The sequence below is a fragment of the Anaerocolumna sp. AGMB13025 genome (assembly GCF_029689925.1).
Classification (GTDB): Bacteria; Bacillota; Clostridia; order Lachnospirales; family Lachnospiraceae; genus Anaerocolumna.
In genome coordinates this window covers 3541544-3599214 of sequence record NZ_CP121445.1, presented here as the reverse complement: position 1 = coordinate 3599214, position 57671 = coordinate 3541544, and the positions used below count along the sequence as shown (strand labels likewise).

Below are 57671 nucleotides of genomic sequence, written 5' to 3'. Positions count from 1 at the left end.
GGCAGCTCCATTGTTACGGTGAATCTTCTGTTTATTTCCAGATTACATAGAATATATGTCATATCTTGATTCTTAGGTTGTATATTGCAGGCGATAGTGTTACAATTTAGGCTATATGAAAAATAGAAAGGAAGTAATACATGATTAACCGTAAAAAGTTATCAAACGGAATAACAGTTGTGTTAGAAACAATGCCTTATTTAAGAAGCGCCGCCTTCGGGGTATGGGTAAAGGCAGGGTCCGCCAATGAGAACGAAAAAAATAACGGCATTTCACATATAATTGAACACATGCTTTTTAAAGGAACAAAAAACCGTACTGCAAAGCAGATCGCAGATGATATGGCAAGAATCGGAGGGGATATTAATGCATATACCAGCAAGGAATGTACCTCTTTTTATGCGGTTACCCTTGACGAACATCTTGGGAATGCCATAGAAATCCTTGGAGATATGTTTCATAATTCCCTTATTGAGGAACAAGCATTAAAGAAAGAAAAAGGTGTTATCATAGAAGAAATTGATATGTATGACGATTCCCCGGAAGACCTGGTTCATGAAATGCTCCAGATGAAAATCTGGGACAATCATCCCTTAGGCTATCAGATTTCTGGTAAGAAGGAAACCGTCAAGGCAATTACCCGTCAGGAGATACTTGATTTTATGGCGCAATATTATGTGTCGGAGAATATTGTTATTTCGGTTGCCGGTAATTTTAATGAAGATAAGGTAATGGAACTTTTAGAAACTAACTTTTCACAACTTCCGGAAGGAAAAAGACAGTCTGACTGCACGGTTCCCGTATATTTTCCATCGATATACACCAAGGAAAAGGATGTGGAGCAGCTTCATTTAAATATAGCCTTTAATTCTATTGTTGCAGATGCCGAGGAAAAATACGCTTTGACTATCTTGAATTCCGTACTGGGCGGCAGTATCAATTCCAGGTTGTTCCAGGTAATCAGGGAAAATCTCGGGCTGACCTATACCATATATTCATATGGCAGCTCATACAAAACAGCGGGCTTACTTCATATCTACGGGGCTATGAATCCTACTCAGCTGGAACCGGTATTTTCGAATGCCTTTGATATTATTGAAGATTTAAAATCCAAAGGACTGACAGACGATGAATTGTCCATGTCAAAAGAGCAGATCAAAACAGAACTAATCATGGGCAATGAAAGTGCTAAAAACCGCATGAACAGCAACGGTAAATCCATCTTGTTAAAGGATTACATTATACCGTTAGAAGAGACAATTCATAAAGTAAATGAAGTAACCCAGGAAGAAATCATAGCATTTGCGAGAAAATATCTGGTAAAAGAAAACTGCAGTATCTCTTTGGTGGGTAATTTGGAAAATGTGGATCAACTTAAATTACTATCTAAATAAGCAATAATCAGTTTTCGATAAATATAATTGAATAATGTAATCAATCAGAGGTGTCCAGGGTCTATATAATTATTATCTTATAGAGGGGACACCTTTATTATGTTATTTTCTGAGCTTACTGTGATAACTCAGTTTTAAGGCTAAACTGCAACTTAAAAAGAGCTTACTTTATTTGACTGGATTTATTTAGCACTATGTAGTATACTTTTTTCGTTGGTGTAAAATGAATATATAAAACGGCTATCAATCGATGACATATGTTAATCCGGACAAAAATAGCCGTTCAACAGAGTTTATGCCATACATATATCAATATTGCTGCAGCAATCAGAATTTGGCTGTTTTTGGCTTTAGAAGTGCAAACGCAATATAAAAATTAAAAAATTGGCGGTGATGATATGTCCCATATAGTTGGAAAATCAGCTTATAAGAGTTTGGAGGAAAGGATTAATAAGTTTCCTCAGGGTGCCCCTCCTTCCAAAACCCTTTATAAAATACTGAGTTTATTATTTAGTGAAAAGGAAGCGGCTTATGTTGCAAAACTCCCGATTAGGCCATTTACGGTAAAAGCTGCGGCTAAAGCCTGGAAGACTGATGAAGTGAAAGCCATGAAGCTATTAGAGCGGCTGGCCGGCAGGGCACTGTTGTTAGATATGGATAATAACGGAACAAGACAGTTTATGCTTCCGCCTCCTATGGCGGGTTTTTTTGAGTTTTCCATGATGAGGATACGAAACGATATTGACCAGAAATTACTTGGTGAACTATTCTATCAGTACTTAAACGTGGAAGAAGACTTTGTGAAAGAATTATTCCTCAGTACGGAGACCAGACTTGGTAGGGTATTTGTACAGGAGGGTGTCTTAACCAATGAGAATGAAGTTCAGATCCTTGACTTTGAACGGGCAAGCCATATTATAAAATCGTCACCTCATATCGGTATCAGTACCTGTTACTGCCGCCATAAAATGCACCATGTAGGCCGTGCCTGCGATGCACCGATGGATATCTGTATGACGTTTGGTAACGCGGCAGCCTCCCTGATTAAGTATAATTATGCCAGAAGAGTAGATGCATCGGAAGGAATTGAGCTGCTGCATCAGGCTTATGAAAGCAATCTTGTACAATGCGGGGAAAATGTAAGAGAGGATGTAACTTTTATCTGCAACTGCTGCGGCTGCTGCTGTGAAGCAATGATAGCAGCTAAAAAATTTGGTATGCTCCATCCGGTACAGACTACTAACTATATACCTAAAATCAATGACAGCACCTGTGTCAAATGCGGTAAGTGCGTGAAAGCCTGTCCAATTGGTGCCATAGAGATTCAAACCGATGAACAGGGGATTAAGACAATGAAAGTCAATGAAGAAATCTGCCTTGGCTGTGGTGTTTGTGTAAGGAATTGCCATAAAAAAAGTATTATACTTAACAGACGCAAAGAAAAAATTATAACGCCGGTTAATTCCGTACACCGTACCGTCCTGATGGCAATTGAAAAGGGACAGTTGCAGAATCTGATTTTTGATAATCAGGCCTTTGGCAGCCATCGTGCAATGGCAGCAGTTTTATCAGCGATACTAAAACTTCCGCCAATTAAACAAGCCATGGCCAGTGACCAGATGAAATCGGTATATCTGGAAAAATTGATTACAATGAATAAGAAATAAACAAGTAGTTTGGTAAAATAATAACCTTTAAATGTTTAGATAGAGGTAATTTATAATTTGAATGGAATAATTCTGTAATTTGTTATTTAATTTGGTTTTGCAAGTAATTCATATACTGCTTACTATATAGGGGATACTTATGGTTGTAAAAGAAATAACGGAAGATTTGATTCAAGAGGCAATACAATTTCTGCCACATGATGAACAAAAAGTGGCATATGATATACACGAACTCTCAAAATCATTAAAATTGAAAATCGGAATGCGCAGAAATCTACAAAAGGCAGGCAGAGGTTTTATAATATAATATATGATTTGAGAGTCAAAAGCCTCAAAAAACTTAATTAATGAATAACCCGGTATATATATTCATTTTGCCGTAGACCGGCTGACAAGGCTGTTTATGTCCGACTAGAGACTCAGCAAGAAGCTGAGCAGTGCGATGCTTTTTGCATCTATGAAGCTCTACAAAGGACATGCCGCAGGAAGGTAAGGTAGACAAAATGAATATATATACCGGGTTATTCATTTTACAACCTAAATAGGCTTTTGACTCTCAAATCATATTTCTATTTCGAAAATTAAGAGTACAATTATTTTAAAAGTTCATCCGCAGTGATACCTAAAACCTCTGCAAATATCTTTAATTCGATATCCGTTACAAAACGTTCTCCACTTTCTATTCTTTGAATAATATTTTTATCCATATCTGCACCATGACGCTGCATCTCGTCCGCCAACATTCGCTGAGAATAAGGTTCAGGCATATAGAGTCTATAGTTTTTAATTTTTACACCACATAAATTATTTTGGCCTGTAGGACTCTTGGTACTATATCTATGGTACATCAAAAATCGCCTCCTAAATATATTATTTATTTACATATTTTATGCACTGACTATTAAGTAAATTATATGGGTTTATGTTAAATAAATCTATTTAGTCTATACCTCTTTCACGCTGTTTCGTTCCATTAACTGCACAGCTAGTTCAATCTTAATATGCTCCGTATTACCATCGTTAATACAGCTTAACAGCCGGTCAACCGCGAGAGCGCCTAGTCTTTGCTTGGGAACATACATGGTTGTTAAAGTTGGATCGGTGAACTGACAGATAGGCATATCATCAAATCCAATAATCGATACCTGCTCCGGTACTGTAATACCAAATTCCTTAAAGGCTCGAATAGCCGCCGCCCCAATAATATCGTTATCCGCAAAAAAGGCAGTAGGTAAATCAGGTTTATTCTTTAAATAATTGCAGATATCCAGATAAGCCTGTTCCGTAGTCGGCGTTATATTAACTACATATGGGTGGCTGGTTGGTATGTTGTTATGTCTTAATGACTTATAATATCCGTCTTCCCGTTCAACAAAATTACTGATTCTAATATTAGAGCGCAGATATCCAATCTGCTTGTGTCCTTTGGTGGTCAAAAACTGGGTAGCAAGATAGGAGCCCTGAGCATTATTAATTAAAACCGCATCGCAGTTAATCTCATCAAAATAACTGTCTAAAATTACAAAAGGTATCTTTAAATTCTGGAAATACTGATAGTCTTTCGGAGTCATTTCCGTTCCAAGAAGTAAAATCCCGTCACAGGAGGTATTTTTTAGATCTTCCAGCTGCTGGTTCCGGTCCTCATTATCATATAAATAAGTAATCTGCAGATGATACCCATTCTGGGAACACTGGTAGTTAATACCTTCCGTAACCTGTGAGAAGAAAGGGGTATCAGAAACTACCGTACCATATTTCTTATAAATAACAAATTGTATGGTTCTATTCTTTGATTTCTGCAGCTGCTTTTTCGAAGACTGGAATCCGAACTCTGCGGCGGCATCCATTACTATTTTTCTGGTCTGCTCACTGATTCCCGGCTTATTATTAAGCACCATGGAAACCGTAGCCGGTGATATATTTAATTTTTCAGCAAGTTCTTTTGCAGAGATTGACATAAAAACCTCCATTCATATAAGGTGAATTTATTAACTATTTAATAGAGTACAGTAAAAATACCTCTGAGTCAATCAAAATTTATCCGTGATTTAATAAATTAAATTGAATATTAAATATATAATTCAACAATATTCATTGACAATTAAACTTTAATTCAATATAATTAAGCTGTAATTAAATAAAAATTAAGTAGCATTAACCATTAATTCATTTCGTTCATAAAAACGGAACAGATTGGAGAGCAGGATGAAAAAAGTTAAGTTAGGGTTTGCACCAACCAGAAGAAGTATTTTCAGTGCACCGGATGCGGTGAAATATGCGAATCTCACACGCAAGAGATTAGAAGAACTGGGTGTAGAATTTGTTGACATAACGGATATCAATGAAGAAGGACTTTTATACAACGATGAGGATATGCAGAAAGTTTATGAAAAGTTTACAAAGGAAAAAGTAGACGGATTATTTTTTCCACATTGTAACTTTGGTACGGAATATGTTCTTGCAAGACTGGCCAAGATGATGAATCTGCCGGTACTCTTATGGGGTCCAAGAGATGAACGGCCGGATGAAAACGGAATCCGACTCAGAGACAGTCAGTGTGGGCTATTTGCCACCGGTAAAGTACTTAGAAGATTTCAGGTAGCCTTTACATATATGAACAACTGCCGTTTAGAGGATGCCGAATTCTCAAGAGGAATAAAAGATTTCTTAGCGGTCTGTAATGTAGTGAAAGTCTTTCAACATACCAGAATTCTTCAGATTGGGCCAAGACCCTTTGATTTCTGGTCTACCATGTGTAATGAAGGGGAGCTTTTAGAGAAGTTTAATATTCAGTTATCTCCAATCCCTATGCCGGAACTGACCAAAGAAGTCAAGAAAGTAAAAGAAGAAGGCGGTGAGGTGGCAAAAGTTATTGCTTATGTGAAAGAAAATATGACCGTAAAGATAAAAGACCAGGAATTAGAACAGGTAGCTGCCTTAAAAGTTGCTATGAAAAGTCTTGCCCATAAGTATGGCTGCAATGCCATTGCCATCCAATGCTGGAATGCCCTCCAAGATGAAATCGGAATCATGCCCTGTGCAGCAAATTCCTTATTAAATCAAGAAGGTCTTCCGGTGGTTTGTGAAACTGATATCCACGGAGCTATTACAGCAGTTATGACAGAAGCCGCTGACCTAGAGGACAATAGATCCTTTTTCGCAGACTGGACCGTCCGCCATCCTGATAATGAAAATGGTGAATTATTACAGCATTGCGGTCCCTGGCCTCTGTCTGTAGCAAAGGAAAAACCGGCAATCGGGTATCCCCTTGCCTTTGACCATCCAGGTGCAGTGGAAGCAGAAGCAAAACAGGGGGATATCACCCTTTGCCGGTTTGACGGGGATAACGGCGAATATTCTTTATTACTTGGGCGCGCCAAGGGTATCGACGGTCCCCATACAAAGGGTACATTCCTTTGGGTAGAAGTAGAGAATTTAAAAAGACTGGAAGCAAAGATAGTTGAAGGTCCTTATATCCATCATTGTGTCGGTATTCACAAAGATGTGGTGCCGGTGCTCTATGAAGCTTGTAAATATATAAAAGTGAAACCTGATCTTTACGATCCCATTGAAGAAGAGGTAAAAGCATATCTTCGGGGAGAAAACTAGGAGGAGCGTATGGAGAATTTAAAGGCGAAAGCATATGAACTGAGAAAAGACATTCTGGATATGGTTTACCGCGCTAAATGCGGACATATCGGAGGGGATTTCAGTGTAATTGATATTTTAGTATCCCTTTACTATAAACAGATGAAGGTATCCCCAGAACTAGTGAATGATCCAAACAGAGACCGGTTTATCTTAAGTAAAGGTCATTCAGTAGAAGCATTATATGCAGTTCTTGCTGACCGTGGATTTTTCCCAAAAGAAGAGTTACAGACTTATTCCAGATATTTATCGAAATATATCGGTCATCCCAATAATAAAATAAATGGCATAGAGATGAATTCAGGTTCCTTAGGTCATGGGTTATCTGTTTCTGTTGGAATGGCACTGGCTGGACGTATGGATCAGGCTTCTTATCGTGTCTATACGGTTATGGGAGATGGTGAACTGGCAGAGGGTTCTGTGTGGGAAGGAGCTATGTCCGGAGGACACTATAAATTAGATAATTTATGTGCGGTGGTAGACAGAAACAGACTTCAGATATCTGGAAATACGGAAGAGGTGATGTCCCAGGATATCCAGGAGGAGAGATGGTATAGTTTTGGCTGGCATGTAGTAAATGCAGTGGGAAACGACCTGGATTCCTTAAACTTGGCCTTTGAAGAAGCCAAAGCTACAAAGGGAAAACCAACTGTTATTATTGCAAATACCATAAAAGGCTGTGGAGTATCCTTTATGGAGAATTCAGCTCCCTGGCATCACAAAGTGCCAAGTGAAGAAGAATATCAAAAGGCCCTATTAGAACTCAGTGAAAGGAGAGCATCCTATGAATAAAATACCAAACCGGCAAGTTATCTGTGATGTGTTAATGGAACAGGCAAAAGAGGATAAAGATATTGTAGTGCTGTGCAGTGATTCCAGAGGTTCTGCTTCACTAGCGGGTTTTGCGGCGGCTTACCCCGAACAATTTATAGAAGTAGGTATCGCAGAACAAAGTCTGGTCAGCATATCGGCAGGGCTTGCAAAATGTGGTAAGAAGGCATTTGCAGCTTCTCCGGCCTGCTTTTTATCAACCAGAAGTATGGAACAGGCAAAAGTAGATGTAGCTTATTCTAATACCAATGTTACCCTGATTGGCATCAGTGGTGGTGTAAGTTATGGGGCACTGGGTATGACACATCATTCGGCACAGGATATTGCTGCCTTGGCATCCATACCTGGAATGAGAGTATACTTACCAAGTGACAGACATCAGACCAGACACCTGATTAATGCCCTGCTTATGGATAAAAAGCCGGCATACGTCCGTGTTGGCAGAAATCCGGTAGAAGATGTTTATGAAGAAGAGAATACTCCATTTGTCATGGATTCGGCTACCGAAGTGACCGCTGGTAATGATATTACCATTATTGCCTGCGGAGAAATGGTAAAACCGGCAGTGGACGCTTCTAACATACTTAAGAGTAAAGGAATTCATGCAAGGGTACTTGATATGTATTGTGTAAAACCCATAGACAAAGAGGCAGTAATAAAAGCGGCAAAAGAAACCAAAGCAATTATTACCGTGGAGGAACATACTTTTATTGGAGGTCTGGGAGCTATGGTAAGTCAGATTGTCTGCAGTGAGCATCCGGTAAAAGTAATTACGATGTCTTTACCTGATGCACCGGTGGTGACCGGTAATTCTAAGGAAATCTTTGACCACTACGGCTTAAATGCAGAAAATATTGCGATAACAGCAGCGGAGTTGATAAAAAATGTCTGATAATTATGTTTTGGGAATTGACCAAAGTACCCAGGGAACGAAAGCACTGCTCTTTAATAAAAAAGGGATTTTAACTGCCCGGTGTGACCTCCCCCATAAACAATATGTGAATGAATCCGGCTGGGTTTCCCATGACGGAAATGAGATCTATGAGAATGTACTGAAACTGGTGCCCCTGGTAGTTAAAAAAGCCGGTATTGATAAAAAGGAAATTGTCTGTATGGGAATCAGCAATCAGCGGGAAACCTCAATAGCCTGGGAAAAGGCAAGTGGTAAGCCTATTGCTCCGGCTATTGTATGGCAGTGCTCCAGAGCAAAGGATATAGCAGAAAAACTGGAAAAGGACGGGTATAACTTAATGGTAAGGGAAAAGACCGGAATTCCTTTATCTCCTTATTTCCCGGCTTCTAAGATATCCTGGCTGATAAATAATATAGAAGGTGCAAGAAAAAAAGATCAGGAAGGTGAACTGGGGTATGGTACTATGGACAGCTACCTGATTTATAGACTTACAAATGGCGCATCTTATAAGACCGATTATTCCAATGCCTCCAGAACACAGCTATTTAACCTGTTTTCCTTAAGCTGGGATGATGTCATCGGAAAAATATTTGGTATAAATATCAGAAATCTAGCTGAGGTATGTGATTCCAATGCGGAATTTGGAACCACTGACTTTAACGGTTATCTGGAGGATAAGATACCAATATTAGGTGTAATGGGGGATTCCCACGGTGCATTATTCGGTCAGGGCTGCCATAAAGAAGGTATGGTTAAGGCAACTTATGGTACGGGTTCTTCCATAATGATGAATATCGGTGATAAATTAATACACAGCAGGCATGGGCTTGTTACCTCCCTGGCCTGGGGATTTAACGGTAAGGTTAAGTATGTTCTGGAAGGTAACTTAAATTATACCGGTGCTGTTATTAGTTGGCTGAAAGATTCGGTTGGGTTAATTGAGAGTGCATCAGAAGTCGAAGAACTGGCGTTGTCTGCGAACCCAACTGACCGTACTTATCTGGTGCCGGCATTTACAGGACTTGGGGCGCCTTACTGGAAGAATGATGCGAAGGCTATAATATCGGGAATGAGCAGGACTACCGGAAGGGCGGAAATTGTAAAAGCAGCCCTTGATTGCATCGCCTATCAGATAACGGATGTCATAGCTGCCATGGCAGAAGATGCAGGAGTAACAATCAGTGGCTTACGTGTTGATGGAGGACCGACCAGAAATAAATATTTAATGCAGCTTCAAAGTGACCTTACCGGAATTCCTGTCCAGGCGCCGGATTTAGAAGAACTTAGCGGTATGGGAGCGGCTTATTGCGCAGGAATACGCTATGGTTTATATAATGAGAAAGATATTTTTAATAACATTAACCGGGAATTATTTCAACCTTCCATGACGCTGTCAGAAAAAGAACAGAAATACAAAGGCTGGAAAGAGGCAGTTTCCCTGATTACGCGAAATTAATAATTCAGATTTATACCACCTTGCATATCACAAGTTTACTAGCGATACTGCCGCAGCGAAATGCAATGTCATTCCTTTCGTGCAAACCCAACTTTGTCACGCGTATCTTATAATGGAAAATATAAATTTATTCACCCAGTTACCAGTTCTTTTTCCAGTTCTTATTTAAATAAAATTCATGATTGAAGAAAAAACTTCTTTCATATATAATATTTGTTAATGGAGCTTAATGACAGTAGCAAATGTTACAAAGAGTGACAGACAAAAAGGGAGAGGTTTTATGAAGATTGATGTTAAAAGTTTTTCAGCACCATGTCAATGCGGCAGGGAACACAAGATTCATGTAAAAGAAATAGTAATTGAAGCAGGAGCAATCAATAAAATACCTGAATTAATATCAGATATTTTTACGGGTAAACCAGAAGAAATCAGTATTATCTGTGATGACAATACTTACACAGCTGCCGCAGAAGCAGTGAAAGATATGATACAAGGAAGCAAGGTTGTAAAGCTTCCGCCGAAGGGTCTCCATGCCGATAACCATGCAGTAAAGCTTGCAGAGGAGCAGCTTGACGGCAATACAAAGTTAATTCTGGCAGTGGGTTCTGGTACGATCCATGATATCAGCAGGTATATTGCAAATAAAAAAGGAATTCATTTCGTATCCATACCTACCGCCGCCAGTGTGGACGGTTTTGTATCAACTGTCGCGGCTATGACCTGGAATGGTTTTAAGAAAACCTTCCCGGCAGTATCCCCGATTCTGGTAATTGCAGATACCAATATTTTTTCCAAAGCCCCATATCGGCTTACCGCCTCTGGTATTTCCGACTTGTTAGGCAAATATACTGCACTTGCAGATTGGGAAATCTCCCATCTGGTTACGGATGAATATATCTGCAGTAAAGTATGCGATTTGGAACTTAAGGCATTAGACGAGGTTTGCAGCTGTATCTCCGATCTGCGGGGAGATGTACCAAAGGATAAACAGTTAAAAGCTTATGAGCAATTAATGTATGCACTTTTGTTATCCGGAATTGCCATGCAGATGGTCGGGAATTCAAGACCGGCTTCCGGTGCAGAACACCACATATCCCATCTGTGGGAAATGGAAGTAATTAACAAGCCTCTGGATGCCTATCATGGTGAAAAAGTTTCCATCGGGCTGATGATTGTAGCGGAGACATATCATATGTTAAAAGAAGCAATCCGAAATGGACAATACGAGATGGAAAATTATAATGGGCTGGATTATATGGAGTTAAAAGAAACCTTTGGTCCAAAAGGTCTGTATGAGGGAATGTTAGAAGAGAATACACCAGATCCCTTAGAGCAGATTGATATAATGGATTTTGAAAATTTGCTGCCGCGTATTGCAGATATACTGGATAAACTGCCATCTGTGGATCGAATCAATGAACTGTTAACCATGGCCGGCTGTGTAAAATATGTCCGTGATATTGGTTTGGAGGAACACATTATCCCAAAAACCATACGTCTGTCACCTTATGTACGAAACCGCCTTACCTTTATGAGGCTGACGAAATTAATAAAACTCATTGATTGATTTAAATTGATGAATCTGAAAATCTCTCTGATATTTTAAAAATATTGGAGAGATTTTTTGTATATAAATAAAAATTGATATTTTCCATATAATAAGCAGGAGTTATTTCAGTTCTGATTTAAAACAAGGCTTCTGAAAATGCAAAGAGGAGAGAGATATAATTTTTCCGCCAGGTATTCATGTTATACCGGCTGCAGAAGATTTAAGCTAATAAAACTTTTGAGGAGATTCTTATGGAAAATAATACAACGAAAATTGAGAAGGAAAAAGAGCAAAAAGAGAAAGAAGAGTTGGATGACGGGAAAATCAGAGAGTATGGGCAGACAACGCTAGTAAACGAACAAAGAAAATCAAAAATACATTTATTATCCATTATCGGAGAAATTGAAGGTCATGAATGTCTTCCCCAACATAACAAAACCACCAAATATGAACATGTGTTACCACAGCTTGCAGCAATAGAAGACAGTTCGGATATAGACGGTTTATTGATTTTAATTAATACGGTAGGTGGTGATGTAGAAGCTGGGTTAGCGATTGCAGAAATGATTGCATCATTAAGTAAGCCAACAGTTTCTCTGGTATTAGGCGGCAGCCACTCAATCGGTGTACCTTTGGCAGTTTCTGCTCAGTATAGCTTTATTGTTCCTACAGCAACCATGATTATACACCCGGTAAGAATGAACGGAACGGTTATCGGAGTATCTCAGACGTATGATTACTTTGAAAAAATTCAGGAGAGAATTTTAAACTTTGTTTCAAGTCATTCTAAAATTGAAAAAGAAGAATTAAAGAAGCTGATGCAAAATACCAACCAGCTGGCTAAAGATGTAGGTTCCATACTAATAGGTGCCGAAACGATTAAAGAAGGCATTATCGATGAAGTGGGAGGTATTAAGGAGGCTTTAAAAAAATTGTATGAGATGGCTGGCAGAGTTGAAGGAGATGAATAAATGTTATATACAGTAGTGCCTTTAGAAAGAATCTACAGCTATAGAACAGAGAGCGTTCTGGGAACTTCAAAGGATACGGAGCTAAAAAACACTGGTGATACAGCTGTAGAATATAGAGATATAAATCTGGAACATGGAAGTGTCCGTGCCAGAAGAGACGGTGAGAACTTTGTGGTTGAGGGAATAAATTCTACAGATATGAGTGATTATCTGAATAAGGAATATATGCCGGGTTCCGTTATTAAATCAGGAAAATAGGGGATTTTTATTCGAACATTTTTTCGGGTCAGCTAATATTTTTCCTTGCAACAATAGCAAAATAAGGTTATAATAGAAATTGGTTCTAGGTCAGCCGGTAATTTAACGGCAGCTTAGAATCAATTTCTTGTATAAGACGATTACTTTAGTAGCTTAAGGAGGATATATTGTGGCTGCGGTGCAAAATAAAGGTTCTAAATCAAATTCGAAAAGACAGGCGAATCGTACAACAGGAAAAAGAAAATCAACTGGAAGCAAAAAAGTACATAATAAGATAAATGAGGATCCTAATAAAGAGTTATATCATGATGAAATCACATTAATTATAACCTTGGTAATTTCCCTGCTTTTAATATTAAGTAATTTTGATCTAAGCGGAGTTGTGGGTAAGGCTATTAACAGCTTTACCTTTGGTTTAGCCGGATTTATCGCTTATCTGCTACCGTTTCTTCTTTTTTTTGGTGTTGCATTCCATATAGCAAACCGCGGTAACCGTATTGCCATGCGCAAACTAATCAGTGCGGTTTCCCTTGGAATCATTTTAACGGCATTTATTCAGCTGAGCACGTCAGATTATTCCGCAGACGTAACGATGAAAGAGTATTATCTAAATTCTGCCAGTCTAAAGAATGGCGGCGGAATTATCGGCGGTTTCATATGCAGACTTTTACATTCATTATTTGATACTGTCGGAACCTACATAATATTAATTGCCCTGATGATTGTATGTGTTATGTTTATTACCGGTAAAGCACTGTTTGCGTATTTAGGCACTAAGAGCGAAGCCTCCTTGCAACAGATGAAGGAAAGAAGAATACTGTATCAGGAGGCGTATGACAGCATAGCGGATACAGAGGATGAAGTTCCACCAAAAAGAAAGGCCAGAACGGTACTTCTTAAGAAAGATGAAAGCCAAGCCTCTGTTTCAGATGGCGGAGTGAAGGATAGTCAGAATAAGGGTCAGGAAGACGGCATCTTTTCGGCGTTAAAGAAAAAGAAGAAATCAAGCCGGGAAGAAGGGCTGTCTAATGCAAAAGCTGGTTTTGACATGGAAGAGATTACGACTGCCCCAAACAGTGAAATTCCGATACAAAGGGCCAGTGAATATGGTGATGTGACAAGCGCTGAGGATATCGGTAATTCCTATGAAGAACAGATGCGGTTGAAATTTGGGCGGAATGAATCAGACAATCAGGCTCCGTCCATGAATGAAGAACGTCCTGGAATAGATGCGGATATTGAACGTTTACTAAGGGCTGCCAAACAGGATGTTGCGTTACAGAATACAGAAGCGGCAAATCCAATTGAGGAGGAACTGGTGATCGATGACCTTTTACATTCATCTGGTGCTGATTCAGAAGGTTTTGTGAAAGCTGCTGTGCCTGGAAGGCAGGAAGCCTTTCATAAGTCTGGTGATACGGCGAATTCTAGTAACTCTGATGATGGCAGCAGCAAGTCTGAGGCAGGCAGCATGTCTGATCTGGAGGATTTAAAGATCAACCAGAGAATGGAGGAAAAGAAAGAATATGTATTTCCTCCTGTTAATTTATTGTCAAAACCCAAACATGAATCCAAAGGAATGTCGGATAGAGATTTAAAAGAAACCGCCCTGAAACTTCAAAAGACCCTGGAAAGCTTTGGGGTTCGGGTAACGATTACCAATGTAAGCTGCGGACCTTCGGTCACCAGATATGAACTTCAGCCCGAACAAGGTGTCAAAGTCAGTAAAATCACCGGTCTGGCTGATGATATTAAGCTTAACCTGGCAGCTGCAGATGTTCGAATCGAAGCGCCGATACCAGGAAAGGCTGCGGTTGGTATTGAAGTACCAAACAAAGAGAATTCAGCGGTTATGTTCCGGGATTTAATTGAGAGCAAAGACTTTAAACAGCATCCTTCCGACATCGCCTTTGCGGTAGGTAAAGATATCGGAGGTCAGACCATCGTTACGGACATCGGTAAAATGCCCCATTTACTTATTGCAGGTGCCACCGGTTCCGGTAAATCGGTCTGTATCAATACCTTGATAATGAGTATTTTATATAAAGCGAAACCTTCTGATGTCAGAATGATTATGGTTGACCCTAAGGTAGTGGAACTTAGTGTATATAATGGAATACCTCATCTGCTGATTCCTGTGGTGACTGACCCCAAAAAAGCTTCTGCCGCTTTAAACTGGGCGGTTATGGAGATGACGGAACGGTATAAAAAGTTTGCGGATTTAGGTGTTAGAGATGTAAAAGGCTATAACGAAAAGATTGCCACTGTGGAGGAATATCAGGATGAGAGGTATCAGAAGCTGCCTCAGATTGTAATAATCGTGGACGAGCTTGCTGATCTTATGATGGTAGCACCAGGTGAAGTAGAAGATGCTATCTGCCGTTTGGCACAAATGGCCCGTGCCGCAGGTTTACATCTGATTATAGCTACACAGCGTCCCTCTGTTAATGTCATAACCGGTTTAATTAAGGCTAATATTCCATCCAGAATCGCCTTTTCCGTATCCTCTGCCATTGATTCCAGAACTATTATAGATGGTTCCGGTGCTGAAAAACTCCTTGGTAAAGGAGATATGTTATTCTTCCCCTCCGGTTATCCAAAACCGGTGCGTGTTCAAGGGGCTTTTATCTCGGATAAAGAGGTTGGTTCCGTAGTAGAATTTTTAGCTGCCCAGAACAGCGGTGTGGAATATAGCGAAGAAATTGCCAATAAAATTACGAATGCGCAGCCTGCAGATACTTCGGCTGCTGCCGGTGGCAATGACCGTGATGAATATTTCATAGAGGCTGGTAAATTTATAATAGAGAAGGATAAAGCTTCGATTGGTATGCTCCAGCGTGTGTATAAGATAGGTTTTAACCGTGCGGCCAGGATTATGGATCAATTAGCAGAAGCTGGGGTTGTAGGTCCGGAGGAAGGAACCAAACCAAGAAAAATTCTGATGTCCACGGAAGAATTTGAGCAATATGTAGATGATTATGTTTAAGATAGATTAAGATAATAGCTTGTCGTTAATTCGGCACAGGGAGGTAATTATGAAGGGATGGTTAATTACCAATGCTTTTTTACATACTCATAAATTTACGGAAATTCATCTTTGGTTAACTGAGGCAGCAAAAAAAGTGGGGGTTGAACTAATTGTTAAAACCAATGCAGAAGTGCTGGTGAAACTGGATTCCGATTTTAACACTGTGAAAGAGGTAAATTCCGATGATAATCCGGACTTCGTTCTGTTTTGGGACAAGGATGTACGTTTGGCTCAGTACCTGGAGATGAAAGGCTTTCGTGTCTTTAATTCATCAAAAGGAATTGCTGTCTGTGATGATAAATCATTAACTCATTTATATTTGCAGGGGGCGGGTATAGTAATGCCCAAAACTATAGTTGCACCTATGACATTTACCAATATTGGGTATAATAATCTGGATTTTTTAAGTCAGATAGAGAAAGAGTTAAGCTTTCCAATTGTTATAAAGGAATGTTTTGGTTCTTTTGGACAACAGGTTTATCTTGTGGCCAATAAACAGGAATTGAGAACGAAAACCGCAGAGATTGGAGCAAAACCCATGTTATTTCAGGAATTTATTCCAAGCAGCAAGGGTAAGGATCTAAGACTTCAGGTAGTTGGCAACCAGGTTGTAGCTGCAATGTACCGTTACAGTGAGGATGGGGATTTTCGTGCTAATATTACCAATGGCGGTAAAATGAAACCTTATGAACCAAATCAAAAGCAAATAGACCTGGCGATAAAATGCTGTAAGGTGCTGGGACTTGATTTTGCCGGTGTTGATATACTATTTGGTAAAAATATGGAGCCCCTTGTCTGTGAAGTCAACTCCAATGCACATTTTAAGAATATCTATGATTGTACTGGCATTAATGTTGCAGATTCCATTCTGGCATACATTATTAAAAGAATCTGTATTGGCTGTAAGTAAAGGGGATAATAGGTGTGGGAGGCTCACAGATGGAGTTTAGTATGATCGGGTGGTTAATATACAGCCAGAAAGATATAGAAAAAAATAAGAATTATATTCAATTCTATATAGAGGAAGGAAAACTACGGAATATATTGATTCAGTTAATTCTGGCAGAAGACTTAGAATTCGGTATTCAGGCAGGTCAATGGTATATAACCTGTAACAAGGAAGCGGTAAACCACCCTGATTTTGCCATATGCAGAACGATTTATCCCTTACTGAATAAACAACTTGAGTTAATGGGAATACCGGTATTCAATAATTCTTTCCTGGCAGAAATCTGCAATGATAAGGCGAAAACCTATCAGTATGTGGCACAGCTTGGAATACCCATGGTGGATTCTGAATTTTGCAAGAATTCTTTCCTTCGGAGTAAATTAGCAGATATTAAAATCCCAACTGTAGTGAAAGCGGTAGCTGGTCATGGCGGAAGTCAGGTTTTTTTAATAGAACCAGGAGATACTACAGAAGTAGAATCTTATACAGAAGATATTATGAAGCAACTGAAAGGTGCCGATGCTGTTATACAGCCGCTAACCGGCTCAAGACATCAGGATTTAAGAGTGTATATTATCGGTAACAAGATTATTTGTGCCGTTTTAAGAACAGCCAAAGAAGGCTTTAAATCAAATTTCTCATTAGGTGGGGAAGTCAGACTTTATGACCTGTCTATTGATGAAATTAGTCTGGTAAACAGAATTATGAATTTATTTGATATTGGTATGATTGGTATTGACTTTATTATCGGTGATCAAGGTGAATTGATATTTAATGAAATTGAAGATGTAGTAGGTGCCAGAATGTTATATCAGTGTACAGATATCAATCTGGTAGGGTTATATTTGGATTATATAAAGTCAAGAAATTAGGGTGATAATTTATGACAAACAATCTGGATGTAGAATTTATTAAGAATTGTTTAGAAAAATGGTATGATAACTGTCCGGAAATTTTACTAAAATCCGAATCAAAGGAGCTCTTAGGTTATACAATGGAAGACAGTGGTGTTCCAAAAGAAATAGAGGTGGGAGAACCTGATGAAGATTGCTATGTAAAATGGAAATTAATACCATCGAACATTAGTTAAACATCCTGAGTTTACGTTAATGACAGTAATGATAATAATGATAATAAACAGGTATTTATTATTATTTATTAGTTTCATATTTATTATTAGTTTCATATTTTATGTTTATTATTAGTTTCATATTTATTATTAATTTCATATTGACATATTTTGAACTATATGATAGTATATGTGAAATAATTTTTTGAATGTTGTAGAAAAAGGAGTTACCTATGAATCAATTCTTTCACTGCCAACTTAACAGGGACGACGATATTCGGCGCTTATAGCTGTGGTTTTTTCCATGGGTATAAGCGCTAAAAGGCTTGTACCTATGTTGGTGTTAAAAATTTGATTCCTATTGTTAGTTATAACGATAAGTATGAAAGCCGCATTGGTATGATAATTTATTTTATTATATCAGTGCGGCTTTTTTAGCTGGTTGAAAATTATTATTTGAAGGGTTGTGATACTATGCAGCATACAGATTATGTTGGAATGGATAAGAACAAACGTAAATAACAGATATACTATGATAAAACTAGTATCCCTTTTGGTTTTGTGATAGATAATTAAGCGGGAATAAAATATATTTTTTTGATTGAAATATAAATTTAACTAAAAATTACTTCCAGGAGGATTAAAAATGATAAAAATTTCCAGAAATATAAAAATGAATACAGAAGCAGAAGAATTAATCGGCTTCATAGGAAAACCCGTAAGCATTACCGGATCGGTTTACAAAATCAGGAGTATGAGTGGTTTTGCATTTGTAATACTGCGTATGAAACGTTCTTTGGTACAATGTGTATATAGTAAAGAGTATACAGAATTTGATATCAATGAATTAAAGGAAAATTCCTGTATCCGTTTAACCGGTGAAGTAATAGAAGACAACCGCTCAAAAAATGGCTATGAAATCAGGATTATAGATATAACCCTATTGTCAAAGCCCGAAGATGAGGTACCGGTAGTAATTAATAACAAGGAAATCGCTGCTTCCTTGGATACAATTTTAGATTACAGACCAATTACTTTACGTAATGAGAAAGAACGTGCTGTTTTTAAAATACAGGAAGGAATCTGTATAGGAGCAAGAAAGTTTCTGCAGGAGCAATTATTTACTGAAATCCATAGTCCCAAAATCGTGTATGCGGGAGCAGAAGGCGGCGCTAATATTTTCAAACTGGACTATTTCGGAAAAGAGGCATATCTGGCACAAAGTCCTCAATTTTACAAACAAATGATGGTAGGTGTTTATGACAGAGTTTATGAAATCGGAGCGGTATACCGTGCAGAAAAACATGATACCAGCAGGCACTTAAATGAATATATGGGACTGGACTTTGAGATGGGGTATATCGAAAGCTTTTCTGAGATTATGGCAATGGAAACTAGTATGCTTTATGAAATAATGAATTATTTAAAAGAGAATTATGCACCGGAGATCGAACTGTTGAAAGTAAATCTTCCAGACATTGATGAGATACCGGCGATCAGATTTAGCGAAGCAAAGGAATTGGTGAGCAGTACTTATCACAGGGAAATAAAAGATATGGGTGACTTTGAACCAGAGGAAGAGCGCTTATTATGTGAAATTGTTAAGAAAACCACAGGCAGTGATTTTATCTTTGTAACCCACTATCCGACAGCTAAAAGACCTTTTTATGCGATGGAAGACCCGGAAAACAGAGAATTTACCTTAAGCTTTGACTTGTTATTCCGCGGAGTGGAAGTGACAACTGGAGGACAGCGTATCCATGATTATAAAGAGCAGATAGAAAAAATGAATAACCGTAATATGAATACGGAACCGTTTGAGAGTTATCTTATGATTCATAAATACGGTATGCCACCCCATGGAGGACTGGGAATGGGTCTGGAGCGATTTACCATGTGTCTCTTAAATAAATCCAATGTCAGAGAAACATCGTTGTTTCCAAGGGATCAGAATCGATTGATTCCTTAATCATTGATTTACTGGGAAAACAAGAGGTGGTTATAACCGGATTGTCTTTATTATACCAAACACAAATTCCAACCGGTAAAAAGCGGTTAGTAGGAGCTTTCGGCAGGGTTTTAGCATTGTTTTATATTTAATAAAATTTGAGTAAGAACAGCATAAAAAACCAAAATCCATGATACTTAGTAGAGGTAAATACAGTCTTTCACTTTCATGGATTTTGGAAAAAGAGTTTAACTATGATTATAACAATGTAAAAAACAGATTGAATAAATCGGTAAAATTCTAAATACAAACTGGTAAATTTAGAGAAAATAACTAACTGGCAAAGCGAAGAGAAGATACGAAACTGACGAAGCAAAGAGAAAATACCAAACTGGAAATAAAACTATACCAGATAATCGATTAATTCTTCTGGTCTGTCAATGATAAAATCTGCTCCTTCCGATGCTAAGAGTTCACGGTTTCGAAATCCCCAGGTAACTCCTACACATTTTAATCCTGCATTATGAGCAGTATGAACATCCACATCCGAATCACCGACATAGATTGCATCTTCCGCAGAAGCCCCTAATTGTTCCAGAGCTGCGAAAACACTGTCCGGTGCGGGCTTTTTGGCAACGTCCTGGCTTTCACCGATAGCAACCTTAATATATTCACCGTAGTAATCCTGACATAAAGCTTTGACAGCAGAGTCATATTTATTGGATACGATGGCCAGATTGATTTTTTTCTCTTTTAATGACTTTAACATATCAATAATTCCGTCATATGGTCTGGTTTTATTCTGCATATTGTTTGAGTAATGGGTGCGGTATCGTTCCAAGCACTTAAGAGTATCCTCCATGGAAGTTCCCTGGGGAACCGCCAGACTCATTAAGACTTTTACGCCGTTTCCAACAAACTGTCTGACTTCATCTATAGTTCTTACCGGATAACCGGATATATTTAAAGCGTAATTTACGCTGTCAGTTAAATCTTCCAAAGTATTTAAAAGTGTGCCGTCCATATCAAAAATTACCGTATTATATTTGTCCTTCATGTTGTCTCCAATCTATTGTTTTTGTTAACCGGTATGATTGATAAATAACCGGGTCTTAAATTTAACACAGTACTCCATTAAATTAGAAAGGGGTTATTCTAGTTTATTATACCGCGTACTTAAGGATAGGTCAAAACATATTTATTAATAAGTTTAATTTCAAATAATAATGAATATTAGCCTTTTATTCTCCTCATATTTTGATATAATATATTTTGGTAACATTAATCATATTATCAGGAGGCTTATACCTATGAAAACCGATATACAGATCGCTCAGGAAGCAAAGATGCAGCATATTAAAGAGGTAGCTGCTAAGTTAAATATAACGGAAGAGGATTTAGATTATTATGGAAAATACAAGGCTAAATTTTCTGATGAATTATGGGATAAGATTAAAGACAATCCGGAGGGTAAGCTGGTACTGGTAACTGCAATTAATCCCACACCTGCCGGAGAAGGGAAGACCACCACTACTGTGGGACTCGGACAGGCATTAGGACAATTAAATAAAAAAGCTGTAATTGCATTAAGAGAACCCTCCCTTGGTCCGTGTTTTGGAATAAAAGGAGGAGCAGCTGGCGGCGGATATGCCCAGGTAGTTCCTATGGAAGACTTAAATCTCCATTTTACCGGAGATTTCCATGCGATAACCTCAGCCAATAATTTACTGGCGGCTATGATGGATAATCATATTCAGCAAGGCAATGCCTTAAATATTGATCCGAATCAAATTGTATGGAAACGCTGTCTTGATATGAATGACAGAGTTCTGCGTAACATTGTTGTAGGACTTGGCAGAAAAGCGGATGGAGTTGTAAGGGAAGATCATTTTATCATAACGGTTGCATCTGAAATCATGGCAATCTTTTGTCTAGCCGATGATTTAAAAGATTTAAAAAATAGATTAAGCAGAATTATTGTAGCCTATACCTACGATGGAAAACCAGTTACCGCAGGAGAATTGAATGCAGTAGGTTCCATGGCAGCCCTTCTTAAGGACGCCATCAAACCGAATTTAATCCAGACTTTGGAAAATACCCCGGCTATTATTCACGGCGGACCCTTTGCTAATATCGCCCATGGCTGTAACAGTGTAAGAGCAACAAAAACAGCGCTTAGATTAGCAGATATCGTAGTTACGGAGGCGGGTTTTGGCGCTGATTTAGGAGCAGAGAAATTCTTTGATATCAAATGTGTAAGTGCCGGTTTAAAACCTAGTGCGGTTGTATTAGTTGCTACGGTACGTGCTTTAAAATACAACGGTGGAGTAGAAAAGAAAGATTTGTCCGGAGAAAATCTGGAGGCCTTAAAGTCAGGTATAGTAAATCTGGAAAAGCATATCGAAAATCTTCAAAAATATGGTGTTCCCGTTGTTGTTACCTTAAACCGCTTTATCACGGATACAGACGCAGAACTTAATTATGTAAAAGAGTTCTGTGAACAGAAAGGCTGTGAATTCTCATTATCCGAAGTTTGGGAAAAAGGCGGTGAAGGTGGAATTGACCTTGCGAATAAGGTGCTTAAGGTAATTGAGACCAAAGAAAGTAATTTCAAACCCCTTTATCCATTAAACTTATCCCTTAAGGAAAAAATTGAAACGGTTGCCAGAGAGATCTATGGTGCCGGTACTGTTTCCTATGACCCTGCTGCCGATAAAGCAATAGCTCACATCGAGGAGTTAGGCTATAAAGAGGTTCCGGTTTGTATGGCAAAGAATCAATATTCCCTGTCAGATGACCCTTCAAAACTTGGACGTCCGGAAGGTTTTAATATTCATATTCGTGAAGTATATCTATCCGCAGGTGCCGGCTTTGTAGTAGCCATTACCGGAACAGTAATGACTATGCCGGGACTTCCTAAAAAACCGGCTGCCGAAGGAATTGATGTAAAGGAAGATGGAGTAATTACCGGATTATTTTAAATGCTTTTTCGGAACAGAACGAGATTTGTATGAAACCCAAGAGTTATGATAATCCTTCTTACAATAAGAACTATTAATTGACATATCAAGATATCTTGTAATGATTTTTCAGCAGATTCAAGGGCTTTTACTATAGTACCCTCCATTCATATTACATCACACCTGTTCCTTCTTTAGGCTTTTAAATGGCTAGAATGATAGAGGTACGTGTGGAGGACTTGTATTTTACCAGTATTTTAATGGAATCAATTTTTACGTTAGAGTCCATATAGATCCATTATAAAACTGGGAAAGTTCTGAGTAATGCAATGAGGTAAAAATTCTGCGAATTAATAGATAATCTATCTATAATAATAAAAATATATTTAATAAAATAACTGAATCACTTATATAGATAATAATAAACCTCCAACTATTGCGTATACATATATTATAGTAAATTATGTATATGCCGGAGGTTTATTTTTATGGAATTTGTGAAGTTGAATTTCGAATATTCGGATGATGTTACCGTGATAAACAAAGCGCAGTTTGAAGCACATATGAGATTGTATGAGGGGTATATTAATAAAATGAATGAAATCGACAAATTATTAGAGGATGATCCTCATCTTGCAGATGCTAATGCTACTTACAGTTATTTCAGAGGAGTAAAACGGGGAGAAACTTATGCACTGAATGGTGTCATACTCCATGAATTCTATTTTGAGAATATTGGTTCTGCAAATAATGAACCGGATGATGCACAAGTAAACTTTTTAACCAGGTTTTTTGGCAGTTATGAACGTTGGCAGGAGCATTTTGTGGCAACAGCGAAAGCCAGCAGGGGATGGGTAGTCTTAAGTTATGACCCCCGTTCCGATCGTCTTAGAAACTTAAGTCTTGACCTTCATGATTATGGCGATGTTGTCATGTCCATTCCCTTGTTGGTACTGGATATGTATGAACATGCATATTTTCTTCAATATGCTGATGATAAAGCAGCTTACATAAATAATTTTATGAAAAACATTGACTGGAGCGTTGTAAAGGACAGAATAGAAAGTTTATGAGAGGGAAAAACCCCAAATCATTAATAGCTTTCTATAGTAAATAGATTACTAAAATTATTAAAATGTCTAAAGTATAAGAGATGCCAAAGCAGAGTGAGATAACAAAACATAGTAAGATACCAAAGCAGAGTAAGATACCAAAACAGAATCAGATACCAAAGCAGAGTAAGACACCAAAACAGAATCAGATACCAAAGCAGAGTGAGATACCAAAACAGAATTAGACACCAAAAAGAGTTTGATACCAAAGCAGAGAAGGAGACCAAAGCTGAAAAATAGACATTAAAGCAGAGATAGATACCAAATCAGAAATACATAAGAACCAGGTTTATATACAATAGAACTGATTAGTTTTAATGAGTGGTTGTTAATCATTGACTACTAATCAGCTCTATTGGTATTATTTATTAGTTCCGTTTGAAGGCTTGTTCGCAGTAAACGCAGCGGTATACACCTTTTGTTTTATCTGTTAATTTAAAACTGTGAGGAAGTTCCTGCTCGATTGAGGTTATACATCTGGGATTTCTGCATTTTATTATGTTTGTTACTTTTTCTGGAAGATTCAAATTACGTTTTGTGGTAATCTGACCGTTTTCTATTATATTGATGGTAATATTACGGTCCAGAACCCCAAGTATGTCCAGATCAATATCTAAATGCCCCTCAATTTTGATAATATCTTTTTTTCCCATCTTATTGCTCTTGGCATTTTTTATGATAGCTACACTACAATCCAGCTTCTCTAAATTAAGGTAAGTATAGATTTTCATGGCACCGCCGGCTTCAATGTGGTCTATTACAGTTCCCTGATTCAATCCGCCTATATTTAGCATGATTCTACCTCCAATAATTTCATAATGAGTGCCATTCTTACATAAACACCAAACTCAGCCTGTTTAAAATATACGGCTCTGGGGTCATTGTCAACCTCCGTTGAGATTTCATTCACTCTTGGCAGAGGATGCAGTACCAGCATGTCTTCTTTGGCATATGCCATTTTTTGGGCATCTAAGATAAAGGAATCTTTTAAGCGGATATAATCCTCCTCATTAAAGAAGCGCTCCTTCTGGACTCTGGTCATGTAAAGCAGATCCAGCTGCGGCATAACCTCTTCTAGAACTTTTACTTCCTTATACGCTACATTGCAGGTATCCAAGACTTCTTCCCTTAAATAAGCAGGTATCCTTAATTCCTCCGGTGAAATCAATACAAAATTAATATTGTCATAGCGTACCAATGCATTAATTAAAGAGTGGACTGTTCGGCCAAACTTTAAATCCCCGCAAAAACCAACGGTAAGATTATTTAACCGTCCTTTCAGCTTTTGAATTGTTAATAAATCAGTAAGTGTTTGTGTGGGATGATTGTGACCGCCGTCACCGGCATTGATAACTGGAATGGAAGAATAAATAGAAGCAACTAAGGGAGCACCTTCTTTTGGATGGCGCATAGCACAAATATCAGCATAACTGGAAATAACACGAATCGTATCGGCAACACTTTCACCTTTTGAAGCAGAACTGGAATCTGCAGAAGAAAAACCTAAAACACTGCCGCCAAGATTTAGCATGGCAGCTTCAAAACTTAATCTGGTTCTTGTACTTGGTTCATAGAATAAAGTTGCTAACTTTTTACCTTGACACACATTAGCGTACTTTTTGGGATTTTCAATAATTTCTCCCGCTAAATCCAAAATATCCTTTAACTCGGAAACAGATAAGTCAAGTGGACTAATCAGATGTTTCATAAGCACCTCCGTAAATTAGGTTTATTATTCAACTGCATATTATACTATAGAGAGCTGCCCAATACAATAAAAATTTTCTGTTTTGTAATTAATTTAAATAATAGGTACTCATTATAAAATATAATAAGTATTATAAATAAGATTGCTCTAAAGTCCATTTCATTAAATTGATTCTTAACGAAAATTTTAATACAATATGTATAACTTAACCAGTACTGACTAATAATACATAGGAAGAAAAAATGGGAACATTACCTGTAAAGGGTCATCTCATTTAGGGGTTGAAGCAGAAAGGAATATACGAATGGAAAGGATGCCATAATACGATTCTTTCAGAGGTTGGAAGAAAAAATAAAAATAGAAAGGTGCCACAATACGATTCTTTCAACCAGTGAAACTTGTTTCACATATTATTATGTGGCAGTATCGCAAGTAAACTTGCGATATGCATTGGGTATCAATATGAAATCAAAAGTAGATCCTGATCTTTGCATATCATGTGAATTATGTACGAATATTTGCCCGGATGTTTACAGTATGGGTGATGATGGATATGCACATGCAATTGATGAAGAAATTCCGGAAGAAAAACTGGCAGAAGCGGAAAATGCCCGTGATAGCTGCCCGACAAGCGCAATTGATTTAGATTAGTAAATCAAATGAAACTTATCATGAAAGCATGATTATGAAATAGTTCCCAAGTGCATCATACTAAATCTGATATCAACTTCTAACAAACTCATGTAGCTTAGATTATAAACCAATCCTCTTTGACGGGTATCTGTCAGAAGCTTGCGGGTTATTATCTTTACCACATGAAATCGTTATGATTGAATCAGATGAAGAACAAAAAGCTTGTGAAATATTTCATAATTCATGCTTTCTTTATAGCATCCAAAGCTCATTGTAAATTAACGATAATTATACGAAACGTAAAGGAATCAAAAAGAAGCAAATTAAAATTCGAAATACCGTTTCGCATTATAATAAGATATATCTTTTACAATCTGTCCTAACGTTTTTTTATCATAAGGGTATTCCCCATTTTCTACCCATTTACCGATTAAATCACAAAGAATTCTTCTGAAATATTCATGTCTTGGATAAGAGATAAAGCTTCTTGAATCGGTTAACATACCAATAAAGTTTGATAAAAGTCCTACATTGGCTAGTGCAGTCATCTGTTGCGTCATACCTGTTTTGTGATCGTTAAACCACCAGGCAGAGCCATGCTGAAGTTTGGCTATTGCACTGGAATCCTGAAAACACCCGATTACGGTATTGATCACCTCATTATCATTCGGATTCAAGGAGTATAAAATGGTTTTTGGCAATTCCTCTGATTGATTTAATTCATTTAAATAATCTGTCATCTGTGCTGAAGAAGAGTAGCTGTTAATACAGTCAAATCCGGTATCAGGTCCTAATTCTCTAAACTGACGGGAATTATTGTTTCGTTTCGTTCCGTAATGTAATTGCATGGTCCAGCCAAACTTATGATACTGTTTACCAACAAAGAGCATAAAAGCAGTTTTGAATTTTTGCTGCTCCAAAGCATCTGGAATCGTACCGTTTAACCGCTTGGCAAAAATGGCTTCGATTTCTTCTGTCGCAGCAGGCTGATACATAATATAATCAAGACCATGGTCAGATATCTTACAGCCCATAGAATCAAAGAAATTAATACGATTAACAAGTGCTTCACAAAGGGAGGCAAAATTATGAATGGGTATCTTGCTTGCTGCAGAAAGTTGTTTTATGTAATCACAATATTCAGGTTTTTCAAGATGCAGGGCTTTATCGGGACGAAAAGCAGGGAGGACCGTTACATCAAAGTCCGTCATTTCTTTGAGGGATTTATGCCATTCCAGGGAGTCGATTGGATCATCCGTGGTACAAAGGATTTCAACATTGGACTGCTTAATAATGTTTTGCACGGTCATAGAAGGGCTTTTCAGTTTTTCATTGCAAAGATTCCATACTTTTTCAGCAGTACCTGGATTCAAGATTCCGGTATACCCGAAATAACGCTGTAATTCCAGATGGCTCCAGTGATAGAGGGGATTGCCGATGGCTTTTGGCAGTGTTTCTGCCCATTTTTCGAATTTCTCACGGTCTGTGGCTTCCCCGGTTATGTATTTTTCCTCTACTCCATTGGCCCGCATGAGCCGCCACTTATAATGATCACCCCCAAGCCAAAGCTGCGTAATATTCTCGAAGTTTTTGTTTTTGGCAATCTCTTCGGGATTAATGTGGCAATGGTAATCAATTACCGGCATATGTGCCGCATAATAGTGATACAACTCTTTTGCCGTACTGGTTGTCAGTAAAAAATCCTGGTCTAAAAATTCTTTCATGATAATCCTCCTGGTAAATTAAAATTTTGTTGTATTTCGAGTTATTAATTCGCTTGATATGGTGGTTTTATTCGGCACATTTTGCCCATCCAATACACGCATCAGGGTACCGACTGCGGATATACTTAACGTCTCTACATGATTATCCACCGAAGTAAGTTCCGGTTCGCAGCATTTGGCCAGCAGGGAATTATTATACCCGATAACACTTAATTCTTCCGGTATTTTAATTCCTCTTGCTTTTGCAAATTTTATAGTGCCTACGCCAAGCAGATCCTCTGCCGCAATAACAGCATTAAACAAAAGTCCGTCCTCCTCCAGGTTAAGCAAGAGAGTTTTAATATCCTCTATATCCCCGGGGCAGTTCCTTATCAGGCTTTCGTTAACGGTATGAAGCTTATCCTGCAATGCAGCTTTATAACCATTTAACTTTTGTATACTACTGTAAGATTTTGAAGTGTAGAGAAAGAGAATGTCCTTACGTCCCTGGTTAAGAAACAAGGATGTGGCGTCATAGACGGCCTGATAATCATCACATAACGTGCAGTAAATGTTTTGGCTATTTAAAACACCATTCATAAGAATAACAGGTACTTCGCTAGCTGCCTCTATAATATAGGAATTATCTTTTTGATTGGCCTCTAAAAAATAGGAACCTACAATGATTAATGCATCAATCCTCTTAGAAAGAAGCAGTTTTAAATAACTTTGTTTGTTTTTTAGTTCATAACCGGTACAGCACAGAAAGGAATCATAGCCATTCTTACGAAGTTCCCGTTCAATAAAAAAAACAGCGTTCGCTAAAAAAGGATCTGAAGAGTCCGCACACATGATGCCGATGGTTTTCATAGAATTAAGACCTAATCCTCTGGCAAAAACATTGGGGGTATAACCTAACTCGCCCATTACAGCAAGAACTTTCTCCTTTGTCTTTTCGCTTACCCTTGGATTACCGTTAATGACTCTGGATACGGTAGCAATGGACACGCCAGCCTTTTCAGAAACATCATAAATATTCATAGAACACCTCCATAATTGTAAGCGCTTACATTTTGTATTACATAATTGCTAATTATCTTAAGTCTATTATACAATAGATTTAGGTTGGTGGCAATACCGGATATAACATAATTAATAGTACTTTTTTCATAATATATGAATTTGGGGTCAGATAAAAGATATTCCGAGAATAAAGTTAGCCCGAGAAACATATTGACACTTATAGGAAAAACAAGTAAAATAAATGTAAGCGCTTACATGTACTAAATAAAACAAAATGAGAGACAATAATCCTAGTATCCGCAAACAGGGAGGTTCTAATGAAGACTTTAAACAAATCCATAACTAATGCAGTAGAAAGACCGGTGAAAGTACTGCAGTTCGGAGAAGGTAATTTTTTACGGGCTTTTGTAGATTATATGATAGACGCAGCAAATGAGCAGGGCGTATTTAATGGAAATATAGTTATTGTCAAACCCATTGCTTACGGTAATTTGGAGACTTTTCACAAACAGGATTGCCAATATACGGTTTCTCTAAGAGGAAAGGAAGACGGGGAAACCAAAGTGGTAAACCGGATTATTACCAGCGTTTCCGATGCCATTGACAGCATAACAGAGTACGAAAAGTACAGTGCTTACGCAAAATCGGAGGATTTACGGTTTATTGTGTCAAATACAACGGAAGCAGGAATTGTTTTTGATGATACGGATTCTTTTAAAGAAAATCCGCCAAGGACCTTTCCTGGGAAACTGACGAAGTTTTTATATGAACGATATAGGTATTTTAATGGAGATTCCACTAGAGGTCTTATCTTGATTCCCTGTGAATTAATTGAAAATAACGGCGGAACTTTAAAGCAGTGTGTACTTAAGTATGCCGGCCTTTGGAAACTGGAAGGAGGCTTTTTAAACTGGGTGAATGATTCCTGCATATTTTGCAGTACCTTGGTTGACCGTATCGTAACCGGATACCCCAAAGAGGAAGTACCGGATATTTACCAGGAATTGGGATATGAAGATGCTCTTTTGGTTACTGGTGAACTTTTTGGACTCTGGGTAATTGAAAGTGAGAAGGACATCTCCTTAGAATTTCCGCTTCATAAAGCCGGACTTCCGGTTCTTTTTACGGATAACCAAAGACCTTACCGAGATAGAAAGGTAAGAATCTTAAACGGGGCTCATACCTCCTTTGTACTGGCATCCTATCTGGCCGGCAATGATTATGTAAAAGAATCCATGGAGGATAAGAATGTCAGAGAGTTTATAACCAAAACCATATTTGACGAAATCCTTCCTACATTACCCCTGCCCAGGGAAGAATTGATCATGTTTGCCGATTCTGTCCTAGAAAGGTTTGAGAATCCCTATATCAAACATTCTTTATTATCTATTTCCTTAAACGCTGTCTCAAAATGGAAAGCCCGCTGCTTACCAAGTTTTTGTGATTATGTGGAAAGGTATGGTAAGATCCCGTTACATTTAACCTTTTCTCTGGCAGCTCTGATTTGTTTTTACAGAAGTGATGTGCAGTCTGAGAAGGCATTAATCGGTTACAGAGATGGAGAAAGCTATAAAATAATGGATGATGACTTTGTTCTGGATTTTTTTAAACAGCATGCAAAACTTCCCACCAGAAAGCTAGTGGAGGCATATCTGGCATCAAACGCTTTATTTGGCGGGGATATTGTGAAATACAAGTCCTTGACTGATATGGTTACGCTATATATTGAAACAATTGAAACTTACGGTATGCGGGAAGCTTTGCAAAGAGTTACCAGGTAGAGACAGGAGCCGATTATGCAGGAGTATATAAAAATTCATAAATCAGACAATGTTGCAGTTGCTTTAAAAGAATTACAAGCCGGTACCGGAATAAAAATAGGAGAAAAGGATATTCTGCTTTCACAAACCATACCGGCAGGCCACAAATTTGCCATTAGGGACATCGATGCAGGGGGTCAGGTTATCAAATACGGCTATCCAATCGGTACGGCTGCAAGTAATATAAGTTCCGGAAGTTTTATTCATACCCATAACCTGATGACAGCTTTAAGTAATAACATAACGTATGAATATAAACCCGATTATACAGAATTAAAAACTATGGAAAAGATATATTTTAACGGATACCGGCGAGAAGACACAAAAGTCGGTATCCGAAACGAAATATGGATTATACCTACAGTAGGATGTGTGAATTCAGTAGCCTCAGCCCTGGAAAAACAGGCAGCCACCCTTATTACCGGTAATATTGATAACATTTTGGCTTTTACACATCCCTATGGATGTTCCCAAATGGGAGAGGATCAGGAATATACTAGAACCATCCTGGCCGATTTGATTCGTCATCCCAATGCAGGAGGCGTACTCGTACTAGGACTTGGGTGTGAAAACAGCAATATAGAGGAATTAAAGCCTTATATTGGAACTTATGATGAAAAGCGGGTTAAGTTTCTTACATGCCAGGAGACAGAGGATGAAATGGAAGCCGGTTTTGCTCTACTTGAGGAATTAGCTGCATATGCACATACCTTTCAAAGAGAAAAAATTAGTGTGGATGAATTAATTATCGGACTTAAATGCGGCGGCTCTGACGGTTTATCCGGAATAACTGCCAACCCTTTAGCAGGAGCATTTTCTGATATTTTAATATCCAGAGGCGGTACTACGATATTAACAGAAGTTCCAGAGATGTTTGGCGCAGAAACCATACTGATGAACCGCTGCCGGAGTGAAAAGCTCTTTGAAAAGACAGTTGCCATGATTCAGGATTTCAAGGAATATTACATAAACAATAACCAGACAATATACGAAAATCCTTCACCGGGCAATAAAAAAGGAGGAATTTCTACCTTGGAGGATAAATCCTTAGGCTGCACACAGAAGTCCGGAAGCGCACCAGTTGCAGATGTTCTGGCTTATGGAGAGATGGTTAGAACAAAAGGACTTAACCTGTTGAGTGCACCGGGCAATGATCTGGTGGCGGCAACTGCGCTGGCAGCTGCCGGTGCCCATATCGTATTATTCACCACAGGACGTGGAACGCCTTTTGCTTCTCCAGTTCCAACCGTTAAGATAGCTAGTAACACCGCTTTGTATGAAAAAAAGAAAAACTGGATCGATTTTAATGCCGGGATTTTGATGGAAGACAAGGGAAAGGATGAACTAGCTGAAGAATTATTTATGTATTGCCTAAACGTTGCCTCCGGGGAATTGGTAAAATCCGAGAAAGCTGGATTTCATGATATGGCTGTATTTAAGAAGGGTGTTACTTTATAATTCTATCACCCCCTTTTCTATCAAGTTATAAAGATGTATTTTCTGTCAAATCATAGTGATGGCAGGGAATACATCTTTTTTGTAATAGAAAATTGCGTCCTATTACATAAAAACTCTCCGCTATGGATGTGAACCTCCCAGAGAGGAAGTTTATTACTGCGTAATCCGTTCAGGTGAGAAAGTGTCAGTAAGCGGACACTTTGTTCGAAGGCAGGAAAATCATTTTTTATTCTCCGGTTTTTGAACCCTTTTATTAACAAAGAAATGTAGTAATAGAGTCGGTGTAAAATTAAGTAAAAAATAACAGTATACGAATAGGTGTGGTAATTTTCTTCTTATTATAGTAGAATAAAGATGCTTCCTATTACATTTAAGTGAAAAAGAAATATAAGAAAGTATTTGATAAACAAACGACTGCATAAATATACAACAATATGAAGGATTTATTAAAATTTAATAAAAAAATCTTGATTATTTTACCTTTAGATATTATGATTAGGAATATGTTTATTTCTATTTGTAAAAGACCAAAGAAGGAGATACGAATATGATTAAGTTATATGAAAAAGGTGCCTATGTCTTAAACGGTGCTGAAATAATTGATGAACAAATAGCATCTGCCGATTTACTTTCCTCTAAACTTGGCGAAACTTGTACGAAAGAAGAGGCAGCTAAAAATACTTTGGCATATGACATTTTAAAAGCCCATAATACTTCCGGTAACATGGAAAAACTGAAGATAAAGTTTGATAAATTAACTTCCCATGACATAACCTTTGTAGGTATAATCCAGACGGCAAGGGCCAGCGGACTTGAAAAGTTCCCGGTGCCTTATGTACTTACTAACTGCCATAACAGCTTATGTGCGGTAGGCGGTACCATTAACGAAGATGACCATATGTTTGGATTGTCCTGTGCAAAAAAATACGGTGGTGTGTACGTTCCCCCTCATCAGGCTGTAATCCATCAGTTTGCTCGTGAAATGCTTGCCGGAGGCGGTAAAATGATCTTAGGCTCCGACAGCCACACCAGATATGGCGCACTTGGAACCATGGCTATGGGAGAAGGCGGACCGGAAATCGTAAAACAGTTATTATCAAGGACCTATGATATCAATATGCCGGAGGTAGTTGGTGTTTACTTAACGGGAACCCCAAGAAAAGGTGTTGGACCACAGGATATAGCCCTTGCAATTATCGGAGCTGTGTTTGAAGGCGGTTATGTAAATAATAAGGTGATGGAATTTATTGGTGACGGTATTAAAAACTTAAGTGTGGATTACCGTATCGGAATTGATGTTATGACCACGGAGACTACTTGTCTGTCCTCCATCTGGGTAACCGATGAGGCAGTAAAGGAATTCTATGAAATACATAACAGACCGGAGGATTATAAAGAATTAAGACCGAAAAAGGTTGCTTATTACGACGGTATGATTTATGTAGATCTCTCAGAAATAAAGCCAATGATTGCTATGCCCTTCCATCCAAGCAATGTGTATACCATTGATGAATTAAATGCGAATCTGTCCGATATCTTATCCGAAGTGGAAAAGAAAGCTTTAATCAGTCTTGGTAACAATCAGATTAAATACACCTTACAGGATAAAATCAGAAATGGAAGATTATACATTGATCAGGGTGTAATTGCCGGCTGTGCCGGCGGCGGTTATGAAAACATCTGTGATGCTGCCGATATTCTAAATGGCAAATATATCGGTGCAGATGAATTCTCCTTAAGTGTTTATCCGGCAAGCCAGCCAATCTTCATGGAACTGGTTAAAAACGGTACGATAGCTAAATTAATGGAAACCGGTGCAACCATCCGTACCGCTTTTTGCGGTCCCTGTTTTGGAGCCGGCGATGTTCCTGCTAATAACAGCTTAAGTATCCGTCATACCACCAGAAACTTCCCGAACCGAGAAGGCTCTAAGGTTACCAGTGGACAGGTGGCTTCCGTTGCGCTTATGGATGCGAAATCCATTGCTGCAACTGCTGCCAATAAAGGATATTTAACCTCTGCTGAGAATATAGATATGGAATTTATGAAACCGAAGTATTTCTTTGATGGTAAGATTTATGAAAACCGTGTATATGACGGAACCGGCAGACCGGATCCTGACACAGAAGTTAAATTCGGACCTGGAATTGTTGACTGGCCGGCTATGTCTGACTTAACAGAAGACATGGTGCTAAAAGTGGTATCCGTTATTCATGATCCGGTTACGACCACCGATGAATTAATTCCCTCTGGTGAGACTTCCTCCTACCGTTCTAATCCTTTAGGTCTGGCGGAGTTTACCTTATCCAGAAAAGACCCGGCTTATGTAGGACGTGCAAAGGAAGTTCAGAAAGCAGAAAAAGCAAGAATTGCCGGCGAAGATATCTATGGTGCCAATGCAGAGTTAAAAGAAGTATTTGAAACAATTCATACTAAGTTTAAGGCAGATGCCAAAGCGACAGAGATCGGAAGCGTAATTTATGCGGTTAAACCGGGAGACGGTTCCGCCAGGGAACAGGCTGCAAGCTGTCAGAAGGTACTTGGCGGTCTTGCCAATATAGCCAAAGAATATGCCACTAAGAGATACCGTTCCAATTTAATTAACTGGGGTATGCTTCCCTTTATCTTTACAGAAGAACTGCCCTTTGATCATGGAGACTATATCTTTATAAAAGACATAAAAAAAGCCATTCGGGACAAAATCTCAGAAGTTAAGGCGTATGTAGTGAATAAAGATATGAAGGAATTTACCTTAAAGCTAGGTGAATTAACTGAGGACGAAAGAGTAATTATTGAAAAGGGATGTTTAATTAATTATTACCGCGATTTAAATAAATAAAATCTTTCATCGTAACAATGGGGTTGTTTGGTAGGGACTTTCTAACAGATAAGACCAACCCCTATGAATAAAATGATAAGACATAGGAGTGTTAGTATGGCATTAATTATTGATGGTAAAAAGATTTCCCAGGATATAAAAGAGGAATTAAAAGAAAAAGTTGCCGCATATCAATCGGAAGAAATTCAGATAACCCTTGCGGTTATCCAGGTGGGAGAGGACCCCGCTTCCAGTGTCTATGTCGGGAATAAAAAGAAAGCCTGCGAATATATCGGTATCCGCTCGTTAGCGTATGAACTGCCGGAGAAGACAACAGAAGAAGAACTGCTTAACCTGGTAAAAGAGTTAAATGAAAGAACAGATGTCAATGGCATACTGGTTCAGCTTCCTCTGCCGGCTCATATTGATGAAGATCTGGTTATTCAGACAATATCACCAGAAAAGGATGTAGATGGTTTCCATCCCCAAAGCGTAGGAGCATTAAGCATTGGGCAGAAAGGCTTTTTATCCTGTACCCCTGCAGGAATCATACAATTGTTAAAACGCTCCGGTATTGAAATCGATGGAAAAGAATGCGTCATTATCGGAAGAAGCAATATTGTTGGAAAACCTATGGCATTACTGCTTTTGCGTGAAAATGGAACCGTGACCGTATGCCATTCCCGTACCAAAAACCTAAAAGAAGTTGCAAAACGTGCGGATATCCTGGTAGTTGCCATCGGTAAACGTAAATTCATTAATAAGGAATATATAAAAGAAGGCGCTGTTGTCATTGATGTAGGCATGCATCGGGATGAGAATAATAAACTGTGCGGGGATGTGGATTTTTTAGATGTGGTGGACCATGTAAGTGCCATTACCCCTGTTCCTGGCGGAGTTGGTCCTATGACTATTGCCATGCTTATGAATAATTGTGTTGAAAGCATCCAGTTAAGAAAGGATTTTTAAGGATATTTAAATAAATTTCAAATTTCACTTTTATATTATTAAGATATAATAGTGTATGAGAAATCCAGAATTATAAAAACAGATCTTTTATTAGGAGATGAGGTATGGCTGCAAAAGACACAATTATTTCGGACGGTACATTATTTTTAATATTAAAATGTGAGTTAAAGGAAATATATAAACCGGATATATTCGGAATATCACCCATATGGTCTGATGATCAGACATTTGAGTACAACAGCACGTTTGAAATAAAGGACTATCAGTTGTATTTAAAAGACTTGATTATAACGTCCGACAGGGGATATAAAGTGATTAACGGTATTGAACCGGAGTATATATTTTCTGAAAAGGGAATAGAAACCGCGCGGTATACGAATGTTTCTGTTCCAATTAAATTCACCGGTGCCGTTATTATCGTGAACACTGTGGTTAAAAATTACGGAACAGGGGAAGAGATTCCTTGTTTTGGTTATAAAACAGTACGCGAATTTATCTTTCAGGACGGGAAACTAGTTACGACAATTGACCACAGCAAGGCTATGTTAAGGATAAGAAAAAACCTGGATCTGGGACTTAGGAACTTAGATAAGACCAGGGATGTGGAGTGTATCAAACATTTTATAAAAACCTCCTTTGTAGGTGACTATGAGCATCCGGATCGGATGAGTAAAACAAGCCTTAAGAAGAAATTGCAGTTTATGACTTATATACAGAAAATGAAAGGCTATTATTCCAGGATAAAGGAAATATAGATACAAAGTAAGGGATAAAAACTAGAATCCCGGAGATGCAAAAGGCTAAACATACTTGTCTTTCATCTCCGGGATTTTTATAGGGTTTATTAACTACTCAACCCCAAGTACCGTATTGGATTCCGTACCTTCTGAATAAGTAAAAGTAACGGTATCCCCAACATTGTACTTTATTATATTAATAAAATTAACTACTTCTACGTCAAAGATAGCGTCATTATTATTTAAAAGGATATAATAATGGGAGTTACCATCTACGACACCTTCTGCAATTTTAGATATGGAACCTGTCACCTTTGGCAGCTTAGAAGTATCCTGCACATCAATATTATTTGATTTCAAAAGTTCCAGATAAGTCTTTTCGCATTCATTTACCGTATCGCCAATTGCAACGATTTGATAACGGGAGATATTAACCATGGCATATTTTTTAACCAGACCTGCGCTGTCTTTTAATGCGATAAAATAGGTGGGTTCACCGCCGATATTAAGTAACAGCGGGAAAGTAGCCCGATAATTAAGGTGCTGTACCTGACCTTCGGCAGAAGCCATGGCAGAATATTCTTCTGCACCGGAGATAGCATAATATCTGGTTTCAGCAGTACGCTGGTTCATTAGAACAAAACCTACATTGGATTCGTCCCTGGATACACTGGTAACGCCGGTATATACCCAGACATCATCATCCAGTGCGATATAATTGTATCCGTCAGTAGTCTGAAGGGCGTCTTTTTGGCTGAAAACAGTATTCCAGTATCCATGTTTTAAAGTTCCATAATAGTCGTACAGATTTATTAGCAGTTCGGCGGAATATACCCGGTCGACCCAAGTAGGAACATCGGCTACAGCATAATTTTTTAATTCCCCGGTAACAGCATTGACAATAACCACCCGGCCAATCGTCTGACCGCCGAATAATCCTATGGTATAATCTTTAACCGGACAGATCCAGTAGGGAACACCTTCATCATCAATTTCAAAATTAATATCATCAAAAATATAGGTAGGGTAGTGAAAACGTAAATATCTGTTGATATTCTTGCCAAAATATTCGGATTGGGAATAGTGAATACCCTTTGTTAATTTTACCAGCTTTACATCCTGAGTGGTCATATCAATCTGCATATAAGCAGGAATACCTTCAGAACGGTTGGTAAACCATTTAATGAAGCTTCCATAAAGCAGAGGTGATACTCTGGTGGGAACTCCGTTATAATTTATCTGCGTATAATTGTTACCTACTTCAAACTGGGAAACATATTCAACAATACTGCCCATTTTTCTTGAACCCAGCAGAGCAGCAGAATCTTTATCAAGAATAGGGATTTTATTAAAGGATATTTCCTTAATATCTTCGGTAAAATTGCTATCTTTAATTTTTAGAATCTTTTGGTACTTATTTGCATTTATCATAGGAGAAGATATAATGCTGCCCACAATATAAATAACAATTACAATACCGGTAACGGAGATGGCTATAACAAACGGTTTGTTGTGAAAGATTGATACAGAATATCTGGGTCCTTTGTTTTCCTTATAAATAGAAGTAATAGCAACAACAATACAGATAACTACCAGGGCACCTATAATAAAGAACCAAAAGCCCGGCGAATGTATATTTATTGCAGGGAGGGCGACATAATAGTAAATAAAACCGGCCAGTAGGGCGAGAATTACGAATGGTATTGCTTTTATTATTTTTTTCATCATTTAACTCCTGTCTTTAACATGATTTTGCTTTAATCATAACAAAATAGATTGAAAAGTCAATTATAATTCGATTAGAAATAAATAATAGTTTCCTTTTTATATAAAAACTGTTAAAATGTCATGGATGATATTTTTTAAATGAAATTGTTCTAAGTATTTTTGTGAAGAAATAGTTCAAACTGAATTTAAATAAATATTCTAACAATACTACTAACTTATTATTTGGAGGTACACATGAATATATTATTTGTTTCACTAGGTTGTGATAAAAATTTAGTGGACAGTGAAATTATGCTGGGATTAATACGTGACAAAGGGTATCAGATTACGAATGAAGAAAAAGAAGCAGACATCATCGTAGTCAATACCTGTTGCTTTATAAATGATGCAAAGGAAGAAAGCATCAACACGATATTGGAAATGGCAGAATACAAAAGAACCGGAACACTTAAGGTATTAATAGTAACCGGCTGCCTTGGTCAGAGGTATAAGGAGGAGATCCAAAAGGAAATCAGCGAAGTAGATGCTATCCTTGGAACCTCCAGTTACAATGAAATCGTAACTGTTATTGAAGATGCTCTTGAGGGAAGAAAAACAGTCTCTGTAAAAGAACCGGAGGATATAAAAGCAGTAAACACATCAAGAATTAATACGACAGGAGGCTATTTTTCTTATTTAAAAATAGCCGAAGGATGTGATAAACACTGTACTTACTGTATTATTCCAAAGATCAGGGGCAACTATAGAAGCATACCTATGGAGAGTCTGATTAAGGAAGCCAAAGATCTTGTAAGCAGTGGAATTAAGGAATTAATTTTAGTGGCACAGGAAACTACCCTTTATGGAAAAGATATTTACGGAGAGAAGAAATTACCGGAATTATTAAAAGAGTTATGTAAAATTGATGGATTGGAATGGATCCGTATCTTATATTCCTATCCGGAGGAAATTACAGATGAATTAATACAGGTTATAAAGTCCGAAGATAAAATCTGCAAGTATCTGGATATGCCGATACAACATGCCAGTGATTCTATTCTTAAGAGAATGGGAAGAAGAACGAATAAAGAGGAATTAACTAATATAATAAGAAAACTTAAGGAGAATATTCCAGAGATAGCTCTTAGGACAACGTTAATTTCCGGATTTCCAGGAGAGACAGAAGAGGAACATGAAGAACTGAAAGAATTTTTAAAAGAGATGAAATTTGACCGTCTTGGGGTATTTACCTATTCCAAGGAAGATGATACTCCGGCTGCAAAGATGAAGAATCAGATTCATAAACACATCAAGAAGCGCAGACAGGCTGAAATTATGGAATTACAGCAGGAAATTGCCTTTGATCATGCAATGGATACGGTGGGTCGAAAGCTAAAGGTCATGATAGAAGGAAAATTACCTGAGGACAGTTTAGAGGAACAGTCAATACTGGAACCGGAACAGCTTCTGTCAATGGGCAATATTTATATCGGAAGGACTTATATGGATGCTCCTAACGTAGATGGATTTATTTTTGTACAGGCCAGAGGAGAATTGATGTCCGGAGAATTCGTAGAAGTTATGGTCACTGATGCCAAAGAATACGATTTGATTGGAGAATTAATATAAAATCCCAGAGGGGAGAAAGGTTGTGCCTTTATGAATTTACCTAATAAAATTACGATTGCAAGAGTTTTTATGATTCCGGTTTTCTTATGTATCTACCTGATACCAGGCATTCCTTACGGCAATTATATTGCTGCCGCTGTCTTTATTATTGCCTGCCTTACCGATGCCCTGGATGGACATCTGGCAAGAAAGTACCATTTGATTACCAACTTTGGAAAGTTCATGGATCCACTGGCTGACAAACTATTAGTCAGTGCGGCGTTGATTTGCTTTGTAGAACTAAAACTGGTTCCGGCCTGGATTATTATTGTCATTATATCCAGAGAATTTATTATCAGTGGATTCCGGCTGGTAGCGTCGGATAATGGGGTAGTAATTGCAGCCAGTAATATTGCCAAATTTAAGACCAGTGCCCAGATGATTATGTCCATACTTTTAATTGTAAATTTTGATAATCTTGTTTTTAATGTACTGGAACAGATATTTGTCTATTTATCTTTGGTGCTGACGATTATATCCTTGATTGATTATCTGTACAAAAATAGAAAGGTGTTATCGGAAAACAACAAATAAGGGAGGCGTATCATGATAGCTGAAATCATTAGTGTTGGAACGGAAATCTTACTCGGCAATATTGTTAATACCAATGCAAATTATTTATCGGTAAAATGTGCAGAGCTAGGTATCATAAATTATTTTCAGGTTTCTGTAGGGGATAATGAGGAACGGCTGATTAAGACCCTGTCCTTAGCCTTATCAAGGTCTGATATCGTTATCCTGACCGGAGGTCTTGGACCCACTAAAGATGACTTAACGAAAGAAGTCACTGCAAAAGTTCTTCGGAGAAACCTGGTTGAAGATCCCCATACAAAAGAAAGAATTTATTCTTTCTTTCAGGGACGAAACATAAAAGATATAACCGAAAATAACTGGAAACAGGCCTTAACCATTGAAGGAGCCATGGTCATTGATAATAATAATGGTACAGCACCGGGATTGATTATTAGGATAGAGGAAGAGAAAGGGGACAATAAAGATATCAATCCCTATATCAATAAAGTAGTCATTTTGCTGCCGGGTCCTCCAAATGAATTAATTCCTATGTTTGAACAGAAGATCAAACCCTTCTTAAGCTCCCTGCAGCCTGGGATTCTTTATTCTGAAATGGTTAAAATCTGCGGTATTGGTGAAAGTAAGGCAGAATCTATGATACAGGATTTAATAGAGGAACAGACAAATCCTACCATAGCCACATATGCTAAGACTGGGGAAGTTCACATTAGGGTAACGGCTGCTGCAGATAATTATGAGTTGGGTAACAGGCTTGTTAAGCCTATGGTAGACGAATTAAAGAAACGCTTTTCCACTGCGATCTATACTACGAAGGAACAGGAAAGTTTAGAAGATGTGGTAGTGGCTCTACTGGCAAAACATCATATTATGCTAACGACAGCAGAATCATGTACCGGAGGATTAATAGCTGGCAGAATTGTGAATGTACCAGGTGCCTCTGCTGTATTAGGAGAAGGTTTTATTACCTACTCCAATGAAGCAAAACAGAAGTACTTAGGTGTAAAAGAGGAAACTCTAAAAGCTTTTGGTGCCGTAAGCAAAGAGACCGCAGAAGAAATGGCTTTGGGAGCGGTAAAGGCATCGGGAAGCAAGGCATCCTTAGCAGTAACGGGTATAGCCGGTCCAGATGGTGGAACCAAAGAAAAACCAGTAGGACTTGTATATATTGCCTGTGCCTTAAAGGAAAGAGTGACAATAAAGGAATACAGATTTAAGGGTAACCGTCAAAAAGTAAGAGATTACACCGTTATCTGTGCGCTGGATCTTTTAAGAAATTCCCTTATAAAAGAATATGGAGTTTAAAAATTTGCTGCAGATTTTTCTGCTAAAAAAAAATCACGACTGATTACTAATTCATAGGTCTGTTGATACAAATTTATAACAAAAATAAAGGAACTATAAATTAACCATGTTTTAACATAAAAATGACATAGTTAAGGCATATTATTAATGTATAAAAGTTGTATCATGTTTTGTCGAAATTAGTAATTTAACAAAATCAAACTATTTTATAGATGCTAATGGAATTGGTAATAAAAGTCAGGAGTGATTGTTATGAAGAATAAAAATTTGAAACGACTTTGTTTCATTACAGCTTTTTCACTGTTAACAGCAGTAAACGGCTGTAGTTTAAAATCAGACAAGCAAATTTTAAATAATACAAATATTGATGGTATTCAGTCTGGGTCTTTGGAACAGACGCTAGATCAAGGAGTACAATCTAAAGATAGTACCCAGGATTCAAAAGTCTTAACTAAGAATAATTTATCTTCTGCCGATACAAAAGATTCCGGGGGAGAAACCATTGAACGGGCGGCAACCAAGGAAGTACCAATTTACTCCATAAACGAAGATACCCAGAGTGTGGAGTCTGTCGTGGCCTTAGTTCCACAGGACAGTAAAATAACTCCTGAATTAATCCTTGACCTGGTTATAGATTCCCTGGCGGATCGTCTTATAATGATTGATGTAGATAAAGTAAGCCTTCAAAAAGACACTGTTATTGTCAGTTTCACATCGAATCAGCAGCCTGTGGTTCATACTGACAGCAATTTGGAAAAATCTATATTAGATGCAATTGCCCAAAGCTTAGTGGATAATTTAAAAGAGTATCCGAAAGTGATTTTTAGAATAGATGGGCAGGCATACAAGTCAGATCATTATTCCTTTGGTCTGAACGAAATATATTTAGACAACAGTAAGACAAAATAGTAAAGAGTATGATAGCATTCCTATGATATAGTACGGAATATATTTTCATAAGCGGTTAAATTTCTTATGGACATAAAATATAAAATTTTTATATCGAATAATTATTGTAAAATTGATATTACTTAAACAAAGAACGAAAGAATTCCTGATTTTTTGATAACAAGAAATTGGAATTCTTTCCTTGTATTATATATGCCTTTGGAGGAGAAGCTGTGAATCAGGAATTAAACAAAATAATTGTTATAGGCGGTGGTGCGGCAGGAATGATGGCTGCCATTACAGCTGCAAGAAAAGGCAATCAGGTTGTATTATTAGAGAAAAACGAAAAACTGGGCAAAAAATTATATATCACCGGAAAAGGCAGATGCAACCTTACGAATGCCTGTGATATGGACGAGCTGTTTCGGAATGTTGTGACGAATCCCAAATTCATGTACGGTTCTTTTTATTCCTATAATAATTTTGATACTATGGATTTTTTTGAAGAAATCGGATTAAAAACAAAAATTGAAAGAGGAAACCGTGTATTTCCGGAATCTGATAAATCTTCGGATGTCCTTGGAGTGCTTTTAAAAGAATTAAAGCGTCAAAATGTCGATATCAGGTATGAAAGTGAAGTTACAGAGATACTGATAAAAGATAATAGTTTTTATGGTATTAAACTTAATGGGAATAATGAAATTATAACCGGTGTCAAAGTAATCATTGCCACAGGGGGACTATCCTATCCGTCCACTGGCTCTAACGGAGATGGATTCCGGTTTGCCAAAAGTATGGGGCATTCGGTTACAAAACTATTCCCCTCATTAGTACCAATGAATGTGGAGGAACTTAACCTGGTAAAAGAGTTACAGGGTTTATCACTGAAAAATATCCATATTGGGATAACTTCCAAAAACAAAGAAATCTATTCGGATTTCGGAGAATTGCTATTTACCCACTTTGGCGTCAGCGGACCGGTAATTTTAAGTGCCAGCAGTTACTGTATCCCTTACATGGATAATAAAGACCTTATCCTTTTAATAGACCTAAAGCCAGCCCTGTCTAAGGAACAGCTTGATGCCAGAATTTTAAGGGATTTTGATGAATTTAGCAATAAACAATATAAGAATGCGTTAGATCAACTATTGCCACGTAAGCTAATTCAAGTTATAATAGCATTAAGCAATATTGACCCGGAAAAAAAAGTAAATTTAATTACCAGAGAAGAAAGAAGCCGTCTGGTTGATTTGCTAAAAGGATTTAAATTCCACATAACCAGATTAAGGGATTATAATGAAGCAGTCATTACAAAAGGTGGTATTCAGGTAAAAGAGATAAATCCGTCCACCATGGAGTCCAAATTAGTATCTAACGTTTTTTTTGCAGGTGAGGTTCTGGATGTAGATGCATTAACCGGAGGCTTTAATCTCCAAATCGCTTGGTCAACTGCTTACGCTGCGGGTAATGCCGTATAAATGAATAAAGAGATAAACCAGTTCAGTGCCAGGAGGCATTATTTGTTCATGATATAATATAGAAGAAACTTAATTTTTCGTTTACAGATATTATACGGGAGAATTTTTAGTGCGAGGAGCGAATCGAAGGTCTTTTAAAGAAGAGTAACACAGCTTGAATCGCAAAGCATGTTTTTGTTGACATTATCATATTTTTAGTGTCGTGTGAACAGGATGTAAACTTACTGTCATGGATATAGAATTACAAAAGATTTATAAAGTTATAAGGCGGATGGTATCTAGATACGGCTTATATTGCTTGATATATATTTAAGCGTATGATTAATATTTGCTGATTGTTTAGCCTGCATTGATATCCGCCGTAACCAGGAGGTCATACATGAAAAATTATAATATTGCTATTGACGGCCCTGCCGGTGCCGGTAAAAGTACAATAGCAAAAATAGTTGCCAAAAAACTCGAATATATCTATGTTGATACCGGTGCTATGTACCGCGCTATGGGTATATATATGCTTAATAACGGCATCTCCGTTGAAGATGAGGAGAGTGTATCAAAAGCTTGTAAAGATGTGAAGATAACAATTGAATACATAAAAGGTGAACAGCAGGTAATCTTAAATGGCGATAATGTTACCGGCACCATACGGACAGAGGAAGCCGGCAAGCTGGCTTCAGCAGTAGCAAAATACAAAGCTGTCCGGGCTAAGATGGTGGAACTTCAGAAGAGTTTGGCAGCTTCTTCCAATGTCATTATGGATGGCAGGGATATAGGTTCGGTAGTGTTGCCGAATGCAGATTTAAAGATTTATCTTACAGCCAGTTCCGGAGAAAGAGCATTAAGAAGATGGAAGGAACTTGAGGAAAAAGGAATACCAAGCGACTTAAATGAGATTGAGACAGATATCATAAAAAGGGATCAACAGGACATGAACCGGAAGATATCTCCGCTTTGCCAGGCAGAGGATGCTGTATTGTTAGATACTTCGGATTTGACAATAGACGAAGTTATTGATACAATAATTTCACTGTTCCAAGAAAAGTGCAGTGAGGATTTAGTGTGAAATAAACATTTCACACTTCTTAATTGGGCAGTATCGCAAGTTAACTTGCGATATGCATGGGGGTTAGTATGAAAGTAGAACTTGCAAAAACTGCCGGATTTTGTTTTGGCGTAAAGCGTGCAGTTGACATGGTTTATGATGAAATAAAAAAAGGCGGAAAGGTTTATACCTTTGGTCCCATCATCCACAATGACGAAGTTGTTGCGGATTTAACGGACAAAGGTGTTGGATTGATTCATACAATTGAAGAATTAAAAACCATTACAGAGGGTACAATAATTATACGTTCTCATGGAGTATCTAAGGAAATCTATGATGTCATCGAAACCCAGGGCTTGAAATTAATTGACGCAACCTGTCCTTATGTAATTAAGATTCACAAGATTGTAAAGGAACAAAGTGAAACAGGCCGTCACATCATAATAATCGGCAATGATAAACACCCGGAAGTAGAAGGCATAGAAGGCTGGTGTATGAATAATTATACAATTATTGAAAACACCGAACAGGCGAAAAACTTGGATTTATCTGTTAATCAAAAGATATGTATTGTATCTCAAACGACATTTAATTACAAGAATTTTCAAGATTTAGTTGAAATTATATCAAAAAAGGGTTATGATATAATTGTTTTAAATACGATATGTAATGCTACCGAAGAGCGTCAAACGGAAGCAAGGCAGCTTGCTAAGGATTCTGACGCTATGATTATTATCGGCGGACAACATAGTTCGAATACCAGAAAGCTATACGAAATATCTAAATTAGAATGTGAAAATACTTACTATATACAGACACTTAGAGACCTGGATTTGGAGGAACTCAAATCTTTTCGTAGCGTAGGTATTACAGCAGGGGCATCCACCCCAAACAATATTATCAAGGAGGTTCATACCGCATGTCAGAAATGAGTTTTGAACAATTATTGGAGGAATCATTAAAAACAATACAAAACGGAGAGGTAGTAGAGGGCACTGTAATACGTGTAAAAGAAGACGAAATTGTCTTAAATATAGGCTACAAAGCAGACGGTATCATCACCAGAAGTGAATATACTAATACACCCAATGCTGATTTAACTACACTCGTTAAAGAAGGCGATGTAATGCAGGCTAAAGTATTAAAAGTTAATGATGGCGAAGGACAAGTTCTCTTAACTTATAAGAGATTAGCTGCAGAAAAAGGAAGCAAGAGATTAGAAGAAGCATTTAATAACAAAGAAGTATTAACTGCAAAAGTTGCTACCGTTTTAGAGGGCGGCTTAAGTGTTATAATTGATGAAACAAGAATTTTTATACCCGCAAGCTTAGTATCCGACGGTTATGAGAAAAATCTTGCAAAATATGCAGGAGTGGAGATCGAATTCGTAATTTCCGAATTCAATCCGAAGAAGAGAAGAATCATCGGTGACCGTAAGCAGTTAATCGTTGCTAAAAAGCAGGCAATGCAGAAAGAATTATTTGAAAGAATCAGTGCTGGCATGACCGTTGAAGGTGTTGTTAAGAATGTAACTGATTTCGGTGCCTTTATTGACCTTGGTGGTGCAGACGGACTTCTTCATATCTCTGAGATGTCCTGGGGCAGAGTAGAAAACCCGAAAAAAGTCTTTAAAGTAGGGGATACTGTTAAAGTCCTGATTAAAGATATTTCCGGAGAAAAAATTGCTCTCAGCTTAAAGTTTGAGAATGAAAATCCCTGGATCAAGGCAGCAGAGAACTATGCCGTAGGTAATGTAGTTACCGGTAAAGTTGCCCGTATGACTGATTTTGGTGCATTTATTGAACTAGAACCAGGTGTAGATGCGTTACTTCATGTTTCCCAGATTTCCAGAGAACATGTTGAAAAACCTTCCGATGTGTTAAAAGTTGGTCAGGAAGTTACTGCTAAAGTAGTTGACTTTAATCATGATGAAAAGAAAATCAGCTTAAGTATTAAAGCTATGGAAGATACAACTGAAACTGCTGAACCAGCGGAAACTACAGAAGAATAATCATTTCAGACATTTTTATGATTACGGAAGAAAAAGGAGTTTTTCAATTTGGCAGATAATTATGAGGTTTTTAAGGAACAGATTTATCATATTACCAAAATTGATTTAAATTCATATAAAGAGCGCCAAATGAAACGAAGAATTGATGCATTGATTGCAAAGCATAAAATTACTTCCTACAATACCTATGTTGATACTATTAAAAAAAACCCGGTAATGCTGGAAGAATTCGTGAACTACCTGACAATTAATGTATCTGAATTTTATCGTAACCCCGAACAGTGGAATCTCTTGGAGAAAGAGGTATTGCCATATCTGTTCACCAAGTTCGGCAATGGACTAAAAATATGGAGTGCGGCATGTTCCACAGGGGATGAACCTTACTCGCTGGTAATGCTTTTATCTAAGTATATGCCACTTTCCCGGATTAAGGTGATTGCTACCGATATTGACAAACAAATCCTTGAAAAAGCAAGGCTGGGTCTGTATAATGTCAAGAGTTTAAAGGGGCTTCCTCAGGAGTTCATAACCAAGTATTTCAGAGAAATTAATAGCAGTACCTACCAGATTTTAGACAATGTCAAAGCATGTGTGGAATTTAAACAGCATGACTTGTTAAAAGATACGTATCCAAATCAATGTGATTTGATCGTATGCAGAAATGTATTAATCTATTTTACTGAAGAAGCAAAAGATGAGATATACAAAAAATTCAATTCATCTTTAAAAAGAGAAGCTATACTATTTGTAGGCAGTACAGAGCAAATTATTCAGCCTCAGAATCTGCAGTTTGCTACTTATAAGTCTTTTTTCTATAAAAAAATATAAAACTTTCAAATTCGTAACTAGATTAAAAATTTATGTTTTGAACAGTATTATAATAAGTGTTATTCCGTAGGTCGTGCAGCTGTTGCAAAGTTTTGGGTTTATTCAGGTTACCGCCTTTATAAACCTGGATGCTGTAACAGTTAATACTGACTTTGGAATATCACTTTTTTTCATAATTTGTGGTTGATTTTTATAATAATATCTAGTATATTGTGTATAGATACTGACAGGGAGTCTTATAGATTGGTTTAAGTTGGAAAAATTACTTACAAAAATCATATATTATAGGGTCTTAAATGAATCAGTATAATGTAATTATAGCGCAGATGGGGGCAGGCTATGGACAAAAGTGTAAGAGTTGCAGTTGATGCAATGGGTGGAGATCATGCTCCAGGTGAGATTGTAAAAGGTGCTGTGGAAGCAGTAAACGAAAGACAGGATATCAAAGTTCTGCTGGTAGGCAAAGAAGCGGTTATTAACGATGAATTAAAGAAATATACCTATGATAAGGACCACTTAGTTGTCGTGAATGCCGATGATGTCATAACCAATGATGAGGCACCAGTTATGGCTATCCGTCGTAAGAAGGATTCATCAATTGTAGTAGCCTTGAATCTTGTTAAAAACGGTGAAGCGGATGCTTTTGTTTCTGCCGGAAGTACAGGTGCAGTTTTAGTTGGAGGGCAGTTTATCGTAGGAAGGATTAAAGGGGTTGAAAGGCCACCGTTAGCTCCATTGCTCCCCACAATGAATGGAGTATCCTTGTTAATAGACTGTGGGGCTAACGTTGATGCAAGACCGGCTCATTTAGTTCAGTTTGCTAAGATGGGATCCATTTACATGGAACATGTAATAGGTATTAAGAATCCAAGAGTAGCGATTGTGAATATTGGGACCGAAGAGGAAAAAGGTAATATGCTGGTTAAGGAGACTTTCCCGCTCCTTAAAAATTGCAATGATATTAATTTTATTGGCAGCATTGAAGCCAGAGAGATACCAAATGGAGCAGCAGATGTTATTGTCTGTGAGGCTTTTGTAGGCAATGTTATCTTAAAGCTCTATGAAGGTCTGGGCGGTGCGTTAATCTCCAAAATCAAAGAGGGATTAGTGAGTACCACCAAAAGCAAACTTGGTGCGTTGTTATGTAAGCCTGCATTAAAAGAAACATTAAAAACCTTTGATGCCTCGCAGTACGGCGGTGCCCCGCTATTAGGTTTGAATGGACTGGTAGTTAAGACCCATGGGAATTCCAAGAGTTCTGAAGTTAAGAATTCTATCATTCAGTGTATTACATTCACAGAACAGCAAATAAACGAAAAAATAAGAATGAATATTCAAGAAGAATAAAGGTAAAGAAAGGTGATCATAATGGAATTTGAAAAATTACAAAAAATTATTAGTGAAGTATTAAACGTAGAAGAGGATGAAATCACAATGGAAACTACATTCGTAGATGACTTAGGTGCTGATTCCTTAGATCTCTTCCAAATCATCATGGGAATTGAAGAAGAATTTGATATTGAAATTGCCAATGAAGAAGCTGAGAATATTGTTACTGTCGGAGACGCGGTAGATCAAATCAAAAATGCACTTAACCAATAAGTAAACTTACTTATTAAGCCCTTTCAATAGGGCCTTGCTCTTGAATCTCAAGAGCTTTGCCTTTTTGAAAGGGTTTTTCATATCCGAAGGGAGGAAGCTTATGAATCGAACGGATGAAGCTGGATTAGAGAAATTAAAGGCTTTTGAAGAAACACTAAATTACAAATTCCGGGACAGAAAAATTTTAAAACATGCTTTAACCCATAGCTCCTATGCCAATGAAAAACGAATGAATAAGCTTGATAACAATGAAAGGCTTGAATTTTTAGGAGATGCGGTTTTAGAGCTGGTAACCAGTGAGTACCTGTTCACTAAGAATTCCAAGATGCCGGAAGGGGATTTAACGAAATTAAGAGCCAGGCTTGTTTGTGAACAGACATTAGCGGCCTGTGCCAGGGATATTAATGTCGGTAGGTATATCCTGCTTGGTAAAGGGGAATCGGCAACAGGAGGCAGTGAGAGATTATCTATTCTGTCTGATGCGATGGAAGCAATCATTGGTGCTATATATTTAGACGGTGGTTTTACTAATGCAAAAGAGTTCATCCGTAACTTTATCTTAGCAGATGTGGAGAATAAAAAACTCTTTTTCGATAGCAAGACTATCTTACAGGAAATTATCCAAAGTGAATACAAAGAACAACTGTCCTACGAGTTAATTAAAGAAGAAGGACCGGATCATAACAAACAGTTTACGGTAGTTGCTCTTGTAAATGATACACAGCTTGGCATTGGTGTGGGGCGGACAAAAAAAGCCGCAGAACAGGAAGCCGCATATCAGTCCATTCTTAAAATGAATAAGAAAAAATCCATACTGTCGGGGGAAAAATAATGTATTTAAAAAGCATTGAAGTTCATGGCTTTAAATCTTTTGCCAATAAAATAACATTTGAGTTTCACGATGGTATTACAGGAATAGTTGGACCTAACGGCAGCGGTAAGAGCAATGTGGCTGATGCAGTCCGCTGGGTACTTGGCGAACAAAGTGCAAAGCAGCTAAGAGGCGCCAAAATGGAGGATATTATATTCTCTGGTACAGAAACCAGAAAAGCAATGGGGTATGCGTTCGTTGCAATCACACTTAACAATTCCGATCATAAGCTGCCGATTGAATTTGATGAAGTAACTGTTGCAAGACGGGTATACCGGTCCGGCGAAAGTGAATACTTAATTAACGGCAATGGCTGCAGACTGAGGGATGTACAGGAATTATTCTTAGACACCGGTATCGGTAAGGAGGGATACTCCATAATCGGTCAGGGTCAGATTGATAAAATCTTAAGCGGTAAGCCGGAGGACCGAAGAGAACTCTTTGACGAGGCAGCCGGAATCGTTAAGTTTAAAAAGAGAAAACTGACGGCGGAGAAGAATCTGGAGGAAGAAAAGCAGAACCTCTACCGTATTAATGATATTCTTACAGAAATTGAAAAACAGATTGGTCCCTTAGAACAGCAATCCATCGTAGCCAAAGAATATCTTAAGCTGCGGGATGAATTAAGAATTCTGGAAGTGAATATGTTTCTTTTAGAAAATGAAAAAATGGAAGAAGCAAAGAAACAGATAGAAGAAAAACTTAAAATTGCCCAGGACTCCCTGTTACATGCAAATAAAAGTTATGAAAATACCAAGGAAGAATATGATAGATTAGAATTGCAGATAGAAAGCAGCAATGAGGAACTGGAGCAGCATAAAAATTCTTTAAGTGAATGTAAACTGGCAAAAGAAAAACATGAAGGTGAAATCAAGGTATTAAATGAACAGATCCTTTCAGTGAAGCAGAATGACAAACACTACCAGTCAAGAATCCAGGCAATCGCAGAGGATATCAAAGTCAGAAAAGAAGAACAGGAAGGCTATATTTCAGAAAAGCGCGATATTGATGCCAGACTTGACTTAATGGATGATGAACAAACGGCCGTTACAGAGGAACTTGAGAAAATCCGCATGAATATATCCAATTTCACCAAACAAATTGAAGCCTGTAATGGTGAAATCTTTGAATTTCTTAGTGAAAATTCAACAATCAAAACGAATCTGCAGCGGTATGAAACCATATTGGAACAAAATAATATCAAAAAAGTGGAATTAAACCAGAAGCTCTTACGCAATAAAAGCGAAGAAGCTATTATTGATATTACGATAAAAGAGCAGGAAGATATACTTCATCAACTCGAGAATCAAATCGGTGTGGTTAATAAAGAGAATATAATGATAGAAGCTTCATTAAAGGATTTACAGGAGGAGATAGATCACTTAACCAGACAGATGACCGGTAAACAGCAGGAATACCATCAGGAGCGATCAAGACTGGAATCCTTAAAAAACCTAACCGAGCGCTATGAAGGTTATGGTAACAGTATTAAAAAAGTAATGGAGAAAAAAGATAGCCAGGCAGGTATAATTGGTGTTGTAGCTGATATTATAAAGGTAGAACCGAAATACGAAACTGCTATCGAAACTGCCCTCGGGGGCAATATCCAGAATATCGTTACCGATCATGAAGAAACTGCTAAGAATTTAATCGAGTATTTAAAAAAGAATAAATTTGGCCGAGCAACCTTTTTGCCGTTAACCAGTGTTACCGGAAAGGAAGTAAGCGGTCAGGACAGGTATTTATCAGAAGAAGGGGTATTAGGTCTTGCCAATACCTTAGTGGATACAGAAAGCAGATTTGACGGTCTGATGAGAAACCTTCTTGGCAGAAGCATAGTGGTAGATCATATTGATCATGCACTTAAACTATCAAAGAAATACAATTACTCCCTTCGTATCGTAACCCTGGATGGTGAATTATTAAATCCCGGTGGTTCCTTATCAGGTGGTGCATATAGGAATACCAGCAACTTATTAAGCCGCAGACGTGAAATAGAAGAACTGGAGAATCTGGTACGTAATTTAGAAACTGGTATCGAAGAACTGAATATAGAAAAAGAAAGTAAAAAGAATGATAAAAATACTGCAAGAGGGCAGCTTGATAATAATAAAGTCATTTTACAGGAAGTTTATTTAAAGCAGAATACGGTAAAGATGAGCCTTGCACAGGAGTCTAAGAAGAAATCAGACGGTAGGGCAATTTACGAAGAATTTACAAATGAAATAAAAGAAATTGAAAAACAAAGTATAGAATTAAATATAAATATTGAAAAACTTAATAATTCCCTTCATCAGAATGAGTCCAAAAGTAAAGAAAATGAAGCAAAGATTGAAGAAATCAACCACTTGCTGGATTCAGAAAAAGTACAAGAGAATAAACTGATCGAAAAAGGGGCTTCTATCCGTATTGATTTCTCCGCATTAGAGCAGAAAAGTCAAAATACCCTGGAACATATACAACGTATTAAACGTGAACTGGAAAAACTCTTTGAAGAAGAAACGAACCTGAGTGCCGGTAAGCAGGATGCGGCAAAACAGGTCAGTGAAAAACTGCAGCAGATTAAGGATACAGAAACGAAAATTGAGCATTATTCCAAACAGACGGCGTTATTTGAGAATAAAATCAATGAATTAAACTTACTAAAAGAAGAAATTACAAAAGAACATAAAAGTTTCTTCCAGAGAAGAGAAGACTTAAGCCGCGAAATAAGCGAACTCGATAAGGAATGCTTCCGTTTAACAAATCAATTGGAAAAATTAACGGAGCAGTATGATGAAAAAATTAATTATATCTGGGAAGAATATGAACTTACTCCACACTCTGCGTTGGAACTAAAAACAGAATCCATTGATAATATGCCTCAGGCAAAGAAAAACATTGCTGATATTAAAAGCAGGATGAAGAATTTAGGTGATGTGAATGTCAACGCCATAGAAGATTTTAAAAACTTATCCGAGCGGTATATATTCCTAAAAAGTCAAAGAGATGATTTACTTAAAGCAGAAGAGACTTTAATGGGTATTATTAAGGAACTGGATGAAGAGATGCGTAAGCAGTTTGAAGAGAAGTTTCATTCAATCCGCCAGCAGTTTGATGCTGTCTTCAAAGAATTATTCGGCGGTGGTAAAGCTACTTTAGAACTTACGGAAGAGGAAGATATTTTGGAAGCCGGTATCATTATTACCTCACAGCCTCCAGGCAAAAAACTGCAGAATATGATGCAGCTCTCCGGCGGTGAAAAGGCACTGACAGCAATTGCACTATTATTTGCAATACAGAATTTAAAACCTTCACCTTTTTGTCTTCTGGATGAAATAGAAGCTGCCTTAGACGATTCCAATGTTAAACGCTATGCAAAATATCTACATAAATTAACAAAAGATACCCAGTTCATAATTATTACTCATAGAAGAGGTACTATGGCTGCGGCGGACATTCTTTATGGAATTACGATGCAGGAAAAAGGTGTATCGACGCTGGTATCGGTTAATTTAATAGAAAATGATTTAGATAAATAGTAACAGGAGGGACACAATGGGAGAAACAAAGAAAGGTTTTTTTAGTAAATTAGTTGCAGGCTTATCCAAAACAAGAAATAATATCGTTGCAGGAATTGAATCAATATTTAACGGATTCTCTAATATAGACGATGAATTTTACGAAGAACTGGAAGAAATTTTAATTATGGCTGATTTGGGTATTAATACGACAGGAGCTATAATCGAAGATTTAAAAAGAAAAGTAAAAGAGCAGAAGATCAAAGAACCCAAAGAATGCAAGGATTTATTAATTCAAAGCATTATGGATCAAATGAAAGTAAGTGAGACTGCCTATGAATTTGAAAACCGTAAATCAATCGTGCTCTTAATTGGTGTAAATGGAGTTGGCAAAACAACTTCCGTAGGAAAACTGGCAGGTCAGCTAAAAGATAAGGGTAAAAAAACCTTGGTTGCGGCTGCCGATACCTTCCGTGCCGCGGCAATCGAACAGTTAACCGAATGGGCGAACCGTGCCGGTGTAGAGATTATAGCTCAACAGGAGGGTTCTGATCCTGCAGCAGTAATTTATGATGCAGTGGTTGCGGCCAAAGCCCGTAACACGGATGTTTTAATCTGTGATACTGCCGGAAGGCTTCATAATAAGAAGAACTTAATGGAAGAATTAAAGAAAATTGACCGGGTCATTACAAGGGAATACCCAGAGGCTTACCGTGAAACCTTAGTAGTGCTAGATGGTACCACCGGTCAGAATGCACTTGCTCAGGCCAAGCAATTTAGTGAAGTAGCGGAGATCACCGGTATTATTTTAACGAAATTAGATGGTACAGCAAAAGGCGGCATCGCTATCGCAATACAATCCGAACTAGGCATTCCGGTAAAATATATTGGAATTGGGGAACATATTGATGACTTACAGAAATTCAACGCTGAAGATTTTGTAAACGCGCTGTTCAACTAAAAGGAGACGAAAGATTATGATGACATTGGAGAAATTTGAAGAAGCTGCAGAACTGGTCAAAAAGGTAACATTAAGAACGAAGCTGATTTATAGTGATTATTTTTCAGATTCTACCGGTAACAAAGTATATCTGAAACCGGAAAATATGCAGTTTACAGGAGCCTATAAGGTACGCGGAGCTTATTATAAAATCAGCACGCTGTCGGAAGAAGAACGAAATAAAGGCTTAATTACTGCCTCTGCGGGTAATCATGCTCAGGGAGTTGCCTATGCCGCCAAGATGTATAACGCCAAAGCTGTCATTGTAATGCCGACAACTACCCCCTTAATTAAAGTTAACAGAACGAAAGGCTATGGTGCTGAGGTAATACTTAAGGGAGATGTTTATGATGATGCCTGTCAGTATGCCCTTAAACTGGCCGAAGAAAAAGGTTACACTTTTATCCATCCTTTTGATGATGAAGTAGTATCTACCGGACAGGGTACTATTGCCATGGAAATCTTTCAGGAACTTCCCACCGTTGATATGATTCTTGTACCAATCGGCGGAGGCGGATTAGCAGCGGGAGTTTCCACTTTAGCAAAATTATTAAACCCCAATATCAAAGTAATCGGTGTTGAACCCATGGGTGCAAACTGTATGCAGGAATCTCTAAAGGCAGGTCATGTTACGACCTTACATAGCGTAGAAACCATAGCAGACGGTACTGCTGTTAAAACTCCGGGTTCCACTATCTTTCCCTATATACAAAAAAACATTGATGATGTCCTTGTAATTGATGACCATGAACTTATCGTGAGCTTTTTAGATATGATCGAAAATCATAAAATGGTAGTAGAGAACTCTGGGTTATTAACAGTTGCAGCCTTAAAGCACTTAGACTGCAAAAATAAAAAGGTTGTATCCATTTTAAGCGGCGGCAATATGGATGTTATCACGGTATCCTCCATTGTTCAGCACGGACTGATTCAAAGAGGACGTATATTTACCGTATCCGTACTCCTTCCTGACAGACCAGGGGAATTAGTCAATGTTGCCAATGTAATTGCAGCAAATCAAGGCAATGTCATCCGTCTGGATCACAACCAGTTTGTAAGCATTAACAGAAATAGCGCAGTTGAATTAACCATCACCATGGAAGCCTTTGGACATGAACATAAGGATACGATTGTGAAAGCTTTAAAGGATAAAGGGTATAATCCTAAGATTGTTCAGCCTAAGAATACTTACCGATAAAAAAGTAATGATCTATAACTGAAAATCCCTCTTTATCGATAGAAACGCAAATATAAATAGTTATAATAATCATAATAAGTAATCGAAGTTTAAATTAATTTGAGATTATACCATCGTTTGTTTTCTTGAACTAAGAGACAGGCGATGGTATTTTTTAACGCGGATGAAAGGTACCTATATAGAAAGGTAACCTATATAGAAAGGTAACTTATTTAGAAATAATAACGGAAAACATTTTATTTTTAACTTGTATATCCCGGTTGTTTCTGGTAGAATATTACTAAATCTTTTAATAAAGGAGTTGATTAAATTATGGCAGAAATGAATATGGTGATCTTTCAATAATTTAATAAGTGGGTACACGAAAACATGTAGGTTTTTGGTACTCATGAATAACCCCTTTGTAAATACTGTTGAAACAGGACTTGCCAATGGGCAAGTTTTTTTGTGCAAAAAAATAGGAGGAATAATATGGAATTTAGAAATGCAGAGCAGGATTATGTTACAGAAGCACTTACTCTGGCACTAAGGGAATACAGCATGGAATGCACAAAGTGCCCGCAGCTGATGCAAACAAATTTTAAAACTGAGCTGAGAGAAATATTAAAAGAGCTATTTAGCAGCAAATATGGGAAAGTAGCGGTGGAAAATGGGAAAGTAATTGGATATTTGGTATTTAGCGGACCTTGGGATGGATTCTTTGGCAATGCGAAAGGTGTGTATTCACCCTTAGGGGGCAGTGCGTTTGCAGGTGGGAATCGAAATAAGCTTGCCTCAAAATTATTAGAAGCTGTTGCTGCTGATATCATTGCGGACGGTGTGAGCAGTTTGGCTTTAACCAGATATGCTCACGACGAAGAGGTGGGAAATTCTTTCATAATGAATGGCTTTGGAATCCGCTGCAGTGATGCTGTTATGAAACTGAACCCGCGTAACAAAATTAGTGATATAAATGGAACTATTACGTTTAAGGAACTTATCAAAGAAGGAAAACGGGAAATAACAGGGCTGTACCGGGAGCTTATCAGGCATTTATCCGCAGCACCTATATTTTTTCCCATGGACTTAAGCAGAACCGAGCATTGGTTTTTAGAGGACGGAATCCGGGTTATTGCAGCATTAGAAAAGGGTAAAATCATAGGCTATATGGCCTTTACAGGCAGCGGTGAGACCTTCATTTCAGAATGCAGAAATATGTATAATATTTGTGGTGCATATGTGGAAAAAGAATACCGGAACCAAGAAATCGCACAGCAGCTTTTGGAATATATCTGCGGCATATCGGAAGAAGAAGGGATGGAATATCTTGGTGTGGATTGTGAGACGTTAAACCCAACTGCCCTGAGGTTCTGGGGAAAATATTTTGATAATTATACCTACAGCTATGCCAGAAGAATCGATGAGAGAATCATTGGTTATG

48 protein-coding genes (1 of these 48 cut by a window edge) are annotated in these 57671 nt (G+C 37.8%); 40 read left to right on the top strand and 8 right to left on the bottom strand.

The window, feature by feature from the left end; genetic code table 11:
- The first annotated feature begins 140 nt into the window (after positions 1-140).
- From QA584_RS14760 to QA584_RS14750, 3 genes are all read left to right on the top strand, one after another.
- Positions 141-1394: a M16 family metallopeptidase gene (locus tag QA584_RS14760; protein WP_278269809.1), complete on the top strand. Its 1254-nt coding sequence runs from the start codon at positions 141-143 to the stop codon at positions 1392-1394.
- Between the two features lie 398 nt (positions 1395-1792).
- Entirely contained in the window at positions 1793-3061 is a 1269-nt protein-coding gene (locus tag QA584_RS14755; RefSeq protein ID WP_278269808.1) for a 4Fe-4S dicluster domain-containing protein, read from the top strand.
- Positions 3062-3200: 139 nt separating this feature from the next.
- Positions 3201-3368, top strand: a complete 168-nt coding sequence (locus QA584_RS14750; protein ID WP_278269807.1) for a hypothetical protein — start codon at positions 3201-3203, stop codon at positions 3366-3368.
- A gap of 286 nt (positions 3369-3654) precedes the next feature.
- Here the strand turns inward: QA584_RS14750 and QA584_RS14745 are convergent, their stop codons facing one another.
- Together QA584_RS14745 and QA584_RS14740 are read right to left on the bottom strand one after the other, a co-directional pair.
- Entirely contained in the window at positions 3655-3909 is a 255-nt protein-coding gene (locus QA584_RS14745) for a helix-turn-helix domain-containing protein (RefSeq protein ID WP_278275179.1), read from the bottom strand.
- Between the two features lie 96 nt (positions 3910-4005).
- Positions 4006-5019: a LacI family DNA-binding transcriptional regulator gene (locus QA584_RS14740; protein WP_278269806.1), complete on the bottom strand. Its 1014-nt coding sequence runs from the start codon at positions 5017-5019 to the stop codon at positions 4006-4008.
- A gap of 247 nt (positions 5020-5266) precedes the next feature.
- Here QA584_RS14740 and QA584_RS14735 point away from each other — a divergent pair, with 247 nt between their 5' ends.
- The 12 genes from QA584_RS14735 (at position 5267) to aspS (ending at position 19702) form a co-directional block, all read left to right on the top strand.
- Complete coding sequence (locus tag QA584_RS14735; RefSeq protein WP_278269805.1) at positions 5267-6670, top strand: L-fucose/L-arabinose isomerase family protein; 1404 nt, start codon at positions 5267-5269, stop codon at positions 6668-6670.
- Positions 6671-6679: 9 nt separating this feature from the next.
- Complete coding sequence (locus QA584_RS14730; RefSeq protein ID WP_278269804.1) at positions 6680-7501, top strand: transketolase; 822 nt, start codon at positions 6680-6682, stop codon at positions 7499-7501.
- Positions 7494-8432: a transketolase family protein gene (locus QA584_RS14725; protein WP_278269803.1), complete on the top strand. Its 939-nt coding sequence runs from the start codon at positions 7494-7496 to the stop codon at positions 8430-8432. Before QA584_RS14730 ends, QA584_RS14725 begins: the two co-directional genes overlap by 8 nt.
- Positions 8425-9909 carry an FGGY-family carbohydrate kinase gene (locus QA584_RS14720; protein ID WP_278269802.1) on the top strand — a complete coding sequence of 495 codons (1485 nt, stop codon included), beginning with the start codon at positions 8425-8427 and terminating at the stop codon, positions 9907-9909. The genes QA584_RS14725 and QA584_RS14720 overlap by 8 nt, the downstream gene beginning before the upstream one ends.
- Positions 9910-10189: 280 nt before the next feature.
- On the top strand, positions 10190-11476 hold the full coding sequence (locus QA584_RS14715) for a sn-glycerol-1-phosphate dehydrogenase (protein ID WP_278269801.1): 1287 nt from the start codon (positions 10190-10192) through the stop codon (positions 11474-11476).
- Between the two features lie 233 nt (positions 11477-11709).
- On the top strand, positions 11710-12429 hold the full coding sequence (locus QA584_RS14710; RefSeq protein WP_278269800.1) for a ClpP family protease: 720 nt from the start codon (positions 11710-11712) through the stop codon (positions 12427-12429).
- Positions 12430-12687, top strand: a complete 258-nt coding sequence (locus QA584_RS14705; protein WP_278269799.1) for a YlzJ-like family protein — start codon at positions 12430-12432, stop codon at positions 12685-12687.
- Positions 12688-12856: 169 nt separating this feature from the next.
- Entirely contained in the window at positions 12857-15673 is a 2817-nt protein-coding gene (locus QA584_RS14700) for an FtsK/SpoIIIE family DNA translocase (RefSeq protein WP_278269798.1), read from the top strand.
- Between the two features lie 49 nt (positions 15674-15722).
- Positions 15723-16625: an ATP-grasp domain-containing protein gene (locus tag QA584_RS14695; protein ID WP_278269797.1), complete on the top strand. Its 903-nt coding sequence runs from the start codon at positions 15723-15725 to the stop codon at positions 16623-16625.
- A 29-nt stretch (positions 16626-16654) separates the two neighbouring features.
- A complete protein-coding gene (locus QA584_RS14690) occupies positions 16655-17536 on the top strand; it encodes an ATP-grasp domain-containing protein (protein WP_278269795.1) in 882 nt (293 codons plus the stop codon).
- Between the two features lie 11 nt (positions 17537-17547).
- Entirely contained in the window at positions 17548-17754 is a 207-nt protein-coding gene (locus tag QA584_RS14685) for a hypothetical protein (protein WP_278269794.1), read from the top strand.
- 625 nt (positions 17755-18379) lie between these two features.
- Complete coding sequence (gene aspS, locus QA584_RS14680) at positions 18380-19702, top strand: aspartate--tRNA(Asn) ligase (RefSeq protein WP_278269793.1); 1323 nt, start codon at positions 18380-18382, stop codon at positions 19700-19702.
- 382 nt (positions 19703-20084) lie between these two features.
- Here the strand turns inward: aspS and QA584_RS14675 are convergent, their stop codons facing one another.
- Positions 20085-20738 carry an HAD family hydrolase gene (locus QA584_RS14675; RefSeq protein WP_278269792.1) on the bottom strand — a complete coding sequence of 218 codons (654 nt, stop codon included), beginning with the start codon at positions 20736-20738 and terminating at the stop codon, positions 20085-20087.
- Between the two features lie 253 nt (positions 20739-20991).
- Between QA584_RS14675 and QA584_RS14670 the strand changes: the two genes are divergently transcribed.
- From QA584_RS14670 to QA584_RS14660, 3 genes are all read left to right on the top strand, one after another.
- On the top strand, positions 20992-22662 hold the full coding sequence (locus QA584_RS14670) for a formate--tetrahydrofolate ligase (RefSeq protein WP_278269791.1): 1671 nt from the start codon (positions 20992-20994) through the stop codon (positions 22660-22662).
- Between the two features lie 467 nt (positions 22663-23129).
- On the top strand, positions 23130-23714 hold the full coding sequence (locus QA584_RS14665) for a superoxide dismutase (protein ID WP_278269789.1): 585 nt from the start codon (positions 23130-23132) through the stop codon (positions 23712-23714).
- Between the two features lie 80 nt (positions 23715-23794).
- A complete protein-coding gene (locus QA584_RS14660; RefSeq protein ID WP_278269788.1) occupies positions 23795-23938 on the top strand; it encodes a hypothetical protein in 144 nt (47 codons plus the stop codon).
- A 183-nt stretch (positions 23939-24121) separates the two neighbouring features.
- Here the strand turns inward: QA584_RS14660 and QA584_RS14655 are convergent, their stop codons facing one another.
- Together QA584_RS14655 and pyrB are read right to left on the bottom strand one after the other, a co-directional pair.
- Positions 24122-24547 carry an aspartate carbamoyltransferase regulatory subunit gene (locus tag QA584_RS14655; RefSeq protein WP_278269787.1) on the bottom strand — a complete coding sequence of 142 codons (426 nt, stop codon included), beginning with the start codon at positions 24545-24547 and terminating at the stop codon, positions 24122-24124.
- Entirely contained in the window at positions 24541-25461 is a 921-nt protein-coding gene (gene pyrB / locus QA584_RS14650) for an aspartate carbamoyltransferase (protein WP_278269786.1), read from the bottom strand. The genes QA584_RS14655 and pyrB overlap by 7 nt, the downstream gene beginning before the upstream one ends.
- A 462-nt stretch (positions 25462-25923) precedes the next feature.
- On the opposite strand from pyrB, the gene QA584_RS14645 reads away from it, so the two are divergent.
- Positions 25924-26112, top strand: a complete 189-nt coding sequence (locus QA584_RS14645; protein WP_278269784.1) for a ferredoxin — start codon at positions 25924-25926, stop codon at positions 26110-26112.
- A gap of 305 nt (positions 26113-26417) precedes the next feature.
- Here the strand turns inward: QA584_RS14645 and uxaC are convergent, their stop codons facing one another.
- On the bottom strand, positions 26418-27818 hold the full coding sequence (gene uxaC, locus QA584_RS14640; protein WP_278269783.1) for a glucuronate isomerase: 1401 nt from the start codon (positions 27816-27818) through the stop codon (positions 26418-26420).
- 18 nt (positions 27819-27836) lie between these two features.
- The gene (locus QA584_RS14635) at positions 27837-28838 is read right to left on the bottom strand and encodes a LacI family DNA-binding transcriptional regulator (protein ID WP_278269782.1); all 1002 of its coding nucleotides are present in this window, start codon (positions 28836-28838) and stop codon (positions 27837-27839) included.
- A 299-nt stretch (positions 28839-29137) separates the two neighbouring features.
- On the opposite strand from QA584_RS14635, the gene QA584_RS14630 reads away from it, so the two are divergent.
- The 5 genes from QA584_RS14630 (at position 29138) to QA584_RS14610 (ending at position 36640) form a co-directional block, all read left to right on the top strand.
- A complete protein-coding gene (locus QA584_RS14630) occupies positions 29138-30601 on the top strand; it encodes a tagaturonate reductase (protein ID WP_278269781.1) in 1464 nt (487 codons plus the stop codon).
- Between the two features lie 15 nt (positions 30602-30616).
- Positions 30617-32098 (top strand): UxaA family hydrolase, encoded by a 1482-nt coding sequence (locus QA584_RS14625; protein ID WP_278269779.1) that lies wholly within the window; start codon positions 30617-30619, stop codon positions 32096-32098.
- Between the two features lie 547 nt (positions 32099-32645).
- On the top strand, positions 32646-34937 hold the full coding sequence (locus QA584_RS14620; protein ID WP_278269778.1) for a hydratase: 2292 nt from the start codon (positions 32646-32648) through the stop codon (positions 34935-34937).
- A 96-nt stretch (positions 34938-35033) separates the two neighbouring features.
- Positions 35034-35885, top strand: a complete 852-nt coding sequence (gene folD / locus QA584_RS14615) for a bifunctional methylenetetrahydrofolate dehydrogenase/methenyltetrahydrofolate cyclohydrolase FolD (protein ID WP_278269777.1) — start codon at positions 35034-35036, stop codon at positions 35883-35885.
- 104 nt (positions 35886-35989) lie between these two features.
- On the top strand, positions 35990-36640 hold the full coding sequence (locus QA584_RS14610; RefSeq protein ID WP_278269776.1) for a hypothetical protein: 651 nt from the start codon (positions 35990-35992) through the stop codon (positions 36638-36640).
- 93 nt (positions 36641-36733) lie between these two features.
- On the opposite strand, the gene QA584_RS14605 is transcribed toward QA584_RS14610, so the two are convergent.
- Complete coding sequence (locus QA584_RS14605; protein ID WP_442870335.1) at positions 36734-38350, bottom strand: tripartite tricarboxylate transporter TctB family protein; 1617 nt, start codon at positions 38348-38350, stop codon at positions 36734-36736.
- A gap of 234 nt (positions 38351-38584) precedes the next feature.
- Between QA584_RS14605 and rimO the strand changes: the two genes are divergently transcribed.
- From rimO to QA584_RS14525, 16 genes are all read left to right on the top strand, one after another.
- A complete protein-coding gene (rimO, locus tag QA584_RS14600; protein ID WP_278269774.1) occupies positions 38585-39958 on the top strand; it encodes a 30S ribosomal protein S12 methylthiotransferase RimO in 1374 nt (457 codons plus the stop codon).
- A 30-nt stretch (positions 39959-39988) separates the two neighbouring features.
- Entirely contained in the window at positions 39989-40531 is a 543-nt protein-coding gene (pgsA, locus tag QA584_RS14595) for a CDP-diacylglycerol--glycerol-3-phosphate 3-phosphatidyltransferase (RefSeq protein ID WP_278269773.1), read from the top strand.
- Between the two features lie 12 nt (positions 40532-40543).
- Positions 40544-41833, top strand: a complete 1290-nt coding sequence (locus tag QA584_RS14590; RefSeq protein ID WP_278269772.1) for a competence/damage-inducible protein A — start codon at positions 40544-40546, stop codon at positions 41831-41833.
- A 252-nt stretch (positions 41834-42085) separates the two neighbouring features.
- Positions 42086-42742, top strand: coding sequence for a GerMN domain-containing protein (locus tag QA584_RS14585; RefSeq protein ID WP_278269770.1), 657 nt, complete (start codon positions 42086-42088; stop codon positions 42740-42742).
- 263 nt (positions 42743-43005) lie between these two features.
- Positions 43006-44199, top strand: a complete 1194-nt coding sequence (locus QA584_RS14580) for an NAD(P)/FAD-dependent oxidoreductase (RefSeq protein ID WP_278275178.1) — start codon at positions 43006-43008, stop codon at positions 44197-44199.
- A 379-nt stretch (positions 44200-44578) separates the two neighbouring features.
- On the top strand, positions 44579-45262 hold the full coding sequence (cmk, locus tag QA584_RS14575; RefSeq protein ID WP_278269769.1) for a (d)CMP kinase: 684 nt from the start codon (positions 44579-44581) through the stop codon (positions 45260-45262).
- Between the two features lie 68 nt (positions 45263-45330).
- Positions 45331-46173, top strand: a complete 843-nt coding sequence (gene ispH / locus QA584_RS14570; protein ID WP_278269768.1) for a 4-hydroxy-3-methylbut-2-enyl diphosphate reductase — start codon at positions 45331-45333, stop codon at positions 46171-46173.
- Entirely contained in the window at positions 46161-47252 is a 1092-nt protein-coding gene (gene rpsA / locus QA584_RS14565) for a 30S ribosomal protein S1 (RefSeq protein WP_278269767.1), read from the top strand. The genes ispH and rpsA overlap by 13 nt, the downstream gene beginning before the upstream one ends.
- A 48-nt stretch (positions 47253-47300) precedes the next feature.
- Entirely contained in the window at positions 47301-48080 is a 780-nt protein-coding gene (locus QA584_RS14560; RefSeq protein WP_278269766.1) for a CheR family methyltransferase, read from the top strand.
- Positions 48081-48419: 339 nt separating this feature from the next.
- Complete coding sequence (plsX, locus tag QA584_RS14555) at positions 48420-49427, top strand: phosphate acyltransferase PlsX (RefSeq protein ID WP_278269764.1); 1008 nt, start codon at positions 48420-48422, stop codon at positions 49425-49427.
- Positions 49428-49448: 21 nt separating this feature from the next.
- Positions 49449-49682, top strand: coding sequence for an acyl carrier protein (gene acpP, locus QA584_RS14550; RefSeq protein ID WP_278269763.1), 234 nt, complete (start codon positions 49449-49451; stop codon positions 49680-49682).
- A 100-nt stretch (positions 49683-49782) separates the two neighbouring features.
- Positions 49783-50514, top strand: a complete 732-nt coding sequence (gene rnc / locus QA584_RS14545) for a ribonuclease III (RefSeq protein ID WP_278269762.1) — start codon at positions 49783-49785, stop codon at positions 50512-50514.
- Positions 50514-54074: a chromosome segregation protein SMC gene (gene smc, locus QA584_RS14540; RefSeq protein ID WP_278269760.1), complete on the top strand. Its 3561-nt coding sequence runs from the start codon at positions 50514-50516 to the stop codon at positions 54072-54074. Before rnc ends, smc begins: the two co-directional genes overlap by 1 nt.
- A 16-nt stretch (positions 54075-54090) precedes the next feature.
- Positions 54091-55014: a signal recognition particle-docking protein FtsY gene (gene ftsY, locus QA584_RS14535; RefSeq protein ID WP_278269759.1), complete on the top strand. Its 924-nt coding sequence runs from the start codon at positions 54091-54093 to the stop codon at positions 55012-55014.
- Positions 55015-55030: 16 nt separating this feature from the next.
- The gene (gene ilvA / locus QA584_RS14530) at positions 55031-56251 is read left to right on the top strand and encodes a threonine ammonia-lyase (protein ID WP_278269758.1); all 1221 of its coding nucleotides are present in this window, start codon (positions 55031-55033) and stop codon (positions 56249-56251) included.
- Positions 56252-56722: 471 nt separating this feature from the next.
- Positions 56723-57671, top strand: the 5' portion of a protein-coding gene (locus QA584_RS14525; protein ID WP_278269756.1) for a GNAT family N-acetyltransferase. 35 nt of this gene lie beyond the right edge of the window; only the first 949 of its 984 coding nucleotides appear in the window; it begins with the start codon at positions 56723-56725; its stop codon lies off the right edge, out of view.

What these genes read in the sequence shown, in the direction of transcription:
- QA584_RS14760 (WP_278269809.1), top strand. Translation starts at nt 141, where the DNA reads ATGATTAACCGTAAAAAGTTATCAAACGGAATAACAGTTGTGTTAGAA.
- QA584_RS14755 (WP_278269808.1), top strand. Translation starts at nt 1,793, where the DNA reads ATGTCCCATATAGTTGGAAAATCAGCTTATAAGAGTTTGGAGGAAAGG.
- QA584_RS14750 (WP_278269807.1), top strand. Translation starts at nt 3,201, where the DNA reads ATGGTTGTAAAAGAAATAACGGAAGATTTGATTCAAGAGGCAATACAA.
- QA584_RS14745 (WP_278275179.1), bottom strand. Translation starts at nt 3,909, where the DNA reads ATGTACCATAGATATAGTACCAAGAGTCCTACAGGCCAAAATAATTTA.
- QA584_RS14740 (WP_278269806.1), bottom strand. Translation starts at nt 5,019, where the DNA reads ATGTCAATCTCTGCAAAAGAACTTGCTGAAAAATTAAATATATCACCG.
- QA584_RS14735 (WP_278269805.1), top strand. Translation starts at nt 5,267, where the DNA reads ATGAAAAAAGTTAAGTTAGGGTTTGCACCAACCAGAAGAAGTATTTTC.
- QA584_RS14730 (WP_278269804.1), top strand. Translation starts at nt 6,680, where the DNA reads ATGGAGAATTTAAAGGCGAAAGCATATGAACTGAGAAAAGACATTCTG.
- QA584_RS14725 (WP_278269803.1), top strand. Translation starts at nt 7,494, where the DNA reads ATGAATAAAATACCAAACCGGCAAGTTATCTGTGATGTGTTAATGGAA.
- QA584_RS14720 (WP_278269802.1), top strand. Translation starts at nt 8,425, where the DNA reads ATGTCTGATAATTATGTTTTGGGAATTGACCAAAGTACCCAGGGAACG.
- QA584_RS14715 (WP_278269801.1), top strand. Translation starts at nt 10,190, where the DNA reads ATGAAGATTGATGTTAAAAGTTTTTCAGCACCATGTCAATGCGGCAGG.
- QA584_RS14710 (WP_278269800.1), top strand. Translation starts at nt 11,710, where the DNA reads ATGGAAAATAATACAACGAAAATTGAGAAGGAAAAAGAGCAAAAAGAG.
- QA584_RS14705 (WP_278269799.1), top strand. Translation starts at nt 12,430, where the DNA reads ATGTTATATACAGTAGTGCCTTTAGAAAGAATCTACAGCTATAGAACA.
- QA584_RS14695 (WP_278269797.1), top strand. Translation starts at nt 15,723, where the DNA reads ATGAAGGGATGGTTAATTACCAATGCTTTTTTACATACTCATAAATTT.
- QA584_RS14690 (WP_278269795.1), top strand. Translation starts at nt 16,655, where the DNA reads ATGGAGTTTAGTATGATCGGGTGGTTAATATACAGCCAGAAAGATATA.
- QA584_RS14685 (WP_278269794.1), top strand. Translation starts at nt 17,548, where the DNA reads ATGACAAACAATCTGGATGTAGAATTTATTAAGAATTGTTTAGAAAAA.
- aspS (WP_278269793.1), top strand. Translation starts at nt 18,380, where the DNA reads ATGATAAAAATTTCCAGAAATATAAAAATGAATACAGAAGCAGAAGAA.
- QA584_RS14675 (WP_278269792.1), bottom strand. Translation starts at nt 20,738, where the DNA reads ATGAAGGACAAATATAATACGGTAATTTTTGATATGGACGGCACACTT.
- QA584_RS14670 (WP_278269791.1), top strand. Translation starts at nt 20,992, where the DNA reads ATGAAAACCGATATACAGATCGCTCAGGAAGCAAAGATGCAGCATATT.
- QA584_RS14665 (WP_278269789.1), top strand. Translation starts at nt 23,130, where the DNA reads ATGGAATTTGTGAAGTTGAATTTCGAATATTCGGATGATGTTACCGTG.
- QA584_RS14660 (WP_278269788.1), top strand. Translation starts at nt 23,795, where the DNA reads ATGCCAAAGCAGAGTGAGATAACAAAACATAGTAAGATACCAAAGCAG.
- QA584_RS14655 (WP_278269787.1), bottom strand. Translation starts at nt 24,547, where the DNA reads ATGCTAAATATAGGCGGATTGAATCAGGGAACTGTAATAGACCACATT.
- pyrB (WP_278269786.1), bottom strand. Translation starts at nt 25,461, where the DNA reads ATGAAACATCTGATTAGTCCACTTGACTTATCTGTTTCCGAGTTAAAG.
- QA584_RS14645 (WP_278269784.1), top strand. Translation starts at nt 25,924, where the DNA reads ATGAAATCAAAAGTAGATCCTGATCTTTGCATATCATGTGAATTATGT.
- uxaC (WP_278269783.1), bottom strand. Translation starts at nt 27,818, where the DNA reads ATGAAAGAATTTTTAGACCAGGATTTTTTACTGACAACCAGTACGGCA.
- QA584_RS14635 (WP_278269782.1), bottom strand. Translation starts at nt 28,838, where the DNA reads ATGAATATTTATGATGTTTCTGAAAAGGCTGGCGTGTCCATTGCTACC.
- QA584_RS14630 (WP_278269781.1), top strand. Translation starts at nt 29,138, where the DNA reads ATGAAGACTTTAAACAAATCCATAACTAATGCAGTAGAAAGACCGGTG.
- QA584_RS14625 (WP_278269779.1), top strand. Translation starts at nt 30,617, where the DNA reads ATGCAGGAGTATATAAAAATTCATAAATCAGACAATGTTGCAGTTGCT.
- QA584_RS14620 (WP_278269778.1), top strand. Translation starts at nt 32,646, where the DNA reads ATGATTAAGTTATATGAAAAAGGTGCCTATGTCTTAAACGGTGCTGAA.
- folD (WP_278269777.1), top strand. Translation starts at nt 35,034, where the DNA reads ATGGCATTAATTATTGATGGTAAAAAGATTTCCCAGGATATAAAAGAG.
- QA584_RS14610 (WP_278269776.1), top strand. Translation starts at nt 35,990, where the DNA reads ATGGCTGCAAAAGACACAATTATTTCGGACGGTACATTATTTTTAATA.
- QA584_RS14605 (WP_442870335.1), bottom strand. Translation starts at nt 38,350, where the DNA reads ATGATGAAAAAAATAATAAAAGCAATACCATTCGTAATTCTCGCCCTA.
- rimO (WP_278269774.1), top strand. Translation starts at nt 38,585, where the DNA reads ATGAATATATTATTTGTTTCACTAGGTTGTGATAAAAATTTAGTGGAC.
- pgsA (WP_278269773.1), top strand. Translation starts at nt 39,989, where the DNA reads ATGAATTTACCTAATAAAATTACGATTGCAAGAGTTTTTATGATTCCG.
- QA584_RS14590 (WP_278269772.1), top strand. Translation starts at nt 40,544, where the DNA reads ATGATAGCTGAAATCATTAGTGTTGGAACGGAAATCTTACTCGGCAAT.
- QA584_RS14585 (WP_278269770.1), top strand. Translation starts at nt 42,086, where the DNA reads ATGAAGAATAAAAATTTGAAACGACTTTGTTTCATTACAGCTTTTTCA.
- QA584_RS14580 (WP_278275178.1), top strand. Translation starts at nt 43,006, where the DNA reads ATGATGGCTGCCATTACAGCTGCAAGAAAAGGCAATCAGGTTGTATTA.
- cmk (WP_278269769.1), top strand. Translation starts at nt 44,579, where the DNA reads ATGAAAAATTATAATATTGCTATTGACGGCCCTGCCGGTGCCGGTAAA.
- ispH (WP_278269768.1), top strand. Translation starts at nt 45,331, where the DNA reads ATGAAAGTAGAACTTGCAAAAACTGCCGGATTTTGTTTTGGCGTAAAG.
- rpsA (WP_278269767.1), top strand. Translation starts at nt 46,161, where the DNA reads ATGTCAGAAATGAGTTTTGAACAATTATTGGAGGAATCATTAAAAACA.
- plsX (WP_278269764.1), top strand. Translation starts at nt 48,420, where the DNA reads ATGGACAAAAGTGTAAGAGTTGCAGTTGATGCAATGGGTGGAGATCAT.
- acpP (WP_278269763.1), top strand. Translation starts at nt 49,449, where the DNA reads ATGGAATTTGAAAAATTACAAAAAATTATTAGTGAAGTATTAAACGTA.
- rnc (WP_278269762.1), top strand. Translation starts at nt 49,783, where the DNA reads ATGAATCGAACGGATGAAGCTGGATTAGAGAAATTAAAGGCTTTTGAA.
- smc (WP_278269760.1), top strand. Translation starts at nt 50,514, where the DNA reads ATGTATTTAAAAAGCATTGAAGTTCATGGCTTTAAATCTTTTGCCAAT.
- ftsY (WP_278269759.1), top strand. Translation starts at nt 54,091, where the DNA reads ATGGGAGAAACAAAGAAAGGTTTTTTTAGTAAATTAGTTGCAGGCTTA.
- ilvA (WP_278269758.1), top strand. Translation starts at nt 55,031, where the DNA reads ATGATGACATTGGAGAAATTTGAAGAAGCTGCAGAACTGGTCAAAAAG.